This is a genomic window from Brevibacterium sp. R8603A2 (assembly GCF_023072605.1).
Classification (GTDB): Bacteria; Actinomycetota; Actinomycetes; order Actinomycetales; family Brevibacteriaceae; genus Brevibacterium; species Brevibacterium pityocampae.
Window position 1 is genome coordinate 115,344 of sequence record NZ_JALLGN010000007.1, and the last position, 56,453, is coordinate 171,796.

At 69.2% G+C, this 56,453-nt stretch carries 59 protein-coding genes and 1 tRNA gene (2 of these 60 cut by a window edge); 50 read left to right on the forward strand and 10 right to left on the reverse strand.

The annotated features are described in order from the left end of the window. Positions 1-57, forward strand: partial view of an acyl-CoA dehydrogenase gene (locus MTQ12_RS08690; protein WP_247618293.1) — the 3' portion only. The gene continues 1,212 nt to the left of window position 1, outside the view; the window shows 57 of its 1,269 coding nt (coding positions 1,213-1,269); its start codon lies off the left edge, out of view; it ends in the stop codon at positions 55-57. Between the two features lie 18 nt (positions 58-75). Here MTQ12_RS08690 and MTQ12_RS08695 read toward each other — a convergent pair whose 3' ends face one another. Then, positions 76-1,692: an AMP-binding protein gene (locus tag MTQ12_RS08695; RefSeq protein ID WP_247618294.1), complete on the reverse strand. Its 1,617-nt coding sequence runs from the start codon at positions 1,690-1,692 to the stop codon at positions 76-78. Beyond that, positions 1,689-2,642: a cyclase family protein gene (locus MTQ12_RS08700; protein WP_137318000.1), complete on the reverse strand. Its 954-nt coding sequence runs from the start codon at positions 2,640-2,642 to the stop codon at positions 1,689-1,691. Before MTQ12_RS08700 ends, MTQ12_RS08695 begins: the two co-directional genes overlap by 4 nt. A 144-nt stretch (positions 2,643-2,786) precedes the next feature. On the opposite strand from MTQ12_RS08700, the gene MTQ12_RS08705 reads away from it, so the two are divergent. The 10 genes from MTQ12_RS08705 (at position 2,787) to rplA (ending at position 10,627) form a co-directional block, all read left to right on the forward strand. After that, entirely contained in the window at positions 2,787-3,644 is an 858-nt protein-coding gene (locus tag MTQ12_RS08705; RefSeq protein ID WP_137317999.1) for a TetR family transcriptional regulator, read from the forward strand. 169 nt (positions 3,645-3,813) lie between these two features. Further along, positions 3,814-4,266 (forward strand): MaoC family dehydratase N-terminal domain-containing protein, encoded by a 453-nt coding sequence (locus MTQ12_RS08710; protein ID WP_137317998.1) that lies wholly within the window; start codon positions 3,814-3,816, stop codon positions 4,264-4,266. After that, positions 4,263-4,763 carry a MaoC/PaaZ C-terminal domain-containing protein gene (locus MTQ12_RS08715; protein WP_247618295.1) on the forward strand — a complete coding sequence of 167 codons (501 nt, stop codon included), beginning with the start codon at positions 4,263-4,265 and terminating at the stop codon, positions 4,761-4,763. The genes MTQ12_RS08710 and MTQ12_RS08715 overlap by 4 nt, the downstream gene beginning before the upstream one ends. Beyond that, positions 4,760-5,833, forward strand: coding sequence for a UDP-N-acetylmuramate dehydrogenase (locus tag MTQ12_RS08720; RefSeq protein ID WP_247618296.1), 1,074 nt, complete (start codon positions 4,760-4,762; stop codon positions 5,831-5,833). Before MTQ12_RS08715 ends, MTQ12_RS08720 begins: the two co-directional genes overlap by 4 nt. Beyond that, positions 5,830-7,554, forward strand: a complete 1,725-nt coding sequence (locus MTQ12_RS08725) for a metallophosphoesterase (RefSeq protein ID WP_247618297.1) — start codon at positions 5,830-5,832, stop codon at positions 7,552-7,554. The genes MTQ12_RS08720 and MTQ12_RS08725 overlap by 4 nt, the downstream gene beginning before the upstream one ends. A 232-nt stretch (positions 7,555-7,786) precedes the next feature. Further along, positions 7,787-7,859 (forward strand) — tRNA-Trp (locus tag MTQ12_RS08730). A gap of 76 nt (positions 7,860-7,935) precedes the next feature. Continuing rightward, positions 7,936-8,214, forward strand: a complete 279-nt coding sequence (secE, locus tag MTQ12_RS08735) for a preprotein translocase subunit SecE (RefSeq protein ID WP_247618298.1) — start codon at positions 7,936-7,938, stop codon at positions 8,212-8,214. 76 nt (positions 8,215-8,290) lie between these two features. Beyond that, entirely contained in the window at positions 8,291-9,217 is a 927-nt protein-coding gene (gene nusG, locus MTQ12_RS08740) for a transcription termination/antitermination protein NusG (RefSeq protein WP_247618299.1), read from the forward strand. Positions 9,218-9,422: 205 nt separating this feature from the next. Next, positions 9,423-9,860, forward strand: a complete 438-nt coding sequence (rplK, locus tag MTQ12_RS08745) for a 50S ribosomal protein L11 (RefSeq protein WP_137317993.1) — start codon at positions 9,423-9,425, stop codon at positions 9,858-9,860. Between the two features lie 71 nt (positions 9,861-9,931). Further along, positions 9,932-10,627: a 50S ribosomal protein L1 gene (gene rplA, locus MTQ12_RS08750; protein ID WP_247618300.1), complete on the forward strand. Its 696-nt coding sequence runs from the start codon at positions 9,932-9,934 to the stop codon at positions 10,625-10,627. Between the two features lie 136 nt (positions 10,628-10,763). Here the strand turns inward: rplA and MTQ12_RS08755 are convergent, their stop codons facing one another. Then, positions 10,764-11,369 carry a VTT domain-containing protein gene (locus tag MTQ12_RS08755; protein WP_247618301.1) on the reverse strand — a complete coding sequence of 202 codons (606 nt, stop codon included), beginning with the start codon at positions 11,367-11,369 and terminating at the stop codon, positions 10,764-10,766. A gap of 561 nt (positions 11,370-11,930) precedes the next feature. On the opposite strand from MTQ12_RS08755, the gene rplJ reads away from it, so the two are divergent. From rplJ to MTQ12_RS08775, 4 genes are all read left to right on the forward strand, one after another. Continuing rightward, positions 11,931-12,473 (forward strand): 50S ribosomal protein L10, encoded by a 543-nt coding sequence (gene rplJ / locus MTQ12_RS08760; RefSeq protein ID WP_137320282.1) that lies wholly within the window; start codon positions 11,931-11,933, stop codon positions 12,471-12,473. 63 nt (positions 12,474-12,536) lie between these two features. Then, on the forward strand, positions 12,537-12,926 hold the full coding sequence (rplL, locus tag MTQ12_RS08765) for a 50S ribosomal protein L7/L12 (protein ID WP_247618302.1): 390 nt from the start codon (positions 12,537-12,539) through the stop codon (positions 12,924-12,926). A gap of 315 nt (positions 12,927-13,241) precedes the next feature. Further along, on the forward strand, positions 13,242-13,973 hold the full coding sequence (locus tag MTQ12_RS08770; protein WP_247618303.1) for a hypothetical protein: 732 nt from the start codon (positions 13,242-13,244) through the stop codon (positions 13,971-13,973). Continuing rightward, positions 13,970-14,533, forward strand: coding sequence for a hypothetical protein (locus tag MTQ12_RS08775; protein WP_247618304.1), 564 nt, complete (start codon positions 13,970-13,972; stop codon positions 14,531-14,533). Before MTQ12_RS08770 ends, MTQ12_RS08775 begins: the two co-directional genes overlap by 4 nt. A 65-nt stretch (positions 14,534-14,598) precedes the next feature. Here the strand turns inward: MTQ12_RS08775 and MTQ12_RS08780 are convergent, their stop codons facing one another. Beyond that, positions 14,599-15,357, reverse strand: coding sequence for an MBL fold metallo-hydrolase (locus tag MTQ12_RS08780; protein ID WP_247618305.1), 759 nt, complete (start codon positions 15,355-15,357; stop codon positions 14,599-14,601). After that, complete coding sequence (locus tag MTQ12_RS08785; protein ID WP_247618366.1) at positions 15,350-19,270, reverse strand: hypothetical protein; 3,921 nt, start codon at positions 19,268-19,270, stop codon at positions 15,350-15,352. The genes MTQ12_RS08780 and MTQ12_RS08785 overlap by 8 nt, the downstream gene beginning before the upstream one ends. 166 nt (positions 19,271-19,436) lie before the next feature. Here MTQ12_RS08785 and MTQ12_RS08790 point away from each other — a divergent pair, with 166 nt between their 5' ends. From MTQ12_RS08790 to MTQ12_RS08800, 3 genes are all read left to right on the forward strand, one after another. Further along, entirely contained in the window at positions 19,437-20,771 is a 1,335-nt protein-coding gene (locus MTQ12_RS08790) for a hypothetical protein (protein WP_247618306.1), read from the forward strand. Positions 20,772-21,065: 294 nt separating this feature from the next. Beyond that, positions 21,066-24,551: a DNA-directed RNA polymerase subunit beta gene (gene rpoB, locus MTQ12_RS08795; RefSeq protein ID WP_247618307.1), complete on the forward strand. Its 3,486-nt coding sequence runs from the start codon at positions 21,066-21,068 to the stop codon at positions 24,549-24,551. A gap of 57 nt (positions 24,552-24,608) precedes the next feature. After that, a complete protein-coding gene (locus MTQ12_RS08800) occupies positions 24,609-28,481 on the forward strand; it encodes a DNA-directed RNA polymerase subunit beta' (RefSeq protein ID WP_247618308.1) in 3,873 nt (1,290 codons plus the stop codon). 472 nt (positions 28,482-28,953) lie between these two features. Here the strand turns inward: MTQ12_RS08800 and MTQ12_RS08805 are convergent, their stop codons facing one another. The 3 genes from MTQ12_RS08805 to MTQ12_RS08820 all read right to left on the reverse strand — a co-directional run bounded on the left by MTQ12_RS08805 (position 28,954) and on the right by MTQ12_RS08820 (position 31,931). After that, positions 28,954-29,769 (reverse strand): zinc-binding dehydrogenase, encoded by an 816-nt coding sequence (locus MTQ12_RS08805; RefSeq protein ID WP_348983866.1) that lies wholly within the window; start codon positions 29,767-29,769, stop codon positions 28,954-28,956. Positions 29,770-30,042: 273 nt separating this feature from the next. Continuing rightward, positions 30,043-31,068, reverse strand: a complete 1,026-nt coding sequence (locus tag MTQ12_RS08815) for an ATP-dependent 6-phosphofructokinase (protein ID WP_247618310.1) — start codon at positions 31,066-31,068, stop codon at positions 30,043-30,045. A 164-nt stretch (positions 31,069-31,232) separates the two neighbouring features. Beyond that, on the reverse strand, positions 31,233-31,931 hold the full coding sequence (locus MTQ12_RS08820; RefSeq protein ID WP_247618311.1) for a DUF1707 domain-containing protein: 699 nt from the start codon (positions 31,929-31,931) through the stop codon (positions 31,233-31,235). 410 nt (positions 31,932-32,341) lie between these two features. Here MTQ12_RS08820 and rpsL point away from each other — a divergent pair, with 410 nt between their 5' ends. From rpsL to map, 31 genes are all read left to right on the forward strand, one after another. Then, the gene (rpsL, locus tag MTQ12_RS08825) at positions 32,342-32,716 is read left to right on the forward strand and encodes a 30S ribosomal protein S12 (RefSeq protein WP_247618312.1); all 375 of its coding nucleotides are present in this window, start codon (positions 32,342-32,344) and stop codon (positions 32,714-32,716) included. After that, positions 32,716-33,186, forward strand: a complete 471-nt coding sequence (gene rpsG / locus MTQ12_RS08830) for a 30S ribosomal protein S7 (RefSeq protein WP_137317982.1) — start codon at positions 32,716-32,718, stop codon at positions 33,184-33,186. The genes rpsL and rpsG overlap by 1 nt, the downstream gene beginning before the upstream one ends. A gap of 69 nt (positions 33,187-33,255) precedes the next feature. Then, on the forward strand, positions 33,256-35,358 hold the full coding sequence (gene fusA, locus MTQ12_RS08835; protein WP_247618313.1) for an elongation factor G: 2,103 nt from the start codon (positions 33,256-33,258) through the stop codon (positions 35,356-35,358). 108 nt (positions 35,359-35,466) lie between these two features. Next, a complete protein-coding gene (tuf, locus tag MTQ12_RS08840; RefSeq protein WP_247618314.1) occupies positions 35,467-36,660 on the forward strand; it encodes an elongation factor Tu in 1,194 nt (397 codons plus the stop codon). 303 nt (positions 36,661-36,963) lie between these two features. Further along, positions 36,964-38,148, forward strand: coding sequence for an extracellular solute-binding protein (locus MTQ12_RS08845; RefSeq protein WP_348983867.1), 1,185 nt, complete (start codon positions 36,964-36,966; stop codon positions 38,146-38,148). Further along, positions 38,145-39,131, forward strand: a complete 987-nt coding sequence (locus MTQ12_RS08850; RefSeq protein ID WP_247618316.1) for a sugar ABC transporter permease — start codon at positions 38,145-38,147, stop codon at positions 39,129-39,131. The genes MTQ12_RS08845 and MTQ12_RS08850 overlap by 4 nt, the downstream gene beginning before the upstream one ends. A gap of 3 nt (positions 39,132-39,134) precedes the next feature. Continuing rightward, a complete protein-coding gene (locus MTQ12_RS08855; RefSeq protein ID WP_137317979.1) occupies positions 39,135-39,986 on the forward strand; it encodes a carbohydrate ABC transporter permease in 852 nt (283 codons plus the stop codon). 51 nt (positions 39,987-40,037) lie between these two features. Further along, positions 40,038-41,426, forward strand: a complete 1,389-nt coding sequence (locus MTQ12_RS08860) for an ABC transporter ATP-binding protein (protein WP_247618317.1) — start codon at positions 40,038-40,040, stop codon at positions 41,424-41,426. A 507-nt stretch (positions 41,427-41,933) separates the two neighbouring features. Next, positions 41,934-42,242: a 30S ribosomal protein S10 gene (gene rpsJ, locus MTQ12_RS08865; RefSeq protein WP_009379191.1), complete on the forward strand. Its 309-nt coding sequence runs from the start codon at positions 41,934-41,936 to the stop codon at positions 42,240-42,242. 18 nt (positions 42,243-42,260) lie between these two features. Next, positions 42,261-42,926 carry a 50S ribosomal protein L3 gene (gene rplC / locus MTQ12_RS08870; protein ID WP_247618364.1) on the forward strand — a complete coding sequence of 222 codons (666 nt, stop codon included), beginning with the start codon at positions 42,261-42,263 and terminating at the stop codon, positions 42,924-42,926. A 5-nt stretch (positions 42,927-42,931) separates the two neighbouring features. Continuing rightward, positions 42,932-43,618, forward strand: coding sequence for a 50S ribosomal protein L4 (gene rplD, locus MTQ12_RS08875; RefSeq protein ID WP_247618318.1), 687 nt, complete (start codon positions 42,932-42,934; stop codon positions 43,616-43,618). Then, complete coding sequence (gene rplW / locus MTQ12_RS08880) at positions 43,615-43,914, forward strand: 50S ribosomal protein L23 (protein ID WP_101652159.1); 300 nt, start codon at positions 43,615-43,617, stop codon at positions 43,912-43,914. Before rplD ends, rplW begins: the two co-directional genes overlap by 4 nt. 31 nt (positions 43,915-43,945) lie before the next feature. Next, the gene (gene rplB, locus MTQ12_RS08885; protein WP_247618319.1) at positions 43,946-44,782 is read left to right on the forward strand and encodes a 50S ribosomal protein L2; all 837 of its coding nucleotides are present in this window, start codon (positions 43,946-43,948) and stop codon (positions 44,780-44,782) included. Between the two features lie 15 nt (positions 44,783-44,797). Beyond that, positions 44,798-45,079 carry a 30S ribosomal protein S19 gene (gene rpsS, locus MTQ12_RS08890; protein WP_101652155.1) on the forward strand — a complete coding sequence of 94 codons (282 nt, stop codon included), beginning with the start codon at positions 44,798-44,800 and terminating at the stop codon, positions 45,077-45,079. 44 nt (positions 45,080-45,123) lie between these two features. Further along, positions 45,124-45,510: a 50S ribosomal protein L22 gene (rplV, locus tag MTQ12_RS08895; protein WP_137317974.1), complete on the forward strand. Its 387-nt coding sequence runs from the start codon at positions 45,124-45,126 to the stop codon at positions 45,508-45,510. Then, entirely contained in the window at positions 45,510-46,337 is an 828-nt protein-coding gene (gene rpsC, locus MTQ12_RS08900) for a 30S ribosomal protein S3 (RefSeq protein ID WP_137317973.1), read from the forward strand. Before rplV ends, rpsC begins: the two co-directional genes overlap by 1 nt. Positions 46,338-46,340: 3 nt before the next feature. Continuing rightward, on the forward strand, positions 46,341-46,757 hold the full coding sequence (gene rplP / locus MTQ12_RS08905; protein WP_101652149.1) for a 50S ribosomal protein L16: 417 nt from the start codon (positions 46,341-46,343) through the stop codon (positions 46,755-46,757). 2 nt (positions 46,758-46,759) lie between these two features. Continuing rightward, positions 46,760-47,011 carry a 50S ribosomal protein L29 gene (gene rpmC / locus MTQ12_RS08910; RefSeq protein WP_137320279.1) on the forward strand — a complete coding sequence of 84 codons (252 nt, stop codon included), beginning with the start codon at positions 46,760-46,762 and terminating at the stop codon, positions 47,009-47,011. After that, positions 47,011-47,301, forward strand: coding sequence for a 30S ribosomal protein S17 (gene rpsQ, locus MTQ12_RS08915; RefSeq protein WP_247618320.1), 291 nt, complete (start codon positions 47,011-47,013; stop codon positions 47,299-47,301). The genes rpmC and rpsQ overlap by 1 nt, the downstream gene beginning before the upstream one ends. Before the next feature lie 145 nt (positions 47,302-47,446). Next, positions 47,447-47,815, forward strand: a complete 369-nt coding sequence (rplN, locus tag MTQ12_RS08920) for a 50S ribosomal protein L14 (protein WP_137317971.1) — start codon at positions 47,447-47,449, stop codon at positions 47,813-47,815. A 2-nt stretch (positions 47,816-47,817) separates the two neighbouring features. Next, on the forward strand, positions 47,818-48,186 hold the full coding sequence (gene rplX, locus MTQ12_RS08925) for a 50S ribosomal protein L24 (protein ID WP_101652141.1): 369 nt from the start codon (positions 47,818-47,820) through the stop codon (positions 48,184-48,186). Continuing rightward, on the forward strand, positions 48,186-48,758 hold the full coding sequence (gene rplE, locus MTQ12_RS08930; RefSeq protein WP_137317969.1) for a 50S ribosomal protein L5: 573 nt from the start codon (positions 48,186-48,188) through the stop codon (positions 48,756-48,758). Before rplX ends, rplE begins: the two co-directional genes overlap by 1 nt. Positions 48,759-48,828: 70 nt before the next feature. Then, positions 48,829-49,227, forward strand: coding sequence for a 30S ribosomal protein S8 (gene rpsH / locus MTQ12_RS08935; RefSeq protein ID WP_101652137.1), 399 nt, complete (start codon positions 48,829-48,831; stop codon positions 49,225-49,227). Positions 49,228-49,244: 17 nt separating this feature from the next. Beyond that, complete coding sequence (gene rplF, locus MTQ12_RS08940; RefSeq protein ID WP_137317968.1) at positions 49,245-49,781, forward strand: 50S ribosomal protein L6; 537 nt, start codon at positions 49,245-49,247, stop codon at positions 49,779-49,781. A gap of 2 nt (positions 49,782-49,783) precedes the next feature. After that, entirely contained in the window at positions 49,784-50,164 is a 381-nt protein-coding gene (gene rplR / locus MTQ12_RS08945; RefSeq protein ID WP_137320278.1) for a 50S ribosomal protein L18, read from the forward strand. A gap of 26 nt (positions 50,165-50,190) precedes the next feature. Beyond that, positions 50,191-50,823, forward strand: a complete 633-nt coding sequence (gene rpsE / locus MTQ12_RS08950) for a 30S ribosomal protein S5 (protein WP_137320277.1) — start codon at positions 50,191-50,193, stop codon at positions 50,821-50,823. Further along, a complete protein-coding gene (rpmD, locus tag MTQ12_RS08955) occupies positions 50,823-51,005 on the forward strand; it encodes a 50S ribosomal protein L30 (protein ID WP_101652129.1) in 183 nt (60 codons plus the stop codon). The genes rpsE and rpmD overlap by 1 nt, the downstream gene beginning before the upstream one ends. A gap of 1 nt (position 51,006) precedes the next feature. Continuing rightward, the gene (rplO, locus tag MTQ12_RS08960; RefSeq protein WP_137317966.1) at positions 51,007-51,459 is read left to right on the forward strand and encodes a 50S ribosomal protein L15; all 453 of its coding nucleotides are present in this window, start codon (positions 51,007-51,009) and stop codon (positions 51,457-51,459) included. A gap of 243 nt (positions 51,460-51,702) precedes the next feature. Then, positions 51,703-53,004: a preprotein translocase subunit SecY gene (secY, locus tag MTQ12_RS08965; protein ID WP_247618321.1), complete on the forward strand. Its 1,302-nt coding sequence runs from the start codon at positions 51,703-51,705 to the stop codon at positions 53,002-53,004. Between the two features lie 70 nt (positions 53,005-53,074). After that, positions 53,075-53,644 (forward strand): adenylate kinase, encoded by a 570-nt coding sequence (locus MTQ12_RS08970; RefSeq protein WP_247618322.1) that lies wholly within the window; start codon positions 53,075-53,077, stop codon positions 53,642-53,644. Beyond that, complete coding sequence (gene map, locus MTQ12_RS08975; RefSeq protein WP_137317963.1) at positions 53,645-54,475, forward strand: type I methionyl aminopeptidase; 831 nt, start codon at positions 53,645-53,647, stop codon at positions 54,473-54,475. A gap of 117 nt (positions 54,476-54,592) precedes the next feature. Here the strand turns inward: map and MTQ12_RS08980 are convergent, their stop codons facing one another. After that, positions 54,593-54,859, reverse strand: a complete 267-nt coding sequence (locus tag MTQ12_RS08980) for a hypothetical protein (protein WP_247618323.1) — start codon at positions 54,857-54,859, stop codon at positions 54,593-54,595. Positions 54,860-54,948: 89 nt separating this feature from the next. Here MTQ12_RS08980 and MTQ12_RS08985 point away from each other — a divergent pair, with 89 nt between their 5' ends. Continuing rightward, positions 54,949-55,833 (forward strand): hypothetical protein, encoded by an 885-nt coding sequence (locus MTQ12_RS08985; protein ID WP_247618324.1) that lies wholly within the window; start codon positions 54,949-54,951, stop codon positions 55,831-55,833. On the opposite strand, the gene MTQ12_RS08990 is transcribed toward MTQ12_RS08985, so the two are convergent. Beyond that, positions 55,760-56,453, reverse strand: the 3' portion of a protein-coding gene (locus MTQ12_RS08990; RefSeq protein ID WP_247618325.1) for an aminotransferase class I/II-fold pyridoxal phosphate-dependent enzyme. 485 nt of this gene lie beyond the right edge of the window; the window shows 694 of its 1,179 coding nt (coding positions 486-1,179); its start codon lies off the right edge, out of view; its stop codon occupies positions 55,760-55,762. The two genes, MTQ12_RS08985 and MTQ12_RS08990, sit on opposite strands and share 74 nt — an antisense overlap.

Below are 56,453 nucleotides of genomic sequence, written 5' to 3' on the forward strand. Positions count from 1 at the left end.
GCCGGCTACCTCTTCGGGTTCATGAAGACCCGTGCCCCCAAGGGCGTCGACGCCTGAGCCGGGCTCCCGACCCTGTCAGTCCCGCAGCTGCCGTCGCAGGATCTTCCCCGTCGCCGTCTTGGGCATCTCCTCCATGATCTCCACCTGGCGCGGGTACTTGTACGCCGCCATGTTCGCCCTGCAGTGCGCGATGAGCTCGTCCGCATCCGTGCGATGACCGCTCTTGAGGGTGACGAACGCCTTGACGGTTTCACCGCGGTAGGGGTCGGGGACGCCGACCACTGCGGCCTCGCTCACCGCGGGGTGGCCGTAGAGGACGTCCTCGACCTCCCGGGGCCACACCTTGTACCCCGAGGCGTTGATCATGTCCTTCTTCCGGTCGACGAGGTAGAACCAGCCGTCCCCGTCGACGAACCCGACGTCGCCGGTGCGCAGGTACTCGCCGTCGAAGGCCTGTGCGGTCGCGTCCGGATTCTCCCAGTACCCGGACGTGATCTGCGGTCCGGCGCTGAGGATCTCCCCGTACGCGCCCGGCTCGCAGTCGTCCCCGTTCTTATCGACGATCCGGGACCGGGTGCAGTAGATCGGCTGACCGACGGACAGGGCTCCCGAGGTGGGATCGACGGGAGCCTTCTCCCCTCGCGGGACGCTGTGCGTCGGCGAGGACGTCTCGCTCATCCCGTAGATGTTGTGGACGTACGCCCCGAAGATCCCCTCGAGACGGTCCGCGAGCGCCGGGGCGATCGGGGCGCCTCCGGAGAAGATCGTGGTGAGGGAGTCGAAGTCGCCGTCCTCCTGCGCCGGGCTGTCGGCCAGCGCCATGAGCGCGGTGATCGCGCCGACGGCGAAGACCGGTCGCCGCCTGCGGATCGACTCGAGCATGACCGCAGGATGGAACCGGTGGCTGAGGACGAGCGGGCTCCGGGCCCGGATGGCGAGCATGATGTGCCCGACCATCCCGGTGATGTGGAACAGCGGAGCGATCCCGAGCACCGGCTGCCCCGGTTCGAGCCCGGTGATCTCGAGGTAGCTCTCGGCGTTGAACACGAGGTTCCCGTGGGTGTTCTGCGCGCCCTTCGGCTTCCCGGTCGTGCCCGAGGTGTACGTCAGGACCGCGATGTCCTCGGCGGAGATGTCGGGAGGCACGGACTCCTCGCGCCGCTCCTGCGAGAAGATCGACTCCGCCGACAGGACGTCCGCACCGAGCTCCTCGCCGACCCGGGCCTCGGAGATCTCGACCTCCTCGCCCTGCTGCGTCCACTGCGTGTGCCCACCGACGACGGTGAGGACGACGGCGGTGTCGCCGACGACGTCCTGCGCCACAGCGCGGTACAGGCTCGGGATCGTGACCAGGACGCGCGCCCCCGAATCCTCGAGCTGATAGCGCAGCTCGCGGGTCGTGTTCATCGGGTTGATCGGCACCGCGATCCCGCCGACCTCGAGCGCGGCGATGAGGCCGACGACGAAGATCGGATCGTTCTGCGTGTACAGCGCGACCCGGTCGCCGCGCCCGACTCCCGCACGGCTCAGCTCAGCGGCGAACGTGCGTGCCCGGTCATCGACCTCCGCGAACGTCCATGTCGCGTCGAAGCTGTGGAGGAAGGGGCGGTCGCCGGCCTCGTCCACCGCGGCCCGCCACATCTCGACGACGGTGGAGTACGGCGAGGCGATCGGAGTGGAGAACGGCTTCATCGGATCACCACGGGGTTGACCGGTGAACCCGTCGCCCGGTGGATCTTGATCGGGGCGGCGGTGTAGAGGAAATCCCACCGGTTGTCGGCGGCGCACGCGGCCGCGAGCTTCTCGAGGTCGCAGATCTCGGTGAACACCACTCCGAGATTGCGCATGAGGGCGTTGTGGAGGATGAGGGATGCTCCGGTGTTCGGATCCGTCGTCACCTCGTTGGCGATCGTGTCGGTCACGAGGTTCGGGATCTCGGTGTCGTGGAACCACTCGACGAGTTCCGGGGAGTACGCGAGCCCGGGTTCGCAGAAGTCCTCGTAGAACGCGTCCCCCTCGTCGAAGAAGCGCTGGAGGTGGTTCGTCCGGATGACCAGGATGTCGTGCTTCTCGATCGTCACACCCTGGGATTCTGCGCATTCCAACAGGTCGTCGCGGCCGAAGGTGCGCCGGGATTCGATCGAGTCGACCCCGAAATGCCGTGCCATGTCGAGGAGGACGCCGCGACCGACCACGCCACGATCACCGATCGGTTCGACGCTCGCCTTCTCCATTCCTCCGATGGTGGTGCGTGCGTCGTACCCGTTCCACAGCTGCCCGTCGTACCACACGTGTCCGAGCGCGTCGTACTGTGTGGAGCCCTGGAGGAACGCGAGGAGCTTGTCATCCGCGTAGTGCAGACCGCCCGGGAACTGCGGGGCGTCCTCCCCGTCCCAGGTCGACTCGTCGAGGATCATCTCCCGCTGGGCCGGCTCGCGGCCGGGGAAGACCGGGTCCCCCTTAGGGTCGCCGATCAGCCGCTGCAGAGTGTGGACCTCGCCCGAGACGACGCTGCGAACGCCGCGGAGGACTTCGTCCTTGGTGAGGTAGTTGAGGGAGCCGATCTCATCGTCAGGGCCCCACTTGCCCCAGTTCTTCGGGGCGTCGGCGAGAATCTCAGTCAGGTCAGGAACGTTGGTCATGGCGTCATTGCCTTTCGCGTTTCGACTGCATCTTCACAGATCCGAACGAGCGCTAACTCGAACGGGCCCCCAGACTATGCGGGGTGCGAGTTTTTGTGAAGCTGCGGGGAGTGAGAGCGGCACACGAGTGTTAGGGTTTTTAGCATGACTAAAGACACTGCGGCACCGGCGGAGAGCGGCGAGCTCGGACGGCGCGTCCGCGCGGCCCGCAACTCCGCCGGCCTGACCCTCGAACAGGTGAGCACGCGGATCGGCGTGAGCCCGGCGACGCTGTCCCTCATCGAGCGCGACAAGGTCTCGATCACCGTCGACCGGCTCACCGACATCGCCGCCGCCCTCGACATCGAGCTCGACGCCCTCGTGTCCGGCTCCGCGGTCCCCACCGCGGGCGGGTCCCGCACCGACAGCCGGCACGACCACACGCTGCCAAAGGTGCTCGAGGCGGCCATCACCTGCTTCAACCGCTGGGGCTACCACGGCACCTCGATGCGCCAGATCGCGCAGGAGGCCGGGGTGAGCGTCGCCGGCGTCTACCACTACTACGAGAGCAAGCAGCAGATGCTCGTCGCGATCCTCGACACCACGATGGCGAACCTCATCGAGGGCGTCGAGGGCGTGCGCGCCAAGGTCGCCGACCGCCCGCCGGAGGAGCGCTTCGCCGCCGTCGTCGAGGCGCTCGCCTACTACCACGCGACCGCGCGGAGCAAGGCGTTCATCGGGGCGAGCGAGATGCGCAGCGTCGAGGAGCCGCACCGCACCCGCATCGCCGAGCTGCGCCGCTCCGTCCAGCACATCATCGACGAGGAGGCCGCGGCCGGGGTGGAGACGGGCGTGTTCACCGTCCCCGACCTCAAGATCGCCAGCCGCGTCGTGGCGAACATGTGCACCTCGCTCGCCCAGTGGTACGACCCGAGCGGACCGGTGAGCCCGGAGTCCGCCGCCGCCGACCTCGCCGACTACGCCGTCGCGATCATGCAGGTGGGCCCGCGCCGCTCCGGCTGATCGGACTCCACGCCGAGCTGCGGCGCCGCGGAGTGACGCGGCTCGCACCATCCCGGACCCGTCCGACATGAAGGCGGGGGCCGTCCGCCGATAGACTGCCAGGACCGAGACCGCCGGGTCCGGGCGCCGAGCGCCCGCTCCGGCGGGCCAGACCACCAGAAGGAGCAGCATGGCAGTGAACACGGAGCTGCAGGGCTCGAGCTATCCGCTCGCGCAGCCGTTCGAGGTCACCCGCGAGGCGATCGCCCAGTTCGCCCGCGCCACCGGTGCGAACAGCCGGTCCCACTTCGATCCGGAGTCCGCGGCCCAGTTCGGCTACTCCGACGTCGTCGCCCCGCCCACCTTCGCGGTGATCCCCGCCCAGCGCACCGAGGCTCTCTACATCACCCGGCCCGACGCCGGCATCGACTTCGCCCGGGTGGTCCACGGCTCGGAGCAGTTCACCTACACCCGTCCGATCGTCGCCGGGGACGTGCTCGCGGCGACCTGCCACGTCGACGGCATCCGCGAGGCCGGCGGCCACGCGATGATCACCACCCGCACCGAGCTCACCACCGCGGACGGCGACGAACCCGTCGCCACCGTGGTCTCGACCATCGTCGTGAGAGGAGAGGACGCATGAGCGACCAGCCCACCGGAGTCCCGCGCGAGGAGTACCGCCCCGCGCCGTCCGACATCGCCCCCAAGCTCGCCGACCTCCAGGTCGGGCGCACCGTCGTCACCGCGAGCATCCCGCTGTCCCGCGCGGACCTCGTCCGCTACGCCGGGGCCTCGGGCGACTACAACCACATCCACTGGAACGAGCGTTTCGCCCGCGAGGTGGGCCTCGAGAACGTCATCGCCCACGGCATGCTCACCATGGGCTCGGTGATCTCCCGGATCGCCGAATGGGCGGTGGACCCCGGCGCGATCGTCGACTACCGCACCCGGTTCACCTCCCCGGTCGTCGTGCCCGATGCGGAATCCGGCGCGCCGGACACCCCGACGACCTCGCTCGAGATGACGGCCTCCGTCGGCGCCGTCGACACCGAGGCCGGCATCGCCCGCCTCGACGTCGAGGTGACCTCCGGCGGCACGAAGGTGCTCGGCCGGACCCAGGTCAAGGTCCGCCTCTCGTGAACCTCGCCGAGCTCACGACCTTCCGCGTGGGTGGGCCGGCCGACACCGTCACCGAGGCGCCCACCCGGGGCGCGCTGGCCGAGTTCTGCGCCGCCCACCCGCTGCAGGCCGGCGGGCCGCGCCCGGACGTGCTGTTCGTCGCCGGCGGCTCGAACCTCCTCATCGGCGACGCGGGGTTCTCCGGACCCGTCTGTCTCATCCGCTCCACCGGGGTGCAGATGCACGAGGTCACCCCCGACGAACGGCTCCTCACCGTCGAGGCGGGCGAGAACTGGGACGCGTTCGTCGCCGACACCCTCGCTCGCGGCCTCACCGGTCTCGAGGCGCTCTCCGGGATCCCCGGCACCGTCGGCGCCACCCCGGTGCAGAACGTCGGCGCCTACGGGGCGGAGGTCGCCGAGTCGATCGAATCGGTGGTCGTGTTCGACCGGATGAGCGGCGACGAGCTGCGCCTCGACCGCACCGACCTCGAGTTCGGCTATCGCACCTCGCGCCTCAAGCGCACCGCGGCGAACACCGGGGCGGTGCAGTTCGTCGTGCTCGCCGTGACCTTCCGGCTCGGCGTGTCCCGGCTGTCCGCCCCGGTGCGCTACACGCAGCTCGCCCGCGCGCTCGAGGTCGACCTCGGTGAGCAGGTCGACACCCGCGAGGTGCGCGAGGCGGTCCTCGCGCTGCGCGCCTCCAAGGGCATGGTGCTCGACGACGCCGACCGCGACACCTGGTCCGCCGGCTCCTTCTTCACCAATCCGATCCTGCCCGCCGACGCCGCACTCCCCGCCGAGGCCCCCGTGTACCCCGTCACCGACCCGGTGACCGGCGCCCGCGACCCGCGCCTGGTCAAGACCTCGGCGGCATGGCTCATCGACCGGGCCGGGTTCGGCCGCGGATTCGGGCTGGGGGAGCGGTCCACCCTGTCGCAGAAGCACACGCTCGCCCTCACCAACCGCGGCGATGCCCGCGCCGCGGACATCCTCGAGCTCGCCCGGCACATCCGCGCCGGAGTGCGCGAGGCGTATGGGATCACGCTGGAGCCGGAGCCCAACCTCATCGGGTGCAGCCTGGACGCATGAGCCCTCTCCTCACCCGGACCCCTCCCGGTGGGCGCCCGGGGCGGCGGACGCACCGATTCGACGAGCCGCGCGCACTCGCCCGCACCCTGTTCCGCGTGCTGCCGGGCCTCGGGGTCGTCCTCGCCTGCCTGCTGCTCGTCGCGCCGTGGGCCGTGCTCACCGCCCGGACCGAGGCGAACTTCGGCCCGCACATGGCCGAGTACTCGCTCACCACGGATGCCGCGGTGACGATCGACCTCGGGGCGCTCGGCAGCGTGCGGATGCCGGCGGCCGAGCTGCTCCCGTTCGGCCTCGGCGCGCGCATCGACGTCGGCGAGATCCCGGCGGAGTCCGCGCTCGGCGGCACCACCCTCGACGCGCTCGGGGAGGACGTGTCCGCATACGCGACGTTCTTCTCCTCACCCGAGGCGCAGTTCCGGATCGTCGCCCGGGGACTCGCCGCCGACGCCCTCGCCAGGGAGGCCGGGGCCGGGCTCGGGCTCGCCGCCCTCATCGGCGTCGTCGTCGTGATGCGCGGGCCGCCGGACCGCAGCACGCCGCGCTCGCGGCGCCGCACCACCATCGGACTCGCCTCCGGCACCGCGCTCGCGTGCCTGCTCGCCGTGCTCCTCGTGCCGATCCAGCGCCCGCAGCCGATCACCGCCAACCCCGCCTTCGCCGGCACCCCGCTGGCCGGGGCGGAGGTCACCGGTCGGCTGTCCGGGGTGATCGACGAGGCGGTGGGGCTGGTCGACGGATTCATCGAGGACAACGACGCGTTCTACGACCAGGCGCTGGCCGCGCTCGACACCGCCTGGACCGAGCGCCCGTTCGACGCCCGCTGGTCGGCGGCCGCCGCGCTCGTCCCGCCGCCGGACCCGCGGACCGGCGGACACAGCGGCGAGGTCGTCACCGCGGTGCTCGGCTCCGACCTCCACTGCAACGTCGGCATGGCCCGGATCGTCGGGGACGTCGTCGCGCGCACCGGGGCGGACCTCTACCTCGACGGCGGCGACATCACGATGACGGGCACGCCGGCGGAGAACTACTGCGTCGACGCGCTCACCCACCAGCTGCCCGACCGGCTGCCGCGCGTCCTCGTCAAGGGCAACCACGACTCCCTCGGCACCGCCCGGCACGCCGCGAGCACGGGCTGGACGGTGCTGGAGAACGGGACCGTCGAGGTCGCCGGCCTGCGGATCCACGGCGGGTCGGATCCGCGCCGGACGGTGTTCGGCGTCTCGGAACCTGTGCTCGAGACCGGGGAGACCGCCGCGGAGTTCTCCGCGCGGATGGCCACCGAGGCGTGCGAAACCGAGGCCGACATCACCCTCATCCACGACCCCCGGCACGCCCAGCCGGCGCTCGAGACCGGGTGCGCGCCGTTCGCACTCAGCGGCCACTGGCACCGGAAGGTCGGCCCGGAGCCCTACGCGCGCGGCATCAGGTACGTGAGCTCGACGACCGGCGGGGCGCTCGCCGACGCCCTCACCCCCGGCCCGCTCAAGATGCCCGCCGAGCTCACCGTCATCCGCTTCGACGCGGACACCGGGGCGCCGCTCGACCTCCAGGTCGTCACCGTGGACATGGACGCCGGGGTGACGTTCTCCGCCCGGGAGGCAGTGCCCCCGCCCGGCCCCTGGGCGCCGCCGGCGGAGCAGGAGGACGAAGAGCAGGACGGGGCGGAGGACGCGGAGGTCAGTGTGCAGGACGCGCCGCCGGACGGTGCGAACGGGCAGTGACAGCGCCGGGGCAGTGATCGCGCCGGGGCAGTGCATGCGGGCGGCGCTGCAGCCGGTGCCCACCTCGGCGGCCGGTGACCACCTCGATGGGCGGTGACCGGCCCGGATGCCGGTTCCCGGCGGGCGCCTCGGCCCCGGGTGCCGGCCCGGTTCGACGGCGAGGCGGCGGAGACTGTATGCTCGTGCCTTGGCGGTGGGCCCTCCGCTTCACGCGGGTGCCCCTCCACGCCGAAGGGGTGTGGCGCAATTGGTAGCGCAACGGTCTCCAAAACCGTAGGTTGCAGGTTCGAGTCCTGTCACCCCTGCTCAGGCTTCGCCGGTCGGTTCGACGATCCGGCTCGGCGGCACAGGACCATTTCAACGACGACCGAGTGAGGATGCGTGGCAGACACACCTGCAAAGGCCTCGGGGGCTCGGCGAGAGCGCTCCGCGGACCAGAAGAAGCGCGGGCTGTTCGGCGGCCTGCTCCAGTTCTTTCGCGAGGTCGTGGCCGAGCTCAAGAAGGTCGTCACCCCGACCCGCAAAGAACTCATCAACTACACCCTCGTGGTGCTCGCCTTCGTCGTCGTGATGATGCTGCTGGTGACGGCCCTCGATTTCATCTTCGGCAAGCTCGCCGGGACCGTCTTCGCAGGAAGCCCCCTCTGGCCGCTCTGGTGAGCCGCCCCCGCATCGCAACAGCGCGCTGAGCGCGCAGACCTGGCGCACGCCAACCATTCATTCACAAGGAGAACTGGTGTCGGACAACACCCCGGAAACCGAGAACGTCGAAGCCGTCGAGCCGCAGGAGACCCCTGCCGAGGAGCCGACCGGCACGGTCGACCCCGCGCAGACCCCTGACGACGCCGCGACCGAGGGTGCCGAGTCCACCGGAGCCGCCGCCGAGGAGCCGACCGCGGAGTCCGACGAGCAGGCTGCCGACGAAGCCGCCGAGGCACCCGCCGAGTCCGCTGAGGCCGACGAGCAGGCAGCCGACTCCACCGAGGCCGGCGATCAGCCCGCCGACTCCACCGAGGCCGAGGGCGCGGATGCCCCGGCCGAGGACGAGGTCGACCCGGCCGAGGAGTTCAAGGCCGAGCTGCGGATGAAGGAGGGCGACTGGTACGTCATCCACTCCTACGCCGGCTACGAGAACCGCGTGAAGGCCAACCTCGAGAATCGGATCGTCAGCCTCGACATGGAGGCGCACATCTTCGAGATCCAGGTCCCCATGGAAGACGTCGTGGAGATCAAGAACGGCCAGCGCAAGCAGATCCGCCGCGTCCGGATCCCCGGCTACGTGCTCGTCCGCATGGACCTCACCGACGAGAGCTGGGGCGTGGTGCGCCACACCCCGGGCGTCACCGGATTCGTCGGCAACGCCTACGACCCGGTCCCGCTGCGCCTCGACGAGGTGTTCTCCATGCTCGCCCCGGTGTTCGAGGAGCAGCAGGCGAAGGCCCAGGCCGAGGCGGGCGCCGGCGGCGGTTCCCAGGCCGGCACCCCGATCTCCGTCGAGTTCGAGGTCGGCGAGTCCGTCATGGTCAAGGAGGGCTCCTTCGAGGGCCACCCCGCCACTGTGCAGGAGATCCGCCCCGAGTCGCAGAAGCTCACCGTGCTGCTCTCGATCTTCGAGCGCGACGTGCCCGTCGAGCTCGGCTTCGAGCAGGTCGCCAAGATCTGATCAGCACCCCTCATCGCTCACCGCGGCAGGCGCTCGGCACGGTCCGGGCGCCTGCCGCGTTCCCGGACCCGGAGGCGCGGATTCGCGCCGGCGGGCGTTCCGTGGAACAATGGTGTGGTTTGATTGCCGTTTCTCATCGGCTTCGGCGATCACCTGCCCTGCAGCACTCGGCTGCGGGGCCGACGAAACAGAAAAGGACCGAAACATGCCTCCCAAGAAGAAGGTCACCGGTCTGATCAAGCTCCAGATCCAGGCAGGTGCCGCCAACCCGGCGCCTCCGATCGGCCCGGCGCTTGGTCAGCACGGCGTCAACATCATGGAGTTCTGCAAGGCGTACAACGCCGCGACGGAGAACCAGCGCGGGAACGTGGTCCCGGTGGAGATCACGGTGTACGAGGATCGCTCGTTCACCTTCATCACCAAGACCCCGCCGGCCGCAGAGCTCATCAAGAAGGCTGCGGGCGTCAAGTCCGGTTCGGCCACCCCGCACACCGACAAGGTCGCTCACCTGAGCGCCGACCAGGTGCGCGAGATCGCCGAGACCAAGATGCCCGACCTCAACGCCAACGACATCGAGGCCGCCTCGAAGATCATCGCGGGCACCGCTCGTTCGATGGGCATCACCACCGACATCAAGGCCTGATCCTCTCGGATCGGACCCCACCAGTGGCAGGGCCTGCGCGGCCCGGACCACGACTGCAAGGAGAGAAGCAGATGGCACAGCGCTCGAAGGCCTACAGGGCCGCCGCGGAGAAGATCGCGGCAGACACGTTCTACGATCCGGCACAGGCGATCGCCCTGGCCAAGGACACCTCGGTGTCGAAGTTCGACGCGACCGTCGAGGTCGCGTTCCGCCTGGGCGTCGACCCGCGCAAGGCGGACCAGATGGTGCGCGGCACCGTCAACCTCCCGCACGGCACCGGCAAGACCGCCACGGTCCTGGTGTTCGCCGCCGGCGACCGTGCAGAGGCTGCCCGTGAAGCAGGTGCCGATTACGTCGGCTCCGATGACCTGCTCGAGAAGGTGGCCGGCGGGTTCACCGCGTTCGACGCGGCCGTCGCCACCCCGGACATGATGGGCAAGGTCGGACGCCTGGGCAAGGTGCTCGGTCCCCGCGGCCTCATGCCGAACCCCAAGACCGGCACGGTGACCATGGACGTGGCCAAGGCCGTCCAGGACATCAAGGGCGGAAAGATCGAGTTCCGGGTGGACAAGCACTCGAACCTCCACTTCATCATCGGCAAGGCGTCGTTCGACCAGCAGGCTCTGCAGGACAACTTCGACGCCGCGCTCGAAGAGGTGCTCCGTCTCAAGCCGTCCTCCTCGAAGGGCCGCTACATCTCGAAGGCCACGATCTCGACCACGAACGGTCCGGGCGTGCCCGTCGACGTCAACGACCTGCGCCCCTGACGCAGGCCTGAACCACCGCCGACCGGCGGGGTGCGGATTCCTCCGCACCCCGCCGGTCGCCTATTCACGGGAGTGATGGCGGGCTGCTCGAGTGACGGCGCGCGGGCAGTGCGGCGCGTGGGCTGTGCGGCGCGGTTCAGTCCTCTGCGCGGCGCTCGATCCACCAGTCGCCGAGGCGGGAGATCGCGAACCCGAGCACGATCGACAGCACGATCGCGATGATCACCGCGACGATCGTCGGCACCGGGATCCAGCGGGCGGTGAGCCAGCCGAAGCCCACGGAGTACAGCGCCCACACCACCGAGGCCGTGGTCAGCGCGCCGGTGAAGTCGCGCAGCGACATCCGCCCGGCGCCGGCGATGAGGGACACCGCGGTCCGGCCGAGGGGGATGAAGCGGGAGATCACGAGGACTTGGAGCGATTCGGACTCCATCCGCGCATCGATCCGCTCGAGCCGGCGCTGCGCGCGCGGCGAGGACAGGAGCGGCCACTGCCGGAAGTCGAAGCGGGAGGCGAGAGCGTAGAGGATGAGGTCCCCGGCGATCGAGCCGGCGATCATCGCGAGCACGAGCCCGAGGAACGACGGCTCCCCGCTCGTGGCGTTGAGCGCGCCGAGGCCCACGAACAGAGCCGTCGAGGGGACCGGCGGGACGATGCCGGCGATCGCGTTGACGACGGCGGCGATGGGGTACACCGCGAGCGTCCCGGCGAAGCCCGCCACCCATGCACCGATCTCCTCCACCGCCCCAGGCTACAGGTCCGCCCCGGCGGATCCCGCCTCGGCCGCCGCACACCCCGCGCCCACCTGCCGCTGCTGCTCGGTCCCACCGTCGACCTGCCGGTTGTGCTCGAGATCCAGTCCCGGAATGGAGCACAACCGGCAGGTCGACGGATCGATCGAGCACACACGGCAGGTCGACGCAGGCGGGGTGCGGGCCGGGAGCACGGACCGGGTGTTGCGGTGTGCGGCTGCACCGTGCCTCGGGGCGCCGGGTGGAGCGGCGGCTGCAGCACTGCTGCGCGGTCCCGGTGCAGCCGCGGATTTGGCGTCCGGGGGCGGATTTGGCGTCCGGGGGCGGGTGCACTAGCATGGAGCCTGCCCAAGACCGTCGGTCCCCGTGGGAATCACCTCATCCGGAATCGGATGACCGTGCCCGCGGGCGAAGACTCGCAACGAGTGGCCAGCGCAGGTGTCATGAGAACGACGATCCGGATGCTCGCATCCGCAGTCCCAGCGTTCCGTGCATTCTGCGCGGAGCGCTTTTTCGTGTTCTCGGCACCGACACCGTACGAAAGGAATACCATGGCGAGGCCTGACAAGGCAGCGGCAGTTGCGGAGCTCAAGCAGTTGCTCGAGAACTCCCCGGCTGCAGTGCTGACCGAGTACCGCGGTCTCACCGTCGCGCAGATGAAAGACCTGCGCGTAGCACTCGGTGAGACGGCAAGCTACGCCGTGGTAAAGAATACGCTCACCGCTATCGCTGCCAAGGAAGCCGGCATCGAGGCATTCGACGGACTCCTCAACGGACCCTCCGCCATTGCCTTCATCACCGGCGAACCGTCCGAGGCCGCGAAGGCGCTGCGTGACTTTGCCAAGGCGAATCCGCAGCTGGTCATCAAGGCAGGCTACCTCGAGGGGAAGCCGCTGACCGCTGACGAGATCACGAAACTCGCCGACCTCGAATCCCGCGAGGTGCTGCTTGCGAAGGCAGCAGGTGCCATGAAGGGCAGCCTCTACAAGGCCGCCTACATGTTCACCGCCCCGCTGGTCAAGACCGTCCGGACCGTCGACGCTCTTCGCGAGAAGAACGCCGGCTCCGAGGCCGCCGCGACCGAGGACGCCTGAGTTTCACCCCTGTAAACCACCCCGGCTGCGATCGTCAGCCATGTAAGGAAGGACATAGCCACCATGGCTAAGCTCACCCCCGAAGAGCTCATCGAAGCGTTCAAAGAGCTCTCCCTGATCGAACTCTCCGACTTCGTCAAGCTGTTCGAAGAGACCTTCGAGGTCGAGGCCGCCGCTCCGGTCGCCGCTGCCGCCGCCCCTGCTGCCGGCGGTGCCGGTGGCGAGGCCGCCGCCGAGGAGAAGGATGAGTTCGACGTCATCCTCGAGTCCGGCGGCGAGAAGAAGGTCCCGGTCATCAAGGAGGTCCGCGGACTGACCTCGCTCGGTCTCAAGGAGGCCAAGGAGCTCGTCGACGGCGCGCCCAAGGCCGTCCTCGAGGGCGTCAACAAGGAGACCGCGGAGAAGGCCAAGGAGGCCCTCGAGGCCGCCGGCGCCACCGTCTCCCTCAAGTGATCCGGTCCGCCGCGGCCCGTGCGTTCGGGCCGTGAGCGGAGCGCATCCAGCACCGGACCCCGCTGCCCCCGTGGCAGCGGGGTCCCGTGCATTCACCCCTCAATTTTTGTAGGTTCCTGAGAGCGATTCCGCGAGAATCTGCGATCTCAGCGCCGCGGGGACTGCTCCGACGGTCCCGGTGCGGGTAGAATCCGGAGTGCCGATGGATTTGTGCGTGCGGGATCCGTGCGCGGATCCGTGCGTCCGGGATCCGGTGTGTCCGGACCGGCACGCGTCCGCCACATCCCGGACCGCCGCACGCCCTACCGTGGTCGTATGAACCGATCCCGTGCTCGCAGAATCTCCCGCCGCCGAGGTGCCGCCGGCCCCGCGGGTGCCCCCGCTCACCGCGGTGCCGTGGCCCGCCGAGGTGCCACGGTCTCGCGCGGCTCCCGCCGGGGCGCCCCCGCTCTCGGCATCATGGTGCTCGCCGTCCTCTGCCTGAGCGCCTGCGGATTCGTCCCCGATCCACGCCCCACCCCGGAGCCCACGGCCGACTCCTCGACGGAGTCGGGCGCCCCGCAGCCGGTCCCGTCGTCGCTCGATCCTGCGGAGACCGCGCTGCGGATCATCCACCGCGACTCCTCGGTGCCGCCCCGGTACCACCGGAGCTACCGGCTCGACGCGGATCCGAGCGCCGCGAGCATCACCGTCGACTCGTACGGGGCCCACATCGGGCAGGCGCGCGAGCAGATGGACGCCGAGGTCTGGGCGGATGCGATCGCCGCCGCCGAGCGCGCAGTGGTCAGCGATCAGACCTGCGGCGGCGATCCGGTCCCGGCCGGGACGAAGTCGACGACGCTCGAGGTGTGGGTCGGGGACGACCGCCTCCACGTGATCGAAGGCCGGAACACCTGCAACCGCGACGGTCAGGCGTATCCGGTGATCGAGGAGGTCGCTGCGTCGCTGCGCGGACTGTTCGACGAGCAGGCGGTGTTCCGCCCGGACGAGGAGCCGGACCCGAGCGTGTCCGCGATCCCACCGGGGACGGGAGCGCCGAGCCCATGACGCTGCACCACTGCTGCCGGTCCGCAGTCGCCCCGGTGCGCCCGGTCGAACCCGACCCGGAGACCGCAGTCGCCCCGGACATCGACCCCGCCGACGCCGTCATCAGGATCGAATACATCGATGCCGAGCCGGACCCCGCCCGACACCGGAGCTACCGGCTCGAGGCCGACGAGACCGCGGCGCGCGTCCTCGTCCATTCCGCAGGCCGGTGCAACGCCGAGGCGCATCGGACGCTGGACGTCATCGACTGGCAGCACGCGGCGGAATTGCTGCCGACCGTCCACGCATCGCCCGCCGACGCGGACTGCCGACGATCCCCGCAACCGGCGGGGACCCGCTTCTTCAGGCTCGGCGTATGGGAATGGGGAGTGCGGACGGTCGACATCACCGGAAGCAGCACGTGCCGGGCGTCCGACTCGACCTCCCGGAGCATCGGTGCCCTGGCCGAGAGGCTGCTCGCGCTGTTCGACCGGGAAGCGCTGTTCCAGCCGGGTCACGAGCCGGTCCCGGACGCGCCGCGGGTCCGCGCGGTCGTCGACGAGGATCAGCCTGAGCCCTGAGCCCTGACGCCGGAGCTCGACAGGGCAACCGACGCCCCTCGGGGCAGCGCCGCCGACGCCCCGGGTCAGCGCAGCCGGCGCACGCCCTCCGGCAGGTCCGGTGACTCCTCGGCCGTCACCCAGGCGAACGGGGGAGCGGAACGGGCGGGCACCTCGGCCGTGGAGTCGCTCTCCGCCACCGCTGCGATGTCCCCGAGCTGGGCGGCGAGGAACGCCCGGTCGACGGGCTGACCGTGCCCGGGCGCGAACACCTGCGGCTGCGGGAGCGCGAGGAGGGTCTCGAGCGATGCGGCCCACCGCGCCGGGAGCGCGTCGTCGCCGAACTGCGGAGGCGCACCCTCCTCGAGGAGATCCCCGACGAGCGCGACGTCCTCGCACAGGATCACGAGGTCGGACTCGGTGTGCCCGCCGAGCGCGAGGAACTCGACCGTGCAGTCGCCCAGCGACAGCGTCTCGCCGGTGTCGATCGCGGTGACAGGGACGAGGAGATCCTCCGGCGTGGGCAGGTCCGGCTCGTGCTCGAGCGGGACGGCCTCGAGCTGGATCCACGCCGAGGCCCGGTGGTCGCGGACGAATCCGGGTGAGGCGAGGAAGTCGGTCACCCCGGCCGCGGCGAACGCGGCGTTGCCGAAGAAGTGGTCCCAGTGGTCGTGGGTGTTGACCACGGTGAGCGGCAGATCGGTGAGGGCCCGGAAGGCCGCGAGGATCGAGCCCGCCTGGGCCGGGCCCGCGCCGGTGTCGACGACGAGTGCCCGCTCGGAGCCCACGACGAGGTAGGCGTTGAGCTGCACCGGGTCCGAGGTGAAGACGTAGATCTCAGTCATGGGGGCTCCTTCGCGGCGGGGGAGGTCCGGGTGGAGGCGGTGGGCCGGGTCTGCGCGGCGGCTCGGGGCGGTACGGCTGAACGGGACCGCGCGGCGATTCAGGGCTGCGCAGCGGCTCGGGGTCGCTCGGTGGTCCGGGTGGCTGCGACGGCTGCGGACGGGGCGACCACTGCTCATCGGGCCGACCGGCCGATCCCGGAGGCCCCCACGGATACGACTGCTCCGGGCGTACGCCGGAATCGGGGTACGGCGGCTGGGCCGGACCGTTCGGGGCACGGTTGCCCGGGGTCGCTGCGGGCATGCCGCCGGGTCGGCCGTGCGGCGGAACCGGTGGATGCGGTGCCGCCGCTTCCGAAGCGCTGCGCGGTCCCGGCCCGGCGTGGGGGATTCCAGGCCCTGCCTGCGGGGATCCCTGCCCGGGGCGCAGAACCCCCGGCCCGGCGTGTGGGGCTCCAGGCCCAGGGCGCGGCCCCGGCCCTGCCGGCGGCACTCCCATCCCTGCCGGCGGGACTCCCGGTCCCGGCGCCCCCGGACCTCGTGAGTACCCCGGCGCCCCCGGACCGCCCGGGCCACCCGGCACCGGCACCGGCACCTGTCCGTCCCGGGTCTGGCCCTGCGGCCTGCGGAGGAGGAGCCACACCACGACGCCGATGAGCACGAGCGCGAGCACGATGAGCGCGAGCCAGACGAGGTCCCGGAGGAACCACACGATCGCCGCGACCGAGGCGCCGAGACCCCACCACAGCGCCCAGGCCCGCGACCGGACCGCACCGTAGACGAGCAGCGCGACATGGTCGACGAGGAACAGCACCGTGTACCAGCCGCCGTCGACGAGCCCGGCATACACGCCCGCGAGGCTCACGACCGCCGCGGAGATCACCCGACGCAGGGTGCCGCCGAGCGGGATGTCGCCGCGCCGGTCCGCGAGCCGCGCCCAGAGCCAGGCGACCGCGGCGAGGAGGTGGAGATCGACGACGAGGGCGGTCGACACGACGCCGTGGAGGGCGATCATGAGTCCGAGCGCGCCGATGAACGAGGCGGACTCGGGGAGGATCCGGCGGACGGTCCGCTCGTCGACGCGCGCGGTGAGGAGGGCGAGCATGAGCGCCGGGATCGTCACCGAGATGCCGACGGCGAGCTGGGTGACGGAATTGAGCCAGGGCACCTCGACGTCGAGCAGCGGGGTCGCGACGATCGCGGCGACCGCGGCCGCGAACGCCACAGCCAGCGGAGCCGTCGCCGGTTTCCCGCCCGAGGTGAGCACCCAGTAGCACCCGTACCACAGCGCCCACACGACCCAGGCGGACACGACGGCGCGCAGCGCCCCGTCGTCGAACAGCAGACCGGAGAGCTTCGCGACGGCGATCGCCGTCGCCGCTGCCGCCGGGAGGAGCAGCCACTGGTTCCGGTGCACGAGGGTCGCGTGCACTCCGGCGGCGGCGAGCAGCGCACAGGTGATGATGGCGAACAGCGTGGGCGCCTCGATGGCCCGGTACACGGTGAGCACGGTGAGCGCGCCGAGGCCCACCCACAGCGCGATCGAACCGAGCCCCGGACGCACACGCCCGGTGCCCGGGGCGCGGGGCCGCATCCGGTGCCCGAAGACCACCGCCGCATGGAGCAGGAGCAGCCCGCCGGCGGCGGCGAGGGCGAGCACCCCGAGCGCGAGGTCGCTCTCCGGAGCGGGGAACATCGGGACGAGGACGTCGAGCGCGACGACACCGGCGAGGACGAGGGCCATGATCCCGGCATAGCGGGCGCGCCAGCGGCGTCCGGCGCGCAGCAGCAGGACCTCCGCGACGACGACTCCGCCGAGCAGCGCGACGGTGAGCCCCAGACGCACGACGTCGTTCGGGACCGGGGCGATGATGCGCACACCGTCCGCCCCGTACGACGACGACACGGTGATCGCGACCGCGGTGGCGAGCGGGATCGCGCCGGTGAGGAGGAGCGCGGAGCGCACCGCCCAGGCGGCGGCGCACAGCGCCAGGAGCAGGACGAGGTAGCCGGCGAAAGCGATGAGCGGGTGCCCGGCATCGGGTGCGCCGAACGCCGGGGCGAGCAGGGCGCCGCTCGTCACCGCCGACAGCAGCGGGGCGGAGCGGCGCAGGTGGAGCAGACGCCGCCCGCGCTTCGAGGTGATCCACGCCGCGCCCGCGCCGTCGGCGGCGAGCACGAGGACGAGACCCACCATGAGGAGGAGGTACGGCGCGCCGCTCGAGATGGACACCTCGGCATCGCCCACCCCGAGCGCCGCGGCCGTCCAGGGGCCCAGCGTGCAGCCGAGCGCCACCGCCCCGGCGCGCGCCGGCGGCAGATCGAACCGGAGCGCGCTGACGACGAGCAGCACCACGAGGACCACGGTGAGCGCGATCATGCCGCCGGCGAGCGGCCGCACCAGCGGCGAGGCCAGGGAGAACGGCGAGATGAGCGTGGCGATGAACCCGAGCCCGGCGGCGACGCCGAGGACGAACCCGGTGGTGACGGTGCGACGGCGGTGGAGGAGCGCCTCGCCGAGGAACCCGGCGGACAGGGCCAGGGCGGTGAGCACCATGGCACCCGCCTGGGTCGTCGGGGGCTGCTCCGGCCAGAGGCTGCCGATGGCCGCGCCGACGGCCCAGATGAGTGAGGTCGAGAGCGCCAGGCGGGCGATCGGCCCGCGCACCGCCGAGCCCAGGCACCACGCCCCGACGAGGTAGTGGACGCCGAGCACGGCGAACAGCGCGGACCACGCCCACGCGCTCGGGAACGGGTCGACGAACACCGAGGCGGCCACCGCCACCGGCGCGACGACCTCACCGAGCACGAGGTGCGGCAGGACGAAGGCGCGGTCGACCCGTCCGGTGAGCAGGCGGGCTGAGACGGCGAACGCCGTCGCGGCGAGCACGAGCGCACAGAAGTACCAGACCGTCGGAGCGGGGGTGAGCGCCATGAGCGACAGCACGAGGGAGAGGACGAAGAGCAGTCCGAACCAGGTGACGAGCGCCGAGCGCAGGCGGAATGCCGCGAGGCCGTAGCAGAGCACCCCGACGGCGGAGGAGATGAACCACGCCAGCGACGGGCTCGTCAGCGACAACCCGCCGAGCAGCCCGCCGGCGATCGGGACGAGCGCGAGGCCGAGCCCGGTGAGCGCGATGCCGATGGGACGCAGGCGCGGTGCCAGGCCGTGGAGGAGCAGACCGGCGCCGTAGGCGAGGAGCGCGACCGCCCAGATGCTCACGGCCCGCAGCACCGCCGACTGGCTGATCCCGGCGAACACGACCGCCGCCGCGAGGACGAAGAGGCAGGCGACGCCGAGGAGGAGGTTGGGGTACAGCACGCTCCGGTCGGTGCGGGCCCCGACCGCAGGCCGGCCGCCCTGCGGATGACCGGGTGCCGGATGACCGACAGCCGGATGGCCGGGTGCGGGACCGCCGGGTGCGGACTGCGGAGGCACCGGCCGACCGTGCGGTGCACGGCCAGGAGCCGGAGGGCCGGTGACCGGACGACCCGGCACCGGAGGACCGGGCATCGGATGGCCGGGGGCCGAGGCGTACGGCACCGCGGGCCGGCCCGCCCCCGGAGCCCCCGCGCGAGGGGCCGGCATCCCGGGTGCCTGCATGCCGGGGGACCGGTCCCCGGGTCCCTGCGTGCCGGGGTGCGCAGGGGAGCGCGGTGCCGGGGGACCGGCGGCCGGCGCGTCCGCCTGCGGCGCCCAGGGCGGGCGCGGAGGCATCGTGCCGGGCCGGGCGGAGCGGTCCCCGGGGCGACCGGCCGCACGGACGGACCGCGGCCGGGACGACCCGGCGGCTGCGCGGCCCGCGCCGAGGCTGATGAGGGTGGCGATCCCCGCGGCGATGAGCACCGGCAGGGCGACGGCCCAGGAGATCCACAGCCACACGATGAGGTATCCGGGGTCGGCCCCAGTGTCCATGTCTCCTCCGGTCCAGGGAAGGGCGCGGCGATGTGCGACCGCGCCGTCAGCCCGAACCTATCAGCCGCCGGTGCCGCGCCCGCGGTTGTCCACAGCGAACCGCACCTGCGTGGCGACGGTCCCGCCGGGCATCGCTCCGCACGGTCGGCGGTGGTAGAAGTGGAGCATGAGCGCATCCCCGTCATCCGCCTCCGCCGCGCTGCTCGCCCACGCCCGGCCGGCACCGGCCACCGCGCCGGACGACGGCACCCGGCCCGCCGGGTCGGACGACCCCACGCCGCCGACCCCGACCCCGACCTCGACCTCGACCCCGACCTCGACCCCGCCGACCGACGCCGGCCCGGCGGACCTGCGCCTCGTCCGGGCCGTCGACGTCGCTGCCGACCCGCAGCTCTTCGGCGAGTTCCTCGACCACGTGCAGGCGCTCGAGGAGGAAGTGCTCATGGAGAGCATCGGCCTCCCCGAACTCGTCACCACCGCCGCCGAGCGCCGGGCGGGCTGGGAGTCGGACCCCCACCACCGGCGCGATCTCGCACTCGCCGTCGGCGGGGACGCGTGCCTCGGCTGCGCGATCGTCGTCGCCCCGCTCCGGGACAACCTCGACTCCGCGGACGTCGCGGTCGATGTGCTCCCCGGCCTCGTGCCGGAGACCGCCGCCGCGGTCGACGATCTGCTGTGGTCCCACGTCGACGCGGTCGTCGCGGCGGCCGGCCGCACCGTCCTCTACGCCGACGAGCAGCACCCCGACCACCCGGACGACAACTGCTCCGCAACCGCACTCGGGACGCCCGGCGCCCGCCCCGGGGACGGTGTCGAACCCGGCGGAGCCCGCCTCGACCCCGATCGCGGGCCGAACGGCACCCGGCCGCTGCGCCGCCTCGCGCCCGGCCACGGCGCCCTGTTCGCCGACGACCCGGCGGTCCTCCGGCTCGAGTCCCGCGGGTTCCGCCTCGTGCAGATCGAGCGCTTCGCCGTCCTCCCCGTGGGCGACGTCCCCGCGCCCGAGGTGCCCGCCGGCCTCCGCGCGCACAGCTGGGTGGGCGATGCCCCCGCCCACCTCCTCGACGCGCTCACCCACCTCCTCACCGTGTTCGAGGCGACGATCCCGGTGGGGGAGGCCGACTTCGAGCCCGTCGTGTACACCCCGGAGCGCGTCCGCGACGAGGATCGGCTCAACCGGGCCCGCGGCATCACGGCCTACGGGACGGTGCTGCTGCGGGCGGACGACGGCGCGCCGCTGGGCGTCACCGTCTTCCGCGTCGGCGACGGCCGCGAGTTCGGGTTCCAGGAGTACACGGTGACGGTGCCGGAGGCCCGCGGGCGCGGATACGCGGTGCTCATCAAGCGGCTCAACGCCGGCCACCTGCGCGCGAGCGCCCCGGAGGTCGAGCGCGTGTACACGTGGAACGCCGCGGAGAACGCGCCGATGCTCGCGATCAACGACCGCGTCGGCTTCCGGACCCTGGGGATGACCGGCATCTGGCAGCGCGGCGGCAGGTGACCCGTCGTCCCGGAACAGTCCTCACGGGGCCTCTGACCAGGACCGGGACGGGATCGCACGGAAAAATTGAGAGCCTACCACATCCGCACTTGCGCTCCGGGCATTGCAGGTCTAAAGTAGATATTTGCGTTGCTTCGCCTTCGTGGTGCCTTCATATAGCGGTGGGCACATCGGAAATCCCGGCTTGAGCAGACCGTGGAACCCGGATGTGTACGTCACACCTGGTCCCTGCGGTCCTCGACGCCGGCTCAGGTGAAGCCGGACTCAACAGGTGACCCACTCGGAAGGATCCCATTGGCCGCCGCCAACGAAAACACCAGGACCGCTAACCCGCCCCAGCGCATCTCCTTCGCGAAGATCCACGAGCCGCTCGAGGTACCCAATCTGCTCGGACTGCAGACCGACAGCTTCGACTGGCTGATCGGCAACGAGGCGTGGCAGGACCGCGTCATCGATGCCACCGAGCGCGGGGACGATTCCGTCGCCACGACCGCCGGTCTCGAGGACATCTTCGAGGAGATCTCGCCGATCGAGGACTTCTCCGGATCGATGTCGCTGTCGTTCCGCGAGCACCGCTTCGAGCCTCCCAAGTACTCGATCGACGACTGCAAGGAGAAGGACATCACCTACTCCGCTCCGCTGTTCGTCACCGCGGAGTTCATGAACAACAACACCGGTGAGATCAAGAGCCAGACGGTCTTCATGGGTGATTTCCCGCTCATGACCGAGCAGGGCACCTTCGTCATCAACGGCACCGAGCGCGTCGTCGTCTCGCAGCTCGTCCGGTCCCCGGGCGCCTACTTCGAGTCGACCCCGGACAAGACCTCCGACAAGGACATCTTCACCGCGAAGATCATCCCCTCGCGCGGCGCCTGGCTCGAGTTCGAGATCGACAAGCGCGACCAGGTCGGCGTCCGCCTCGACCGCAAGCGCAAGCAGTCGGTCACCGTGCTGCTCAAGGCCCTGGGCTGGACCGAGTCGAAGATCCTCGAGGAGTTCGGCGACTTCGAGTCGATCCGCGAGACCCTCGCGAAGGACACCGTGTCCACGCGCGAGGAAGCCCTCATCGACATCTACAAGAAGCTCCGTCCGGCCGAGCCCGCGACGGTCGAGGCCGCCGAGGGGCTGCTCAACAACCTCTACTTCAACCCCAAGCGCTACGACCTCGCCAAGGTCGGCCGCTACAAGGTCAACCGGAAGCTCGGCATCGACCGGCCGCTCTCCGACTCCGTCCTCACCACCGAGGACATCGTCGCGACGATCCGCTACATCGTGTCCCTCCACGCCGGTGCGGACACCATGCCCGGCGTGCGCGACGGCCAGGAGATCGACCTGCGCGTCGCGCTCGACGACATCGACCACTTCGGCAACCGCCGCATCCGCGCGGTCGGCGAGCTCATCGAGAACCAGGTGCGCACCGGCCTGTCCCGCATGGAGCGCGTCGTCCGCGAGCGCATGACCACGCAGGACGTCGAGGCGATCACCCCGCAGTCGCTCATCAACATCCGTCCCGTCGTGGCCGCGATCAAGGAGTTCTTCGGGACCTCCCAGCTCAGCCAGTTCATGGACCAGAACAACCCGCTGGCCGGGCTGACGCACAAGCGCCGCCTGTCCGCGCTCGGTCCCGGCGGCCTGTCGCGTGACCGCGCCGGCATGGAGGTCCGTGACGTCCACCCGTCGCACTACGGCCGCATGTGCCCGATCGAGACCCCGGAGGGCCCGAACATCGGCCTCATCGGCTCGCTCGCCTCGTACGCGCGGATCAACCCGTTCGGCTTCATCGAGACGCCGTACCGCAAGGTCGAGAACGGTGTCGTCACCGACGCCACCGAGTACCTCACGGCCGACGACGAGCTCGAGTACTCGATCGCCCAGGCGAACGCCCCGCTCACCGACGACCAGAAGTTCGCCGAGGACTACGTCCTCGCGCGTCCCAAGGGCGGCGGCGGCGAGGCCGAGCTGCTCCCGGCCGACGAGATCGACTTCATGGACGTCTCCGCGCGCCAGATGGTGTCGGTGGCGACCGCGCTCATCCCGTTCCTCGAGCACGACGACGCCAACCGCGCGCTCATGGGTGCGAACATGCAGCGCCAGGCGGTGCCGCTCGTCCGCAGCGAGGCCCCGCTCGTCGGCACCGGCATGGAGTACCGCGCCGCGGTCGACGCCGGTGACGTCATGGTCGCGACCAAGGCCGGCGTCGTCACCGACGTGTGCGCCGACTATGCCACCGTCCTCAACGACGACGGCACGACCATCACGTACCGGGCGGAGAAGTTCCGCCGCTCGAACCACGGCACCTCGTACAACCAGCGCATCCTCGTCGACGAGGGCGACCGCGTCGAGGTCGGCGCCGTGATCGGCGACGGCCCGTCGACCGAGAACGGCGAGATGGCGCTCGGCAAGAACCTCCTCGTGGCGTTCATGTCCTGGGAGGGCCACAACTTCGAGGACGCCATCATCCTGTCCCAGCGCATGGTGCAGGAGGACGTCCTGTCCTCGATCCACATCGAGGAGCACGAGGTCGACGCGCGCGACACCAAGCTCGGCGCCGAGGAGATCACCCGGGACATCCCGAACATCTCCCCGGAGGCGCTGGCTGACCTCGACGAGCGCGGCATCATCCGGATCGGCGCGGAGGTCACCGACGGCGACATCCTCGTCGGCAAGGTCACCCCCAAGGGCGAGACCGAGCTCACCCCGGAGGAGCGCCTGCTCCGTGCGATCTTCGGCGAGAAGTCGCGCGAGGTGCGCGACACCTCGCTCAAGGTGCCCCACGGCGAGTCCGGCACCGTCATCGCGGTCAAGGAGTTCGACCGCGAGGACGACGACGAGCTCGCTCCCGGCGTCAACCAGCTGGTGCGCGTCTACGTGGCGCAGCGCCGCAAGATCACCATCGGCGACAAGATGGCCGGCCGCCACGGCAACAAGGGTGTGATCTCGAAGATCCTGCCGATCGAGGACATGCCGTTCCTCGAGGACGGCACCCCGATCGACATCATCCTCAACCCGCACGGCGTGCCGCGCCGGATGAACATCGGACAGGTGTTCGAGATCCACCTCGGGTGGGTCGCCAAGCAGGGCTGGAAGATCGAGGGCAACCCCGACTGGGCCAAGGAGCTCAAGCACTTCCACTTCTCCCGCGAGGCGGAGCCGGGCACGAACGTCGCCACCCCGGTGTTCGACGGCGCCCACGAGGAGGAGCTGCGCGGACTGCTCGACTCGACGTACCCCAACCGCGACGGCGACCGGCTGATCGACAGCTCGGGCAAGGCGCGGCTGTACGACGGCCGCTCCGGCGAGCCGTTCCCGTACCCGGTGTCGGTGGGCTACATGTACATCCTCAAGCTCCACCACCTCGTCGACGACAAGATCCACGCGCGCTCGACCGGACCGTACTCGATGATCACCCAGCAGCCGCTGGGCGGCAAAGCGCAGTTCGGCGGTCAGCGATTCGGCGAGATGGAGGTGTGGGCGCTCGAGGCGTACGGCGCCGCGTACACCCTGCAGGAGCTGCTGACGATCAAGTCCGACGACATCCCGGGCCGCGTCAAGGTCTACGAGGCGATCGTCAAGGGCGAGAACCTGCCGGATCCGGGCATCCCGGAGTCCTTCAAGGTGCTCATCAAGGAAATGCAGTCTCTGTGTCTCGACATCGAGGTCCTGTCCTCGGACGGCATGCAGGTGGAGATGCGCGACTCCGACGAGGAGGTCTTCCGCGCGGCCGAGGAGCTCGGCATCAACCTGTCCCGTCACGAAGCCAACACCGTCGAAGAAGTCTGATACTTACGAACGCGAACCGACGATCGTGCGCGATCGTCACCGAGAAAGAGGATTTACGTGCCTGACGTCAATTTCTTCGATGAGCTGCGGATCGGCCTGGCCACTGCCGACGACATCCGCCGCTGGTCGCACGGCGAGGTCAAGAAGCCCGAGACCATCAACTACCGCACCCTGAAGCCGGAGAAGGACGGCCTGTTCTGCGAGAAGATCTTCGGACCGACCCGCGACTGGGAGTGCTACTGCGGCAAGTACAAGCGCGTGCGCTTCAAGGGCATCATCTGTGAGCGCTGCGGGGTCGAGGTCACCCGGGCCAAGGTCCGCCGTGAGCGGATGGGCCACATCGAGCTCGCCGCGCCGGTCACCCACATCTGGTACTTCAAGGGTGTGCCCTCCCGCCTGGGCTACCTGCTCGACCTGGCGCCGAAGGATCTGGAGAAGATCATCTACTTCGCCGCGTACATGATCACCTGGGTCGACGAGGACTCCCGGCACCGGGACCTGCCGACCCTGCAGAACCAGATCGACGTGGAGAAGAAGCAGCTCGTCGACCGTCGCGACGCCGACATCGACCGGCGTGCCCGGAAGCTCGAGGAGGACCTCGCCGCGCTCGAGGCCGAGGGAGGCACCGCCCAGGCCAAGAAGAAGCTCCGCGACCAGGCGGAGCGCGAGATGGCGAACCTCCGCAAGCACTCCGAGCGCGACATCGACCGCATCGAGAAGGTCTGGGACCGGTTCAAGAACCTCGCCGTGTCCGACCTCGAGGGCGACGAGTCGCTCTACCGCGAGATGGTCGAGCGCTTCGGCATCTACTTCTCCGGCGCGATGGGCGCCGAGGCGATCCAGAAGCGGCTCCAGGACTTCGACCTGGAGGCGGAGTCGGATGCGCTGCGCGAGCTCATCAAGACCGGCAAGGGACAGCGCAAGACCCGGGCGCTCAAGCGCCTCAAGGTCGTCAACGCGTTCCTCACCACCGACAACACCCCTGAGGGCATGGTCCTCGACGCGATCCCGGTGATCCCGCCGGAGCTCCGCCCGATGGTGCAGCTCGACGGCGGCCGGTTCGCGACCTCGGACCTCAACGACCTCTACCGCCGGGTGATCAACCGCAACAACCGCCTCAAGCGCCTGCTCGACCTCGGCGCCCCGGAGATCATCGTCAACAACGAGAAGCGGATGCTCCAGGAGGCCGTCGACTCGCTGTTCGACAACGGCCGCCGCGGCCGGCCGGTCACCGGGCCGGGCAATCGCCCGCTCAAGTCGCTGTCGGACATGCTCAAGGGCAAGCAGGGCCGGTTCCGCCAGAACCTGCTCGGCAAGCGCGTCGACTACTCCGGCCGCTCGGTCATCGTCGTCGGCCCGACCCTCAAGCTCCACCAGTGCGGTCTGCCCAAGACGATGGCGCTCGAGCTGTTCAAGCCCTTCGTCATGAAGCGGCTCGTCGACCTCAACCACGCGCAGAACATCAAGTCCGCCAAGCGCATGGTCGAGCGCCAGCACCCGCAGGTGTGGGACGTCCTCGAAGAGGCGATCACCGAGCACCCGGTGCTGCTCAACCGCGCACCGACCCTGCACCGCCTGGGCATCCAGGCCTTCGAGCCGCAGCTCGTCGAGGGCAAGGCCATCCAGATCCACCCGCTCGTGTGCTCGGCGTTCAACGCCGACTTCGACGGCGACCAGATGGCCGTGCACCTGCCGCTGTCCGCGGAGGCGCAGGCCGAGGCCCGCGTGCTCATGCTGTCGGCGAACAACATCCTCAAGCCCTCCGACGGCAAGCCGGTCACCATGCCCAGCCAGGACATGATCATCGGCATCTACCACCTGACGAGCGAGCGGTCGGGCGCCGAGGGCACCGGACGCGAGTTCTCCTCGATCGCCGAGGCCATCATGGCCTTCGACCGCGGCGAGCTCGACCTCGGAGCGAAGATCCGCGTGCGGATCGACGACATCGTCCCGAACGAGTCGATGACCATGCCCGAGGGCTGGGAGCCGGGCACGCCGGCCGTCGTCGAGACGACGCTGGGCCGTGCGCTGTTCAACGAGACGCTGCCGGCGGACTACCGCTTCATCGACGCCACCGTCGACAAGAAGATGCTGTCGAAGATCGTCAACCGGCTCGCCGACTTCTACCCCAAGGTCGAGGTCGCCGCGACGCTCGACAACTTCAAGTCCACCGGCTTCTACTGGGCCACCCGCTCGGGTCTGACGGTCGCGATGTCCGACATCGTGTCCCCGGACGCCAAGGAGGGCATGCTCGCCAAGGCGGAGGACCTCGCGGCCAAGGTGCAGGAGCAGTACGACTTCGGTGCCCTGACCGACGACGAGCGCCGCAACGAGCTCGTCAAGATCTGGTCGGAGACCACCGACGAGGTCGATGATGCGATGCAGAAGAACTTCCCGGAGAACAACTCCGTGCTGCGCCTCGTCGAGTCCGGCGCCTCGGGCAACTGGACGCAGGTCCGGCAGCTCGCGGGTATGCGAGGCCTGGTGACGAACCCCAAGGGTGAGATCATCCCGCGTCCGATCAAGTCGAACTACCGCGAGGGCCTGTCGGTGCTCGAGTACTTCATCGCGAGCCACGGAGCCCGCAAGGGACTCGCCGACACCGCGCTGCGGACGGCGGACTCGGGCTACCTCACCCGTCGCCTCGTCGACGTGTCCCAGGACGTCATCGTGCGCACCGAGGACACCGACACGACGAAGGGCCTCACCCTGCCGATCGCGCAGGAGGGGCCGACCGGGGAGCTCGAGGTCCACGAGTTCGCGGAGACGAGCCTGCACGGCCGCCTCACGGTGTCCGACATCACCGACTCCGACGGCACCGTGCTGTACCCGGCGAAGACCGATGTCACCGTCGAGGTCGTCGAGAACCTCGTCGCCCACGGCATCCGTGAGATCAAGGTGCACTCCGTGCTCACCGCCGACTCCGACGTGCAGATCTCGGCCGTCCACTACGGACGCTCGATGGCCACCGGCCAGCTCGTCGACATCGGCGAGGCGATCGGCACGGTCGCCGCGCAGTCGATCGGCGAGCCCGGCACCCAGCTGACGATGCGCACCTTCCACACCGGCGGCGTGGCCGCCGGCGGCGGGGGCGACATCACGCAGGGTCTGCCGCGTGTGACCGAGCTGTTCGAGGCGCGCACGCCCAAGGGCTTCGCGCCGATCGCCGAGGCCACCGGTCGGGTCAAGATCGACGACTCGCGCAAGACGCGCTACGTCATCATCGTGCCCGACGACGGGGCCGAGGAGATCGAGCACGCAGTGGGCCGCCGCTCGCAGCTGCTCGTCGAGGACGGCCAGCACATCACCGCCGGTGAGAAGCTCGTCCAGGGTGCTGTCGACCCCAAGCAGGTGCTCCGCATCCGCGGTCGCCGGGAGGCCGAGCGTTTCCTCGTCGACGAGGTGCAGAAGGTGTACCGCTCGCAGGGCGTGGGCATCCACGACAAGCACATCGAGGTCATCGTGCGCCAGATGCTGCGGCGTGTCACCGTCATCGAGTCCGGCGACACGACGCTGCTCCCCGGCGAGCTCGTGGACCGCGGGCGGTACCAGGCGGAGAACCGGCGGATCGTCGCCGAGGGCGGCACCCCCGCCTCGGCGCGCGACGAGCTCATGGGCATCACCAAGGCCTCGCTCGCGACCGAGTCGTGGCTGTCGGCGGCCTCCTTCCAGGAGACCACCCGCGTGCTCACCGAGGCCGCTCTCGAGGGCAAGTCGGATCCGCTGCTCGGCCTCAAGGAGAACGTCATCCTCGGTAAGCTCATCCCGGCCGGAACCGGAATGCACAAGTTCCGCGACATGGTCGTCGAGCCCACCGAGGAGGCCAAGCAGGAGATGTTCAACAACTCCTACGGCGACTTCTACCCGAGCCTGACCGGCGAGGGCGCGGCGATCCCGCTCGAGGACTACGACTTCGGAGCGTTCAGCTGAGCTGAGCCCCCGCGGTCATCGGACCCGCACGAAGCGCAGGACCCGGAGAGAATCTCTCCGGGTCCTGCGATCATTCACGGGTCCTGCCGGGCGCACTGTGCTGGGAGCCCGGTGCACCGTGCTGTCGGAAAGCCGACCCGGCGCCGACCGCCGGCACTCCGGCCACCGGCACTCCGGGACGCCGATCACCGTCGAGCGGTCACAGAACCTCGAAACCTCGCGAGGGATCGAGGATCTGTGACCACTCGATGGGCGATCCCCGGGGCGCCGGCCGAGCGCGGGTGCGCGACTCGGATGAAGCTGCGTGCCGCGGACGAGGCGCCGACACCGCAAGGACGCGCACGCCCGCAGAGCCGCGCACGCCCGCAGAGCCGCTCACGACCTGCAGAGCCGCTCACCCTGCAGAGGCGCACACCCTGCAGAGACGCGCAGGACCCGGAGAGAATCTCTCCGGGTCCTGCGGCAGCGCGGGTCAGTAGAGTGCGACGAGCCGTCCGACGACCTCGCCCTTGGCGAGCTTGTCGAGGCCGTCGGGGATGTCCTCGAAGGCGATGGTGGTGAGGGTGGGCTCGAGCTCACCGGTCGCGAGGTACTCGTACACCCCGGCGATGTCCTCCTTGGTGCCGCCCTGCGAGCCGATGAGGGTGACCTCGGAGAGGATGAGCGCCTTGGTCGAGATCGTCGCCTTGAGCCGGCCCATGCCGACCTGCACGACGATGCCGCCGCGGCGCACGGTCTCGATCGCCTCGGCGGTGGTGGTGCCGAAGCCGGCGTAGTCGATGATCGCGTCGAACTCGACGTCGGAGAACTCGCTGATCGACTTCGCGACGCCCTTGGCGCCGTTCTTCTTCGCGGCGTCCCAGACCTTCTCGTTCACCTCGGCGACGTAGACCTCGGCGCCGGCGAGGATCGCCACGCGCGCACCGATCTGGCCGAGCCCGCCGAAGCCGATGACGCCGATCTTCTTGCCGGGGCCGGCCTGGCCGTTGGTGATGATCGCGTGGTACGAGGTCATGCCCGCATCCGTCGCGGCCGCGCCCTGCTCCCAGGACACGCCGTCGGGGATCGGCACGAGCGCATTCGCGTCGAAGGCGATCTTCGGCTGGAAGCCGCCGTCGGCGACGTAGCCGGGAGCGCCGGCCGGGGTGGTCGGGCAGACGCCCACCCGGTCACCGACCTTGACGTTCGTCACGCCCTCGCCGAGCTCGGCGACGACGCCGGCGTTCTCGTGGCCGATGGTGATGGGCTGCTTGGCCAGCGTGGACAGCCACCCCTCGTCCTCGAGCAGACCGACATCGGAGTTGGCAGAGGCCCGCGGCCTTCATCTCGATGACGACCTGGCCGGGTCCGGCCTTCGGCTCCTCGACCTCGCTGAGGACGAGGAGCTCGTGGGTGTTCGTGAACTGCCATGCCTTCATGGGGCACCGCCTTCCTGTGCAGAGGTCCCGGTGGACGGGGTGACGCACCGGGAATCGGATGATTCCACCACAAGCCTCGGCGCATATGAGGGCCGAGGGGTTCGCGGTGTGATCCTCGTCCTATCAGGAGGCGGCGGCAGCGCTCAGCCGAGCAGCACCTGCACCTCGTCCCAGCGGTTCCGGGGGACGAGCTTGAGGTTGTCGACGGCGTCGGCCATCCGGACGCGGGTGATGTCCGTGCCGTCGAGCGCGGCCATCTGGCCCCAGCCCTCGTCGAGCACCGTATCGACGGCCGCCATCCCCAGGCGGGTCGCGAGCACCCGGTCGTAGGCGGTGGGGGAGCCTCCGCGCTGCAGGTGGCCGAGGATCATCGCCCGGGTCTCGATCCCCGTGGCCTCCTCGATGAGCGGGGCGAGGTGGTCGCCGATCCCGCCGAGGCGCACCCGCCCGTGCTTGTCGGTGCCGCGGTCGGCGACCTGGTCCTCGACGCCCTCGGGCACGAACCCCTCGGCGACGACGACGAGCGGCGCGCGCCCGCGGTCCCAGGCCGAGCGCACCCAGTCGAAGATCTGCTCGTAGCTCACCGGGAACTCGGGGATGAGGATCGCATGGGCGCCGCCGGCCATCCCTGCCTGCAGGGCGATCCAGCCGACGTTGCGGCCCATGACCTCGAGCACCATGCAGCGGTGGTGGGAGTCGGCGGTGGTGCGCAGTCGGTCGATCGCCTCGGTGGCGATCGACTGGGCGGTGTCGAAGCCGAAGGTGTAGTCGGTGCCGTCGAGGTCGTTGTCGATGGTCTTGGGCACGCCGACCACGGGCATCCCCTCGTCGTCGGCGAGCCGGGCGGCGCCGGCCAGCGTGCCCTCGCCGCCGATCGCGATGATCGCATCGATCCCGCGGCGCTCCATCACGGTGCGCATCTGCGCGGGGCCGCCCTGGGAGTACGGGTGGGTCCGCGAGGTGCCGAGGATCGTGCCGCCGCGGCCGGACAGGCCGCGCACGTCGACCATGTGGAGCGGGTGGGTGTCGTCCTCGAGGAGTCCGCGCCAGCCGTCGCGGATCCCGGTGAAGGAGAAGCCGTGGGCCCGGATCCCCTTGCGCACCGCACCGCGGATGACGGCGTTGAGGCCGGGGCCGTCGCCGCCCGAGGTCATGATTCCGATGTTCATCTGTTCTCCTTCGGTCGTGCGTAGATCGGTGCAGTCGTGCGCGGATCTGTGCTGGACGGGCGTCGGTGGTGCCGGTCCCGGGCCCGGTCAAGTGTCGTGCGGCTCTCATGCGGGCCCGGGTCGGGGATCCGGCGGCAGACTATCGACGCCGGATGAGCAGGAGGTTACGAGCGGGAGATCGCGCGCGCCCAGCCCGGGTCGATCTTGACGTCGTGGCCGGCCATGAGGCTGAAGCCGGTGAGCACGAGCGTGCCGTTCGAGCCGTCGCCGCGCGCGCCCTTCTTGATGTCGTTGCCGGCCAGGACGTTGATCGTGCGGTCGATGATCCGGACCCCGCCGGGGACGTAGATCGTGTTGCCTCCCATGAGTGCGTAGCAGTCGACCGTGATCTCCACCCCGGGTCCGAACGGGTCGGTGAGGTAGAGATCGTCGCCGCCCATGACGCAGTAGCTGCGGACGGCGGGCGTGCCCGGGGCGACCTCGATCTCGCGGCCGCTGAGGATCGCCACGGAGTTCTCCTCCGGGCCGAACCCGGCACGCGCGGGGACCACCTCGCCCGCGCCCGAGGTGCGGGCCGGGACGATCGGGCCCGCACCGGACGCCCCGGGGCCGTCGGGGCCCGTGCCGAGCTGCCGCTGGATCCGCAGGGTGAGCTCGGCGCCCTCCGGCAGGTCGGCGATCGGCTCGAGGAGCTCGTCGAGGAACTTCGACCCCACGACGACCGTCTGCCGCTCGTCGACCTCGAGGGGATCGAGGCGCCCGGAGGCGTGCGCGGCGGCGAGCACGTCGAGGACGGCGTCGCGGTCCTGGTCGCCGGCCCGGATCCGCCGCGGTGCGGGCTCGGTGGGGGAGTCGGGGGTCATGGACCCAACTCTAGGGCAGGACCCGGCGGCCCACCACAGACGGGGTGCGCCCGTGTTTTGACCGATGGAACCCGCACCGTCTACGCTTGACCGTGTCTGATTTCTTTCAGGCATGTCCGCACGCCCGCGTGTGGGCCGGGCCGTCGGGACCGTACTTCGGCGGCGCACACCGGACCACCGCATGGGCGAGCAGGCCGCACAGTCCACCTGCACCACCGGTCGGGCGCGGAGCCGTGAGCTCGCGACACACCCGACCTCGGGGTGAGAGGGGCCGTGCGTGGACTGGGATCGAGCAGGTCGCTTCATTCGATTCCAGTGGGACATGTGCGAGGGGTACGGGCAGGGTCCGCACCGGCGGCACCCGCGCCCTCGGACTTAGGAACAGCGAGAAGCAAACGGAGAAGAACTCAGTGCCGACAATCCAGCAGCTCGTCCGCAAGGGACGGCATGACAAGGCCGCGAAGAACGCGACGCCTGCCCTCAAGGGCAGCCCGCAGCGCCGCGGTGTGTGCACGCGTGTGTACACCACCACCCCCAAGAAGCCCAACTCGGCGCTCCGCAAGGTCGCCCGCGTGAAGCTCTCCAGCCAGATCGAGGTCACCGCCTACATCCCCGGCGAGGGCCACAACCTGCAGGAGCACTCGATCGTGCTCGTCCGCGGCGGTCGTGTGAGGGACCTCCCCGGCGTCCGCTACAAGATCGTGCGCGGCTCGCTCGACACCCAGGGAGTCAAGGGTCGTCAGCAGGCCCGCAGCCGCTACGGAGCCAAGAGGGAGAAGAAGTAATGCCACGTAAGGGCCCCGCACCCAAGCGCCCGGTCGTCATCGACCCGGTCTACAGCTCGCCGCTGGTCACCCAGCTCATCAACAAGATCCTCCTCGACGGCAAGCGCTCCACCGCCGAGCGCATCGTCTACGGCGCGCTCGCCGGCGCCGGCGAGAAGACGAACACGGATCCCGTCGTGCTGCTGAAGAAGGCGCTCGACAACATCCGTCCCTCGCTCGAGGTCCGGTCCCGCCGCGTCGGCGGTGCGACCTACCAGGTGCCGGTCGACGTGCGCCCCGTGCGCGCCACGACCCTCGCCCTGCGCTGGCTCGTGGGCTACTCGCGGCAGCGCCGCGAGAAGACCATGACCGAGCGTCTGCAGAACGAGATCATGGATGCCAGCAACGGCCTCGGCGCCGCCGTCAAGCGGCGCGAGGACACCCACAAGATGGCCGAGTCCAACAAGGCCTTCGCCCATTACCGCTGGTGACCTCCGGGCCGGGCGGACCACCGTCCGCCCGGCCGGTACACCCAGTCATCGAGACGAGAGAGAGACACCGTGGCACTCGACGTGCTGACCGACCTCAACAAGGTCCGCAACATCGGCATCATGGCCCACATCGACGCCGGTAAGACCACCACCACCGAACGCATCCTGTTCTACACCGGTGTGAACTACAAGATCGGCGAGACCCACGACGGCGCCTCGACGATGGACTGGATGGAGCAGGAGCAGGAGCGCGGCATCACCATCACCTCGGCTGCCACGACCTGCTACTGGGAGGGCAACCAGATCAACATCATCGACACCCCGGGGCACGTCGACTTCACCGTCGAGGTGGAGCGCTCCCTGCGCGTGCTCGATGGCGCCGTCGCCGTGTTCGACGGCAAGGAGGGCGTGGAGCCCCAGTCGGAGACCGTGTGGCGCCAGGCCGACAAGTACAACGTCCCGCGCGTCTGCTTCGTCAACAAGATGGACAAGCTCGGTGCGGACTTCTACTTCACCGTCTCCACCATCAAGGACCGTCTCGGTGCGAAGCCGCTGGTCATCCAGTTGCCGATCGGGGCGGAGAACGACTTCGCCGGAATCGTCGACCTCGTCGAGATGAAGGCCTGGATCTGGCCGGACGAATCCCAGAAGGGTCAGGACATGACCGAGACGGAGATTCCCGCCGACCTGGTCGAGCGCGCCGAGGAGTACCGCAACCAGCTCATCGAGGACGTCGCCGAGGCGGACGAGGAGCTCATGGAGAAGTACCTCGACGACGGTGAGCTCACCATCGACGAGATCAAGTCCGGTATTCGCAAGCTCACCATCGCCTCCGAGGCGTTCCCGGTGATGTGCGGCTCGGCGTTCAAGAACAAGGGCGTCCAGCCCATGCTCAACGCCGTCATCGACTACCTCCCGACCCCGCTCGACGTCGAGGCCGTCGAGGGCCACCCGGTGGGCGACGAGGAGACCGTCGTCACCCGCGAGCCCTCGACCAGCCAGCCCTTCTCGGCTCTCGCGTTCAAGGTCGCGACCCACCCGTTCTTCGGCTCGCTGACCTACGTCCGCGTGTACTCGGGCAAGGTCGCCTCCGGCGCCCCGGTGCTCAACACCACCACGGGCAAGAAGGAGCGCATCGGCAAGCTCTTCCAGATGCACTCCAACAAGGAGAACCCGGTGGAGGAGGCCGTCGCCGGCCACATCTACGCGTTCATCGGCCTCAAGGACACCACCACCGGTGACACCCTGAGCGACCCGAACGATCCCGTCGTGCTCGAGTCGATGAGCTTCCCCGATCCCGTGATCTTCGTGGCGATCGAGCCCAAGACCAAGGGCGACCAGGAGAAGCTGTCGACCGCGATCCAGAAGCTGGCCAAGGAGGATCCCACCTTCACGGTCAACCTCAACGACGAGACCGGTCAGACCGAGATCGGCGGCATGGGCGAGCTGCACCTCGACATCCTCGTCGACCGCATGAAGCGGGAGTTCAAGGTCGAGGCGAACGTCGGCAAGCCGCAGGTGGCCTACCGCGAGACCATCCGCCGCAAGGTGGAGAAGGTCGACTACACCCACAAGAAGCAGACGGGTGGATCCGGCCAATTCGCGAAGGTCCAGGTCACCTTCGAGCCGCTCGAGGTCACCGGTGAGACGATCTACGAGTTCGAGAACGCCATCACCGGCGGCCGCGTGCCCCGTGAGTACATCCCGAGCGTCGACGCCGGCATCCAGGACGCCATGCAGATGGGCGTGCTCGCCGGCTACCCGCTGGTGGGAGTCAAGGCCATCCTGGTCGACGGCGCCTACCACGACGTCGACTCCTCGGAGATGGCGTTCAAGATCGCCGGCTCGATGGTCCTCAAGGAGGGCGTCAAGAAGGCGAACCCGGTTCTGCTCGAACCGCTCATGGACGTCGAGGTCCGTACGCCCGAGGAGTACATGGGCGACGTCATCGGCGACCTGAACTCGCGGCGCGGACAGATCCAGTCGATGGAGGATGCATCGGGCGTCAAGGTCGTCCGCGCGTTCGTCCCGCTCTCGGAGATGTTCGGCTACATCGGCGACCTGCGGTCGAAGACCCAGGGCCGCGCCGTGTACTCGATGCAGTTCGAGAGCTACTCGGAGGTCCCGAAGGCTGTTGCCGAGGAGATCATCCAGAAGGTCCGCGGAGAGTAATCTCCGCCCCCAGTCTGCGCGGGCTGCCCGGCCCGACGGCTTATGAATATCCAACCCAGGCGTAGGATGTGAACCGCACATCCTGCACCACCCACGAGGAGGAACCCAGTGGCAAAGGCTAGCTTCGACAGGACCAAGCCGCACGTCAACATCGGCACGATCGGTCACGTCGACCACGGCAAGACCACGCTGACCGCGGCGATCACCAAGGTCCTGGCCGACAAGTACCCGGATCTCAACGAGGCGCGCGCCTTCGACCAGGTCGACAACGCGCCCGAGGAGAAGCAGCGCGGCATCACGATCAACGTGTCGCACGTCGAGTACCAGACCGAGAAGCGTCACTACGCTCACGTCGACGCCCCCGGTCACGCCGACTACATCAAGAACATGATCACCGGTGCGGCCCAGATGGACGGCGCGATCCTCGTGGTCGCCGCCACCGACGGCCCCATGCCCCAGACCCGTGAGCACGTGCTGCTCGCGCGTCAGGTCGGCGTGCCGTACATCGTGGTCGCGCTCAACAAGTCGGACATGGTCGACGACGAGGAGCTCCTCGAGCTCGTCGAGATGGAGGTGCGCGAGCTCCTCTCCGATCAGGAGTTCGACGGCGACAACGCCCCCGTCGTCAAGGTCTCGGCGCTCAAGGCGCTCGAGGGCGACGCCGAATGGGTCAAGACGGTCGAAGAGCTCATGGACCAGGTCGACGAGTACGTCCCGGAGCCGGAGCGCGACATCGACAAGCCGTTCCTCATGCCCGTCGAGGACGTCTTCACCATCACCGGCCGCGGCACCGTCGTGACCGGTCGTGTGGAGCGCGGTGTGCTCCTCCCCAACGAGGAGATCGAGATCGTCGGCATCAAGCCGACCTCCTCGAAGACCACCGTCACCGCCATCGAGATGTTCCGCAAGACCCTGCCGGACGCTCGCGCCGGTGAGAACGTCGGCCTCCTGCTGCGCGGCACCAAGCGCGAAGAGGTCGAGCGCGGTCAGGTCATCGTGAAGCCGGGTTCGATCACCCCGCACACCAAGTTCGAGGGCCAGGTCTACATCCTGTCCAAGGACGAGGGCGGCCGTCACAACCCGTTCTACTCGAACTACCGTCCGCAGTTCTACTTCCGGACCACCGACGTCACCGGCGTCATCACGCTGCCCGAGGGCACCGAGATGGTCATGCCGGGCGACAACACCGATATGTCGGTCGAGCTCATCCAGCCGATCGCCATGGAGGAGGGCCTCCGCTTCGCCATCCGCGAGGGCGGACGCACCGTCGGCGCCGGTCGTGTCACCAAGATCGTCGAGTGATCTGAAGCGCGACTGAGCAGAGGCCCCGGAGAGCGATCTCCGGGGCCTCTGTCGTGCCCGGGCGCCGTTCCCGACATCGCAGGGTGTGCCGTGCTAGCTCGGAAACCGGCTCTCCACACCCGTGCGTCCGGGGTTATGGTGGGGGCTGACAGGACATTTCGACGGCGACACGGAGGCTCGATGATAAGGCCGAGACGGCGGAGATCCAGGCGCCTGCTGCCCCTGGCGGCGGCCGCAGGAGCAGCGGTGATGGCACTCTCCGGCTGCCAGACCGACCCGGGCGGGAACACGATCACGTAGTACATCAACCCGGACAACGGCGGGCAGGATGCACTCGCGGAGAAGTGCAGCGCGGACTCCGGCGGCGAGTACCGGATCAGCACCTCGGTGCTGCCGAACGACGCGGAGAGCCAGCGCGAGCAGCTCATCCGGCGCCTCGCCTCGAACGACTCCTCGATCGACATCATGAGCCTCGACACCGTCTACGTTCCCGAGTTCGCCAATGCCGGCTACCTCGAGCCGGTGTTCGAGGAGTACACGGAGTCCTTCACCGAGGACGTCATCGAGGCCGCCGCGGAGTCCTCCTACTGGGAGGACGAGCTCGTCTCCGCCCCGCTCCAGGCCAACACCCAGATCCTGTGGTACCGCAAGTCCGTCGCCGAGGCCGCCGGGCTCGACATGTCGCAGCCGGTGACCTGGGACCAGATCATCGAGGCCGCGCAGAGCCAGGAGAAGGAGATCGGCGCACAGGGCATCCGCGCCGAGTCCCTCACCGTGTGGCTCAACGCCCTCATCGAATCCCAGGGTGGGCAGATCGTCGCCGATCCCGAGGCGGAGCCGGAGGAGACCGAGCTCGGCCTCGACACCCCGGAGGGGGAGAAGGCCGCGGAGATCATGTCGACGATCGGGAAGGAGGGCCTCGGCGGGCCCTCGTTCTCCAACCTCGACGAGAACGGCGCGCTGCTGCGTTTCCAGGGCGAGAACGGCGGCTTCATGGTCAACTGGCCGTTCGTCTACTCGGCCTTCGTCGCGGGCGTCGAGGACGGCTCGATCGACCAGGCGGTCCTCGACGACGTCGGCTGGGCGCCGTACCCCGCCGTCGAGGAGGGCACCCCGGGCGCTGCTCCGTTCGGCGGCGTCAAGCTCGCCGTCGGCGCCTTCTCCTCGAACCCCGAGGCCGCGTTCGCCGCCGTCGACTGCATCCGCCAGCCGGAGAACCAGGCGGAGTACTTCATCACCGACGGTCTGCCCCCGGCGACCCGCGCGGCGTTCGACGATCAGGCGGTGCAGGACGAGCTGCCGTACGCGCAGGCGATCCTCGACTCCCTCGAGACCGCCGCCTCCCGTCCGATCTCGCCCTACTACTCGACGATCACCGGCGGCATCCAGCGGTCCTGGCACCCGCCGGCCGACATCGACCCGGCCACCACCCCGGCCGAGTCCACCGCACTCGTCCTGGAGATCATGCGCGGGGAGGCACTGCTGTGAGCGAATCGACCGAACTCCGCGGCCCCGGCGGCGCCTCCGCCCAGTCCCCGGGCACGACGCGCGCCCGCGAGAAGCCGGGCCGGACCGGGAAGCGGAAGCGCTACACCTCGGAGCGCAGCCGGGCCGAGGCGAAGCTCGGGCTCATGCTCGCCGCGCCGGCGGCGATCGTGCTCCTCCTCGTCACCGGATATCCGATCCTCCAGGCCGTCTACCAGTCGTTCTTCAACCTCCGGCTCACCGACCGGGAGAACGCGTACTTCAACTGGGGGGCGAACTACGTCACGGTGCTGTCCGACCCGCTGTGGTGGCAGACGCTGGGCTTCACGCTCCTCATCACCGTCGTCACCGTCGCCGTCGAGCTCGTCCTCGGCTTCTTCTTCGCGATGGTCATGCTCAACGCGATGAAGGGTGTGCGGGGGCTGATCCGCACGATCATCCTCGTGCCCTACGGCATCATCACCGTCGTCGCGGCGTTCTCGTGGAAGTACGCCTTCGACCTCGGCACCGGCTTCGTCGGCACGTGGTTCGGGATCGAGGGCTTCGACTGGTTCGGCAACTTCTGGTCCTCGTTCGCAGTCATCTCGCTCGCCGAGATCTGGAAGACCACGCCGTTCATCTCGCTCCTCATGCTCGCCGGGCTCGCGCAGATCCCCGGTGACATGGTCGAGGCCGCGACCGTCGACGGCGCGAGCTGGTGGCAGCGCCTCACCCGCGTCATCCTGCCGAACATGAAGTCCGCGATCATGGTCGCCCTGATGTTCCGCACCCTCGAGGCGTTCCGGATCTTCGACTCCGTGTTCGTCATGACGCAGGGAGCCAACGGCACCGCGACGGTGTCCTCGCTCGCCTACGACCAGACGATCTCGCAGCTCCAGACGGGCCTCGGCTCCGCGGTCTCGGTGCTCCTGTTCCTCTGCGTGGGCCTCATCTGTCTCCTGTTCATCAAGGGGTTCCGCGTGAACCTCGGCGATTCGAGAGGTTGAGCCATGGCCGCCACCCGCACCACCTCGCCGCTGACGAAGACCCTGTGGATCGTCGCCTTCGTGCTCATCGCACTGTGGGCGCTGTTCCCCGTCGTCTGGATCCTGTCCCTGTCGCTCAAGAGCCCCTCGGACATCGCCAACCGGCAGTTCTGGCCGACGGAGCTGTCCTGGGAGAACTACGACCTCATCCTGTTCGGCGGCGCCCAGGAGCTGTTCCTGCCGGCGCTGCGGAACTCGATCGGGATCTGCCTCATCGCCACGCTCGTCGCCGTCGTCCTCTCCACCCTCGCCGCGTACGCGATCGCCCGGCTCGACTTCCCGGGCAAGAACGTCGTGCTCTACATGTCGCTGGCGATCACCGTGTTCCCGGTGATCTCGATCGTCACCCCGCTGTTCAACCTGTGGTCGACGATCGGGCTGTACGACACCTGGCTCGGTCTCATCATCCCGTACCTCTCGCTCACCCTGCCGATCTCCATCTGGACGCTCACCTCGTTCTTCAAGGAGATCCCCTGGGAGCTCGAGCAGGCCGCGCAGGTCGACGGGGCGACTGCCTTCCAGGCGTTCCGCAAGGTCATCGTGCCGCTCGCCGCACCGGGCGTCTTCACCACCGCGATCATCGCCTTCTTCATCGCGTGGAACGACTTCCTCTACGGCATCTCGCTGACCTCGACCTCGGCGGCCCGCCCCGTGCCGGCGGCGCTGTCGTTCTTCACCGGCGCCTCGCAGTTCGAGGAGCCGGCCGGCTCGATCGCCGCCGCCTCGATCGTCGTGACGATCCCGGTGATCATCATCGTCCTCCTGTTCCAGCGCCAGATCGTCTCCGGCCTGACCTCGGGCGCGGTGAAGGGATGACCCGCGCGCTCGTCACACCGACCTCCGTTCGCCCCCGTCAAGGAGCACACCATGGCTGAAATCGAACTCCGGAATCTCGTCAAGCGCTACGGCGACGGGTTCCCCGCCGTCAACGACGTCAGCCTGCGGATCGAAGACGGCGAGTTCGTCATCCTCGTCGGGCCCTCGGGTTCGGGCAAGTCCACCGTCCTGCGGATGATCGTCGGTCTCGAGGACATCACCGACGGCGACCTCCTCATCGACGGCGAGCGGGTCAACGACAAGGCCCCGCGCGACCGCGACCTGTCGATGGTGTTCCAGAACTACGCGCTCTACCCGCACCTCACGGTGTACGAGAACATCGCGTTCCCGCTGCGCCTCGACAAGACCTCGTACCCGGAGGACGAGGTGAAGGCGCGCGTCGACCGGGCGGCGACGATGCTCGAGCTCGGCGAGCACCTCGAGCGCAAGCCGGCGAACCTGTCCGGCGGCCAGCGCCAGCGCGTGGCCATGGGGCGCGCGATCGTCCGTGACGCCAAGGCGTTCCTGTTCGACGAGCCGCTGTCGAACCTCGACGCCAAGCTCCGCGGGCAGATGCGCACGGAGATCGCCCGGATGCAGCGCAACCTCGGCGTCACCACCGTCTACGTCACCCACGACCAGACCGAGGCGATGACGCTCGGGGACAAGGTCGCCGTCCTCAAGCGCGGCGCGCTGCAGCAGTATGCGAGCCCGCAGGAGCTCTACCGGGAGCCGGTCAACATCTTCGTCGCCGGCTTCATCGGATCCCCGTCGATGAACTTCCTGCCGGTGACCAATCGCGGCAACGGCGAGCTCGAGTCGCCCTTCGGCACCTTCCGGCTGCCGGAGGAGCGGGCCCGGGGGATGGCCGAGGCGCCCGAGCTGCTCATCGCCGGCCTGCGCCCCGAGGCGTTCCAGGATGCCGACCTGCTCGAGGAGTCCGAGGTCGAGCGGGGCGCCGTGATCACCGCCGAGGTCGATGTCACCGAGTGGCTCGGCAACGAGATCTACGCCTACCTCCCCTTCGAGGCCACCCCCGAGGTGCAGGAGTCGCTCGACGAGCTCGACCGCGACCTCGACGGCGAGGGCATGCGCACCCAGGTCGTCGCCGCGCTCGACCCGCAGTCGCGAGTGCGCGAGGGCGACACCGTGCGCCTGTTCTTCGACCCCGCCGACGTCATGGTGTTCGACCCCGCGACCGGGGACAACCTCACCCGCGACGAGGAGCGCGCCGCGGAGATCACCCGGAAGTCGGAGGAGGCCCGGAGGCGGGCCCTCGAGCGCGCCCGCAGCGAGCAGGGCGCCGGAGGGCAGAAGCGCGGCAGCGGGAACGGTGCCGCGGGCGCGGGCCAGAGCGCGAGCGGCCGGACTGACGCCGGCACGGGCGACCGCACTGCGGACGGCGGCTCCACCACGGGGTCCACCTCGACCGGGCGCTGAGCAGCCGCCGGCGAACTGCGCGGTATCCGAAACGCGACGCGCAATTGCGCGACAGGTTCCGGATACCGCGCAGTCCATGAGACGATTCGGAGACCGGAGACCGGAGACCGGAGACCGGAGACCGGAGACCGGAGACCGGCAGGGGCGGTGGGACCGTACCGCCCCGCCCCCCTCCACCGCACGGTGCGGTGAAGGTCACAGACCGTCGTGCGCCCCGGATTTGCGGTGCCTTGGCGGCTGTGACAAGATGGACAAGTTGCATTTCGGCCTCATGACCCCTGCACAGTGGCACTCAGCCGCGAACAGGCCGGAATCCACCGGGAGAATCTGCCGCAGGCGGGTTCGTCAGCACCGGGCAGCCGATTGATGAAGTGTCAGCTTCGCCCGCAAGGGAGTGGCGACACGCCCGACCTCGGGGGTCGGTCACACCAAGCCGGAGCAGACCGCGCGATCCGTACAGGACGGCGGTTGATGTCCGGGAAGACCAAGAGAAAGAGTTACGACGCCATGGCGGGACAGAAGATCCGCATCCGGCTCAAGTCGTACGACCACGCGGTCATTGACAGTGCAGCACGCAAGATCGTGGACACTGTCACCCGCGCGGGCGCTACGGTCGTGGGCCCCGTGCCGTTGCCGACGGAGAAGAACGTGTACTGCGTCATCCGTTCGCCGCACAAGTACAAGGACAGCCGCGAGCACTTCGAGATGCGCACCCACAAGCGGCTCATCGACATCGTCGACCCGACGCCGAAGGCCGTCGACTCGCTCATGCGACTCGACCTCGCCGACGACGTCAACATCGAGATCAAGCTCTAAGGGGGAGTAATGGCCAACATGCGTTCCAAGGCTCTCCCGACCACCCGCACCGTCAAGGGACTGCTGGGCACCAAGCTCGGCATGACCCAGGTGTGGGACGAGCAGAGCAACCTGGTCCCGGTCACCGTGATCGCCGCCGGGTCGAATGTCGTCACGCAGATCCGCAACGAAGAGGTCGACGGCTACACCGCCGTGCAGATCGCCTTCGGCGAGATCGATCCGCGCAAGGTCGACAAGCCCACCGCCGGACACTTCGAGAAGGCCGGGGTCGCCCCCCGCCGCCACCTCGTCGAGCTGCGCACCGCCGATGCCGGTGAGTACGAGCTCGGCCAGGAGCTCGGCGCAGACGTGTTCGAGGCCGGCACCAAGATCGACGTGACCGCCAAGAGCAAGGGCAAGGGCACCGCCGGCGTCATGAAGCGTCACGGCTTCGCCGGCGTGGGCGCCTCGCACGGCGCGCACCGCAACCACCGCAAGGCGGGCTCGATCGGCGGGGCTTCGACCCCCGGTCGCGTCTTCAAGGGCCTGCGGATGGCCGGTCGGATGGGCGCCGTCAAGCACACCACCCAGAACCTCACCGTCCACGCTGTCGACGCTGAGAACAATCTGCTCCTCATCAAGGGCGCCGTCCCCGGCCCCAAGGGCGCGGTCGTTCTCGTTCGCTCCGCCGCGAAGGAGGCCTGAGAGAGATGACTGAAACCACGACTATCGACGTCCTCGACGCCGCCGGCAAGAAGTCCGGAACCGCGCAGCTGCCCGCCGACGTGTTCGGGGTGGCGACCAACGTGCCGCTCATCCACCAGGTCGTCGTCGCCCAGCTCGCCGCGGCGCGCCAGGGTACCCACAAGACCAAGACCCGGTCCGAGGTCCGCGGCGGCGGGCGCAAGCCGTACCGCCAGAAGGGCACCGGCAACGCACGCCAGGGCTCGATCCGCGCCCCGCAGTACGCCGGCGGCGGGATCGTCCACGGCCCGGTGCCGCGCGACTACTCGCAGCGGACCCCCAAGAAGATGAAGGCCGCTGCGCTCCGCGGCGCCCTGTCCGACCGCGCGCGCCTCGACCGCGTGTTCGTGGTCAGCGCACTCGTCGACGGGGACGCCCCGTCGACGAAGCAGGCCCGTGCGGCGCTGTCGAACCTCAGCGACCGGGCGAACAAGCTCGTCGTCGTCGAGCGCGCCGATGAGCTCACCTATCTCAGCGTCCGCAACCTCCCGAAGGTGCACGTGCTGCCCGCCGACCAGCTCAACACGTACGACGTGCTGATGGCCGACGACATCGTGTTCACCGAGGGCGCGCTGGCGACCTTCCTCGACGGTGCCGCCCGCGGCCGCGTCAAGGCAGGCGGACGCGACACCCGCGAGGAGGACGCAGAATGAGCGTGACGTTCAAGGACCCGCGCGACATCATCATCGCCCCGGTCGTCTCGGAGAAGACCTACAACCTGATGGACGAGGGCAAGTACACCTTCCTCGTCGATCCGCGGTCGAACAAGACCGAGATCAAGTACGCAATCGAATCCATCTTCGGTGTGAAGGTCGCATCGGTGAATACCCTGAATCGCCAGGGGAAGCGCCGTAGGACCCGCTCCGGCTGGGGCAAGCGCAATGACACCAAGCGTGCCATCGTCGCCCTCAAGGAAGGTTCGATCGACATTTTCGGCGGATCGCTCTAAGCGATACCCCTCGTAAGAAGGATCAAGACTCATGGGAATCCGTAAGCACAAGCCGACGACCCCGGGCCGACGCGGCTCCTCGGTCGCCGACTTTGTCGAAGTGACCCGGTCTACGCCGGAGAAGTCACTTCTGCGCCCGCTGTCCAAGAGCGGCGGCCGCAACAGCCAGGGACGCGTGACCACCCGCCATCACGGCGGCGGACACAAGCGCCAGTACCGTGTCATCGACTTCCGTCGCCATGACAAGGACGGTGTGCCCGCACGCGTCGCACACATCGAATACGACCCGAACCGCACGGCGCGCATCGCCCTGCTGCACTACGCGGACGGCGAGAAGCGCTACATCCTCGCGCCGAACCGCCTCAAGCAGGACGACCGCATCGAGGCCGGCCCGACGGCCGACATCAAGCCCGGCAACAGCCTGGCCCTGCGGAACATCCCGGTCGGCACCGTCGTCCACGCAGTCGAGCTGCGTCCGGGCGGCGGCGCCAAGATCGCCCGTTCCGCCGGCTCCTCGGTGCAGCTCGTCGCCAAGTACGGCCCCTACGCGCAGCTGCGCATGCCGTCCGGCGAGATCCGCAACGTCGACGTGCGCTGCCGCGCCACGATCGGCGAGGTCGGCAACGCCGAGCAGTCGAACATCGACTGGGGCAAGGCCGGACGCATGCGCTGGAAGGGCAAGCGCCCGACCGTCCGCGGCGTCGTGATGAACCCCGTCGACCACCCGCACGGCGGTGGCGAGGGCAAGACCTCCGGTGGACGCCACCCGGTCAGCCCGTGGGGTCAGAAGGAAGGCCGCACCCGCAAGCCCAACAAGGAAAGCGACAAGCTCATCGTGCGTCGCCGCCGCACCGGCAAGAAGCGTTGATAGGGAGCCTGAAGAATGCCTCGTAGCCTCAAGAAGGGCCCCTTCGTTGACGAGCACCTGTACCAGAAGGTCGCTGCTCAGAACGAAAAGGGCACCAAGAACGTCATCAAGACCTGGTCCCGACGCTCGATGATCATCCCGGACTTCCTGGGACACACCATCGCGGTGCACGACGGACGCAAGCATGTCCCGGTGTTCATCACCGAGGCCATGGTCGGGCACAAGCTCGGCGAATTCGCCCAGACGCGGACGTTCCGCGGCCACGACAAGGACGATCGCAAGGGCCGCCGCCGCTGAGGCGGGCAGCTCGAAGCGATCTTCGACAAGGAAAGAAGGAAGCGATGGAAGCCAAGGCGAAGGCGCGTTATCTGCGCGTCACGCCCCAGAAGGCTCGGCGCGTCGTTGACCTCATTCGTGGTCAGCAGGCAACCGAAGCTCTGGCGGTGCTGAAATTTGCAGAACAGTCGGCGTCCGATCCGATTTACAAGCTCGTCGCCTCGGGCATCGCGAATGCGCGTGTCCAGGCCGACAAGCTCGGTGAAGCGTTCGACGAGAACGAACTGGTCATCTCGGAAGCATTCGTGGACGAGGGACCGACCATGAAGCGGTTCCGGCCTCGTGCCCAGGGACGTGCCTACCGCATCAACAAGCGCACCAGCCACATCACCGTCGTGCTGGCATCGGGAGACGACCTCCCGGTGGGCGCTTCACGGAAGGGGAACCGCTGATGGGACAGAAGATCAATCCCAACGGATTCCGTCTCGGAATCACCACCGACCACAAGTCGAAGTGGTACGCCGACTCGACCAAGGCCGGGCAGCGCTACAGCGACTACGTGGGCGAGGACGTCAAGATCCGCCGTCTGCTGAGCACCGGCCTCGAGCGGGCCGGCATCTCGAAGGTCAACATCGAGCGGACCCGTGACCGGGTGCGCGTCGACATCCGCACCGCGCGTCCCGGCATCGTCATCGGTCGCCGCGGCGCCGAGGCCGACCGCATCCGCGGGCAGCTCGAGAAGCTCACCGGGAAGCAGATCCAGCTCAACATCCTCGAGGTCAAGAACCCCGAGACCGATGCACAGCTGGTGGCGCAGGGTGTGGCCGAGCAGCTCGCGAGCCGCGTGGCCTTCCGCCGTGCGATGCGCAAGGCGATCCAGTCCGCGCAGCGGGCCGGTGCCAAGGGCATCCGCGTGCAGTGCGCCGGCCGTCTGGGCGGCGCCGAGATGAGCCGCTCGGAGTTCTACCGCGAGGGACGCGTGCCGCTGCACACCCTCCGGGCGAACATCGACTACGGCTTCTACGAGGCCCAGACGACCTTCGGCCGGATCGGCGTCAAGGTGTGGATCTACAAGGGCGACTTCACCGACAAGGAGATCGCCGCCCAGGAGGCCGCACAGCCGAACGCACGGGGCCCGCGCGGCGCCGGCGGCGGTGCCCGCGGTCGCGGTCGCGGAGGACGGGGTCGGGGCACCGACCGTCGTCCCGAGGGCGGCCAGAGGAAGACTGACAACACTGCCGAGGCGGCTCCGGCCGCAGCGGCCGGATCGGAGGGCTGACACATGCTGATCCCTCGTCGAGTCAAGCACCGCAAGCAGCACCACCCCAAGCGCGGCGGCATGTCCAAGGGCGGCAACGAGGTCACGTTCGGTGACTGGGGAGTCCAGGCTCTCGAGCCGGCCTACGTGACCAACCGGCAGATCGAGGCGGCTCGTATCGCGATGACCCGCCACATCAAGCGCGGCGGCAAGGTGTGGATCAACATCTACCCCGACCGCCCGCTGACCAAGAAGCCCGCCGAGACCCGCATGGGCTCCGGCAAGGGCTCACCCGAGTGGTGGGTGGCGAACGTCAAGCCCGGTCGAGTTCTGTTCGAGCTCGCCGGTGTCCCCGAGGAAGTCGCTCGCGAGGCCCTGCGCCTGGCGATCCACAAGCTTCCTCTCAAGGCCCGCATCGTGCGGCGCGAAGGTGGTGAATGACAATGGCGATCGGTTCCAAGGACCTGTCCATGGACGCCCTCGACGGCTTCGACAACGACCGTCTTGTCGAGGAGCTGAAGAAGGCCAAGGCCGAGCTGTTCAACCTCCGGTTCCAGTCGGCCACCGGTCAGCTCGAGAGCCACGGTCGACTCAAGGCCGTGCGCCGCGACATCGCCCGGATCTACACCGTGCTCCGTGAGCGCGAGCTGTCGATCCGGACGAACCCGGCCGATGCCAAGGAAGAGGATAAGTGATGGCCGAGCAGACCCAGGCAGCCGCAGCACAGGCGTCGGAGCGCAATTCGCGCAAGACCGAGCGCGGGTACGTCGTCTCCGACAAGATGGACAAGACCATCGTGGTGGAGGTCGAGGACCGCAAGAAGCACCGTCTCTACGGCAAGATCATGCGGAAGACCAGCAAGATCAAGGTCCACGACGAGCAGAACACGGCAGGCATCGGCGACCTCGTCGTCGTGTCCGAGACCCGTCCGCTGTCGGCGACCAAGCGCTGGCGGCTCGTCGAGATCGTCGAGCGCGCCAAGTAAGAGGCCCGCACACGCCCCGGGTTCCCCCCGGTCCCGCCCCTTCCGCGGCGGCCACCGGGACTCCCGGGGCAGGGCACCCACGTCAACCATCCGTTCCGTCAGGCTCGCCACCGGTGAGAACCGACGAGACGACAGGAGATAAGCAGTGATCCAGCAGGAGTCGCGACTCAAGGTCGCCGACAACACGGGCGCGAAGGAGATCCTCGCGATCCGGATCCTCGGCGGTTCCGGCCGGCGCTATGCCGGCATCGGCGACACGATCGTCGCCACCGTCAAGGACGCCATCCCCGGCGGCAACGTCAAGAAGGGCGACGTCGTCAAGGCGGTCGTCGTCCGCACCGTCAAGGAGCGCCGTCGCGCCGACGGCTCGTACATCAAGTTCGACGAGAACGCAGCGGTCATCCTCAAGACCGACGGCGAGCCTCGTGGAACCCGCATCTTCGGACCCGTCGGGCGCGAACTGCGCGACAAGAAGTTCATGAAGATCATCTCGCTGGCGCCGGAGGTGTTGTGAGCATGGCAGCAAAGCTCAAGATCAAGAAGGGTGACCTCGTGCAGGTCATCGCCGGTGCCCGCGCCTCGCGCGGGGGCGACCGCGGCAAGCAGGGCAAGGTCCTCGAGGTGTTCCCCGAGACCAACCGCGTCCTCGTCGAGGGCGTCAACCGGGTGACCAAGCACCGCAAGGCCGGCCAGACCGCCTCGGGCGCCACGGCGGGCGGCATCGAGATCCACGAGGCACCGATCCACGTGGCCAAGGTGATGCTCGTCGATCCCAAGGACAACAAGCCGACCCGCGTGGGCTACCGCACCGAGGAAGTCGAGCGCGACGGCCGCACCCGCACCGTGCGGGTCCGCGTCTCGCGTCGTACCGGGGAGGACATCTGATGACCGACAGCACCGTGCAGACCCGCCCGGCACCGCGCCTCAAGCAGGTCTACCGTGAAGACATCGTGCCGAAGCTCCAGGAGGAGTTCGGCTACGGCAACCCGATGCAGGTCCCTGGCCTCGTCAAGGTCGTCGTGAACATGGGTGTCGGAGACGCCGCGCGCGATTCCAAGCTCATCGAGGGCGCGATCCGCGACCTCACCCTCATCACCGGCCAGAAGCCCGTGGTGACGAAGGCCCGGAAGTCGATCGCGCAGTTCAAGCTGCGCGAGGGACAGCCGATCGGCGCCCACGTCACCATGCGCGGGGCCCGGATGTGGGAGTTCCTCGACCGCGTCGTCTCGCTCGCGCTGCCGCGCATCCGCGACTTCCGCGGACTGTCGGACCGCCAGTTCGACGGCAACGGGAACTACACCTTCGGTCTGACCGAGCAGTCGATGTTCCACGAGATCGACCAGGACGCGATCGACCGCGTCCGCGGCATGGACATCACCGTGGTGACCACCGCCAAGACCGACGACGAAGGCCGGGCGCTGCTGCGCCACCTGGGCTTCCCGTTCAAGACCAACTGAATCTCTACGTTGTAGGTCCGACGCGGCGCACGCCGCCGACGAAACCCCAACGAGGAAGGGCAACAGCCCAATGACAATGACTGATCCCGTCGCAGACATGCTCACGCGTCTGCGCAACGCCAACTCGGCGTACCACGAGGATGTCAGCATGCCCTACAGCAAGCTGAAGTCGAACATCGCCGAGATCCTCAAGACCGAGGGCTTCATCTCCGACTGGCGCGTCGCTGACGCCGAGGTCGGCAAGAAGCTCGAGCTCGACCTCAAGTTCGGCCCCAACCGCGAGCGCTCGATCGCCGGCATCCGCCGCGTGTCGAAGCCCGGTCTGCGGGTCTACGCGAAGAGCACGAACCTGCCCAAGGTGCTCGGCGGACTCGGAATCGCGATCCTGTCGACCTCCTCGGGTCTGCTCACCGACAAGCAAGCATCGAAGAAGGGCGTGGGTGGGGAAGTCCTCGCCTACGTCTGGTAAGGAAGGGGGAGAGCACAATGTCACGTATTGGCAAGCAGCCGATCTCCGTTCCCTCCGGTGTCGAGGTGAAGATCGACGGTCGCCGCGTCTCCGTCAAGGGACCGAAGGGCGAGCTCGGACTCACCGTCGCCGAGCCCATCGAGGTCACCCTCGAGGACGGCGCCGTGAGCGTCACCCGTCCGAACGACGAGCGCGAATCGCGTTCGCTCCACGGACTCACCCGCACCCTGATCAACAACCAGATCGTCGGCGTCACCGAGGGCTACTCGAAGTCGCTCGAGATCGTCGGCACCGGTTACCGCGTGCAGGCCAAGGGCTCGAACCTCGAGTTCGCCCTCGGCTACAGCCACTCGATCACCGTCGAGCCGCCGGCCGGGATCACTTTCTCGGTCGAGGGCCAGAACAAGCTGACCGTCTCCGGCATCGACAAACAGCTCGTCGGCGAGGTGGCGGCAAACATCCGCAAGCTGCGCAAGCCCGAGCCCTACAAGGGCAAGGGTGTGCGCTACGCCGGCGAGAACGTTCGCCGCAAGGTCGGAAAGGCTGGTAAGTGACCATGGCCTTCGGAAAGAAGCAGAGCTACGGCAAGGGCAAGGGCGCTGCACGCGCTCGCCGCCACGTCCGTCTGCGCAAGCACATCAACGGCACTGCCGAGCGTCCCCGTCTCGTCGTCAAGCGATCGAGCCGCCACGTGTTCGTGCAGGTCATCGACGACAGCGTCGGGAAGACCCTGGCATCGGCCTCCACCATGGAAGCCGATCTCCGGTCCGCCGGCGACGACAAGACCACGAAGGCACGCCGGGTCGGCGAGCTCGTCGCCGAGCGCGCCAAGGCCGCGGGCATCGAGTCCGTGGTGTTCGACCGCGGCGGCAACACCTACCACGGTCGTGTCGCCGCGATCGCCGAAGGTGCACGCGAAGGAGGACTGTCCCTGTGAGCACTGAAGAGAACAAGGACCAGCAGGTGGCCCAGACCGAGACCCCGCAGACCGATGACCGCAACCGCGGTCGCGGCCGGGGCCGCGGCGAGGGCGGCGGCCGCGACGGCCGTCGCGGCAACCGGCAGGACCGCGACGACAAGAACCAGTTCATCGAGCACGTCGTCACCATCAACCGCGTGTCGAAGGTGGTCAAGGGCGGACGCCGGTTCTCCTTCACCGCGCTCGTCGTCGTCGGTGACGGCAACGGCATGGTGGGCATGGGCTACGGCAAGGCCAAGGAAGTTCCCGCGGCCATCGCCAAGGGTGTCGAGGAGGCGAAGAAGAACTTCTTCCGCGTCCCCCGCATCCAGAAGACCATCCCGCACCCGGTGCAGGGTGAGGCCGCCGCAGGCGTCGTCCTGCTGCGTCCGGCCGCCCCGGGTACCGGCGTGATCGCCGGCGGTCCGGTCCGCGCCGTCCTCGACTGCGCCGGCGTCCACGACATCCTGTCGAAGTCGCTGGGCTCCTCGAACGCCATCAACATCGTGCACGCCACGATCGCGGCGCTCAAGGGCCTCGAGCGTCCCGAGGAGGTCGCGGCCCGCCGCGGCCTGCCGGTCGACGAAGTCGCGCCGTACGCGATGCTGCGCGCACAGGAGAGCGGAGCGAACGCCTGATGGCACAGCTGAAGATCACGCAGATCAAGTCCGAAATCGGTGGCAAGCAGAACCAGCGCGAAACCCTCCGGAGCCTCGGTCTCAAGAAGATCAACGACGTCGTCGTGAAAGAGGACCGGCCGGAGTTCCGCGGCATGGTGAACACCGTGCGCCACCTGGTGAAGTGCGAAGAGGTGGATTGAGATGGCAGAAGAGAATGTGCTGAAGCTGCACCACCTGCGTCCTGCCCCCGGCGCCAAGACCGCGAAGACCCGTGTGGGTCGCGGTGAGGCGTCGAAGGGCAAGACCGCCGGTCGCGGCACCAAGGGAACGAAGGCTCGTTACCAGGTTCCGCACGGCTTCGAGGGCGGGCAGACCCCGCTCCACATGCGGCTCCCGAAGCTGCGCGGGTTCAAGAACCCGAACAAGGTGACCTTCCAGGTCGTCAACCTCGACAAGCTCTCGTCGCTGTTCCCCGAGGGCGGCACCGTGGGCGTCGAGGACCTGGTCGCCAAGGGCGCCGTGCGCCCCAAGCAGCCGGTCAAGGTGCTGGGCACCGGAGAGATCTCCGTCAAGCTCGACATCACCGCCGACAAGTTCTCCGCGTCCGCGATCGAGAAGATCGAAGCGGCCGGAGGGAAGACGACGACCGCCTGAGGGTGACCCCTCGGCCCGGTCGCTGGGAGGGAGGTCGCCTGCGGGCGGCCTCCCTCCTGTCGCGTCCGCACCCCTGAGCGTGCACCGGCGGACCCCCGTCCGGGGCCGGCCGTTCGGTTTCAGGGGCGCGGAACCACCCTGCTACAGTTCAACAGGTACTCTCAACGACTCATCATCCGAGGATCGCCGGCCCCTGCGCACGCGCGCGGCCGCCCGCCTTGGTGGACACCCCCAGGAGGACGCTTGCTCGGCGCAATTGGGCGGGCTTTCAAAACGCCCGATCTGAGGAACAAACTCCTCTTCACACTCGGCGTGATCGTGCTCTACCGGCTCGGCTCGTACATCCCCGCCCCCGGCATCGACTACGCGCAGGTCCAGCAGTGCGTCGCCAACCCGCAGCTCAACCAGGGTGCGTTCGGGCTCGTCAACCTGTTCAGCGGCGGAGCGCTGCTCCAGCTGTCGATCTTCGCGCTCGGCATCATGCCCTACATCACGGCGAGCATCATCACCCAGCTCCTGCGCGTGGTGATCCCGCGCTTCGAGGCCCTCCACAAGGAGGGCGCCTCCGGCCAGGCGAAGCTCACCCAGTACACCCGGTACATGACGATCGGACTGGGCATCCTCAATGCCACGACCCTCGTCTCCACGGTGCGCACCGGTGCGCTGTTCGGCAATGTCGAAGGCTGCCAGGACCTCATCGTCAACGACACCTGGTGGGGCGTCCTCATCATCGTCATCACCCTGACCGCCGGCACCGGCCTCATCATGTGGCTCGGCGAGCAGATCACCGAGCGGGGCGTCGGCAACGGCATGTCGCTGCTGATCTTCACCGCCGTCGCTGCCGGCTTCCCGGCCGCCTTCGGCGCGATCCTCACCTCGCAGGGCATCGACATCTTCCTCATCGTCGTCGCGGTCGGCCTCGCGATCGTCGCGCTCGTCGTGTTCGTCGAGCAGTCCCAGCGCCGCATCCCGGTGCAGTACGCCAAGCGCATGGTCGGCCGTCGGATGTTCGGCGGGACCTCGACCTACATCCCGATCAAGGTCAACCAGGCCGGTGTGATCCCGGTGATCTTCGCCTCCTCGGTCCTGTACCTGCCGAGCCTCATCGCGCAGTTCGGTGACCCCGAGGCGCAGTGGGTGCAGTGGATCACCGAGTACCTCACGACGGGCGACCACCCGGTCTACATGCTCGTGTACTTCCTGCTGACGATCTTCTTCACGTACTTCTACGTCGCGATCACCTTCAACCCGGAGGAGGTCGCAGACAACATGAAGAAGTACGGCGGCTTCATCCCCGGCATCCGCGCCGGACGGCCGACGGAGCAGTACCTGAGCTACGTGCTCACCCGGATCACCTTCCCGGGCTCGCTGTACCTCGCGTTCGTCGCGATGATCCCGCTCATCGCGCTGGTGCTCATCGATGCCAACCAGAACTTCCCGTTCGGCGGCACCTCGCTCCTCATCATCGTCGGTGTGGGCCTGGAGACCGTCAAGCAGATCGATTCGCAGATGCAGCAGCGCCACTACGAGGGGCTGCTGCGCTGACCACGACCGCATCGGCCGCGCCCGTCCCGGGCGCCGGCCGTGGGCGGGACCATCCTGAAAGGAACACACCATGAGCGAACGGATCATCCTCATCGGCCCGCCGGGGGCGGGCAAGGGCACCCAGGCCGCCCGCCTCGCGGAGAAGCTCGGCATCCCGGCGATCTCCACCGGGGACATCTTCCGTGCGAACGTCGCCGGGGAGACCGAACTCGGGAAGACCGCGAAGCGCTACATGGACTCCGGCGAGTACGTGCCGGACGAGGTCACCAACTCGATGGTCAAGGACCGCCTCGCCCAGGACGACGCCCAGCCCGGGTTCCTGCTCGACGGCTACCCGCGCACCGAGGCGCAGGTCGCCGAGCTCGACTCGATGCTGTCCGACCTCGGCGAGTCGCTCGACCACGTCGTCGAGCTCACCGCCGACACCGACGAGGTCGTCGAGCGCCTGCTCGCCCGCGCGCAGCTCCAGGGCCGCTCCGACGACACCGAGGAGGTCATCCGCCACCGCCTCGACGTCTATGCCGAGCAGACGCAGCCGCTGACCCGGGTCTACGCCGACCGCGGTCTGCTGCGCCAGGTCGACGGGCTCGGTGAGATCGATGCGATCACCGACCGCATCCTCGCGCAGATCGGGCACTGAGTGTTCGGATCCAAGCTGGAGCTCAAGACCGAGGCGCAGATCCGCACGATGCGCCGCGCCGGTCTCGTCACACGGGCGGCCCTCGCGGCCGCCCGTGCCGCGTCCGTGCCCGGGGCCACCACCGCCGAGGTCGACGCAGCCGCGGCCGCCGTCATCGCCGAGGCCGGTGCGCGCTCGAACTTCAAGGGCTATCACGGGTTCCCCGCTGTGGCCTGCATCTCCGTGAACGAGGAGATCGTCCACGGCATCCCCGGCGCGCGCGTCCTCGAGGCCGGCGACCTCGTGTCGATCGACTGCGGAGCGATCGTCGACGGCTATCACGGCGACTCCGCCTTCACCCTCTGCGTCGGCGGCTGGGAGCACGCGAGTGCGGCCGACCGGCGTCTCTCCGACATCACCGAGGAATCGATGTGGGCCGGCATCGCGGCCTTCGCCCGCGCCAAGCGGGTCGGCGAGATCGGTGCGGCGATCGAGGAGTTCGCGCTGGCCGAGGCTCCGGACCTCGGGCTGCTCGAGGACTACACCGGGCACGGCATCGGCACGCAGATGCACATGGAGCCCGAGGTGCTCAACTACCGGGCCAGGAACATGGGGCCGAAGATCCGGCCCGGGCTGTGCCTGGCGATCGAGCCGATGCTCGTCGCCGGTGACATCGCCTCGCGCACCCTCGACGACGACTGGACCGTCGTCACCGTCGACGGGGCGCGGGCCGCCCACTGGGAGCACACAGTGGCTCGCCACGAGCGCGGGATCTGGGTGCTCACCGCCGAGGACGGCGGGGCCGAGCGCCTCGCCGCCTACGGCGTGACCCCGGTGCCGCTCGAGGACTGACGCGGCACCGGCGGGCCACCGGGCCCGCCGAACGGACCGGCCGGAGTGCGTGTGCACTCCGGCCGTCGTCGTATCCAGCGGTGAAGCGGGCGCGGGCGTCACGTGGACGCACCCGGATCAGACCTGTGCGGCAGCGGCCCGGGTGTCCGGCACCTCCCTCATCTTCCCGCGGACTCCCAGGAAGGTTCCCAGATAGGTCCCGCCTGCTGCCAGGAGACCGAGTGCGAACATCCATGTCGCGGTGGTGGTGATGCCTGCACCGACGATCATGAATGCTGCGAAGGCGATGACTACGGTGATCGAGGCCGCCACGCTGGCCGCGGCGAGGGAGAAGCTGTGGGCAGCGCGAGCGCTCTCGAGCGCTGCTGCGAAGGACTGGGACATGGTGGACCTTTCTGAGACAACGGGTATCGCTGTCCACGCTATGGTGGCGGTTCACCCCTTGCCACGTCCTCCCGAAACGGAGACGCACAGTGACGGATCAGCACCGCTACCGCATCACCCGCGGTGGTTTCGACGTGGTCTCCGTGTTCGGCTCGCTCGGGGCGAGCGCAGTGCCGGGGCCGGTGATCACCTCGGTGCTCGCTCTCCACGGCTACAGCGAATCCGCTGCTCGCAACCAGGTCGTGCGCCTCGTCTCACGCGGTCTGCTGCACCGGTCCCAGGTGGGCAGGATCGCCGTGTACCGCCTCGCCGAGGCCCTGCGCCCGAGCTATGGGCGGCTCGCCGGGCGGGTGGAGCACACGGAGTTCTCCGGGGCGTTCGCCGCCGTCGTCCTGTCGATCCCCGAGGCTCGTCGCTCCGATCGTGACCGCGTGCTCTACCTTGCACGGAGATCCGGCTACCGGCCGCTCCGGCCGGGAGTGCTCATCGCTCTCACCGAGGCGGTCGCCGGGTTCCGGGCTGAGGTCGGTGCGGACATCGGGGTCGAAGGCAGGGCCTGGCTCGAGTTCTGCTCCCTCGTGCCCGAAGACATGGACCAGGCCCGGCGCTGGGCCGACCGGGCATTCGGGATCGCCGCGCTGCGAAGCATGATCGGCGATGCCGAGGCGCGGGTCGCCGCAGCACTCGGCGGCTCCGAACTCGGCCTGGTCGATTACTTCGATCTCTACTATGCAGTCTCCGGCGAGCTCATGAGCGCACCGGTCCTGCCGGCAGACCTCGCCCCCGGCCTCGCCATCCACACCCGGCTGGGCCGCTGCATGGGCATGCTCTACGAGTACTACTGGGCAGCGTTCGGCCCCGCCGTGCTGAGCCGGGTGCAGGCGCTGCCGAATGCGGACCTCATCGAGTGGGATCCGCAGGCGCCTCCTGCCGGCCGTCGATCGCCTCGGCCATCCGTTCGACGATCTCCGTGAGGACCGCCCGCGGGGTCGCGGTGTTGATGCGCACGTGCCCGGCGCCGGCCTCACCGCACTCGCGGCCGTTCGTCAGCGCGATCCCGGCGGACTCGCGGAGGAACCGGACGGGGTCCTCGCCGAGGTCGTAGGCCCGCAGGTCGACCCAGGCGATGTAGCTCCCGGCGGACGGCAGGTGTCCCGCTTCCGGCAGCCGCTCGGCGAGCAGGGCCGCGAGCGCTGCTCGGTTGTCGTCGAGGTAGGCCAGCAGCTCCGCCAGCCAGTCCCCACCCTCCCGGTAGGCCGCGGTCGTCGCGACGATGCCGGGGCTCGCCGTCGAGTGCGCGACGAACTCGCCGAGCTCGGCGAACCGGGCGGCGTCGACGCGGTTCGTGAACACCATCTGCGCGCACTTGAGGCCCGGGATGTTGAACGCCTTGGAGGCCGACAGCGCGGTGATCGAGTGCTCTGCGGCAGCCTCGGACACCGTGGCGTAGGGGATGTGGCGGGCGCCCGGGAAGACGAGCGGGGCATGGATCTCGTCGGCGAACACCCGGGACCCCGTGGCCTCGACGATCCGGCTGATGGCCTCGAGCTCGGTGCGCTCGTAGACCTTGCCGATCGGGTTGTGGGGATTGCAG

Coding starts and splice junctions, on each gene's coding strand:
- MTQ12_RS08695 (WP_247618294.1), bottom strand. CDS start 1,692: ATGAAGCCGTTCTCCACTCCGATCGCCTCGCCGTACTCCACCGTCGTC.
- MTQ12_RS08700 (WP_137318000.1), bottom strand. CDS start 2,642: ATGACCAACGTTCCTGACCTGACTGAGATTCTCGCCGACGCCCCGAAG.
- MTQ12_RS08705 (WP_137317999.1), top strand. CDS start 2,787: ATGACTAAAGACACTGCGGCACCGGCGGAGAGCGGCGAGCTCGGACGG.
- MTQ12_RS08710 (WP_137317998.1), top strand. CDS start 3,814: ATGGCAGTGAACACGGAGCTGCAGGGCTCGAGCTATCCGCTCGCGCAG.
- MTQ12_RS08715 (WP_247618295.1), top strand. CDS start 4,263: ATGAGCGACCAGCCCACCGGAGTCCCGCGCGAGGAGTACCGCCCCGCG.
- MTQ12_RS08725 (WP_247618297.1), top strand. CDS start 5,830: ATGAGCCCTCTCCTCACCCGGACCCCTCCCGGTGGGCGCCCGGGGCGG.
- rplK (WP_137317993.1), top strand. CDS start 9,423: ATGCCTCCCAAGAAGAAGGTCACCGGTCTGATCAAGCTCCAGATCCAG.
- rplA (WP_247618300.1), top strand. CDS start 9,932: ATGGCACAGCGCTCGAAGGCCTACAGGGCCGCCGCGGAGAAGATCGCG.
- rplJ (WP_137320282.1), top strand. CDS start 11,931: ATGGCGAGGCCTGACAAGGCAGCGGCAGTTGCGGAGCTCAAGCAGTTG.
- rplL (WP_247618302.1), top strand. CDS start 12,537: ATGGCTAAGCTCACCCCCGAAGAGCTCATCGAAGCGTTCAAAGAGCTC.
- MTQ12_RS08770 (WP_247618303.1), top strand. CDS start 13,242: ATGAACCGATCCCGTGCTCGCAGAATCTCCCGCCGCCGAGGTGCCGCC.
- MTQ12_RS08775 (WP_247618304.1), top strand. CDS start 13,970: ATGACGCTGCACCACTGCTGCCGGTCCGCAGTCGCCCCGGTGCGCCCG.
- MTQ12_RS08780 (WP_247618305.1), bottom strand. CDS start 15,357: ATGACTGAGATCTACGTCTTCACCTCGGACCCGGTGCAGCTCAACGCC.
- MTQ12_RS08785 (WP_247618366.1), bottom strand. CDS start 19,270: ATGGACACTGGGGCCGACCCCGGATACCTCATCGTGTGGCTGTGGATC.
- MTQ12_RS08790 (WP_247618306.1), top strand. CDS start 19,437: ATGAGCGCATCCCCGTCATCCGCCTCCGCCGCGCTGCTCGCCCACGCC.
- MTQ12_RS08815 (WP_247618310.1), bottom strand. CDS start 31,068: ATGAACATCGGAATCATGACCTCGGGCGGCGACGGCCCCGGCCTCAAC.
- MTQ12_RS08820 (WP_247618311.1), bottom strand. CDS start 31,931: ATGACCCCCGACTCCCCCACCGAGCCCGCACCGCGGCGGATCCGGGCC.
- rpsG (WP_137317982.1), top strand. CDS start 32,716: ATGCCACGTAAGGGCCCCGCACCCAAGCGCCCGGTCGTCATCGACCCG.
- MTQ12_RS08855 (WP_137317979.1), top strand. CDS start 39,135: ATGGCCGCCACCCGCACCACCTCGCCGCTGACGAAGACCCTGTGGATC.
- MTQ12_RS08860 (WP_247618317.1), top strand. CDS start 40,038: ATGGCTGAAATCGAACTCCGGAATCTCGTCAAGCGCTACGGCGACGGG.
- rpsJ (WP_009379191.1), top strand. CDS start 41,934: ATGGCGGGACAGAAGATCCGCATCCGGCTCAAGTCGTACGACCACGCG.
- rplC (WP_247618364.1), top strand. CDS start 42,261: ATGCGTTCCAAGGCTCTCCCGACCACCCGCACCGTCAAGGGACTGCTG.
- rplD (WP_247618318.1), top strand. CDS start 42,932: ATGACTGAAACCACGACTATCGACGTCCTCGACGCCGCCGGCAAGAAG.
- rplW (WP_101652159.1), top strand. CDS start 43,615: ATGAGCGTGACGTTCAAGGACCCGCGCGACATCATCATCGCCCCGGTC.
- rplB (WP_247618319.1), top strand. CDS start 43,946: ATGGGAATCCGTAAGCACAAGCCGACGACCCCGGGCCGACGCGGCTCC.
- rpsS (WP_101652155.1), top strand. CDS start 44,798: ATGCCTCGTAGCCTCAAGAAGGGCCCCTTCGTTGACGAGCACCTGTAC.
- rplV (WP_137317974.1), top strand. CDS start 45,124: ATGGAAGCCAAGGCGAAGGCGCGTTATCTGCGCGTCACGCCCCAGAAG.
- rpsC (WP_137317973.1), top strand. CDS start 45,510: ATGGGACAGAAGATCAATCCCAACGGATTCCGTCTCGGAATCACCACC.
- rplP (WP_101652149.1), top strand. CDS start 46,341: ATGCTGATCCCTCGTCGAGTCAAGCACCGCAAGCAGCACCACCCCAAG.
- rpmC (WP_137320279.1), top strand. CDS start 46,760: ATGGCGATCGGTTCCAAGGACCTGTCCATGGACGCCCTCGACGGCTTC.
- rpsQ (WP_247618320.1), top strand. CDS start 47,011: ATGGCCGAGCAGACCCAGGCAGCCGCAGCACAGGCGTCGGAGCGCAAT.
- rplX (WP_101652141.1), top strand. CDS start 47,818: ATGGCAGCAAAGCTCAAGATCAAGAAGGGTGACCTCGTGCAGGTCATC.
- rplE (WP_137317969.1), top strand. CDS start 48,186: ATGACCGACAGCACCGTGCAGACCCGCCCGGCACCGCGCCTCAAGCAG.
- rpsH (WP_101652137.1), top strand. CDS start 48,829: ATGACAATGACTGATCCCGTCGCAGACATGCTCACGCGTCTGCGCAAC.
- rplF (WP_137317968.1), top strand. CDS start 49,245: ATGTCACGTATTGGCAAGCAGCCGATCTCCGTTCCCTCCGGTGTCGAG.
- rplR (WP_137320278.1), top strand. CDS start 49,784: ATGGCCTTCGGAAAGAAGCAGAGCTACGGCAAGGGCAAGGGCGCTGCA.
- rpmD (WP_101652129.1), top strand. CDS start 50,823: ATGGCACAGCTGAAGATCACGCAGATCAAGTCCGAAATCGGTGGCAAG.
- rplO (WP_137317966.1), top strand. CDS start 51,007: ATGGCAGAAGAGAATGTGCTGAAGCTGCACCACCTGCGTCCTGCCCCC.
- MTQ12_RS08970 (WP_247618322.1), top strand. CDS start 53,075: ATGAGCGAACGGATCATCCTCATCGGCCCGCCGGGGGCGGGCAAGGGC.
- MTQ12_RS08980 (WP_247618323.1), bottom strand. CDS start 54,859: ATGTCCCAGTCCTTCGCAGCAGCGCTCGAGAGCGCTCGCGCTGCCCAC.